The sequence below is a fragment of the Geofilum sp. OHC36d9 genome, assembly GCF_052400685.1.
Classification (GTDB): domain Bacteria; phylum Bacteroidota; class Bacteroidia; order Bacteroidales; family Marinilabiliaceae; genus CAZHHH01.
This window is the reverse complement of sequence record NZ_JBQTGJ010000002.1, coordinates 57672-115342: the sequence shown is the minus strand read 5'-3', so window position 1 is coordinate 115342 and position 57671 is coordinate 57672. Positions and strand designations below refer to the sequence as shown.

Below are 57671 nucleotides of genomic sequence, written 5' to 3'. Positions count from 1 at the left end.
AGTCATCACTAATTACGTATGCCATTGTTTTTTTTATTTAAAGATTTTATTCTGACAAAATTATCCTCTTTTTTTATTATAAAAAATCATTTGGGACAAAAAGAGTTAATTTGTACGGGATATAAATTATACATAGTCTTTGCAAGAAAAGGCCAAATACTGCGTTATTCTTGTTTTTGAAACAGTCATTTATAATGAGTAAACTACTTGGTTTCAAAAATTTATAAAGTCTTGTCTTTGACGATATCTTATCAAAGACTCAAAAACGAGGGGATTCTTTGCAGGCACTACATATATGGTCTGATGTTGCAGTCTGGTTTGTTTAATAGGTAGTCTGGTCTGTTTTTAAGAAATTGAGAGCCAGCCAGGCCATCAGTCCGCTTGAGGTTTCCAGCGATTGCTCATGGAGATTGAATTGTGGGGTGTGCAGTCCGCCGGTGTCGCCATCGGGTTGTTTTACCCCAAAGCGATAAAATGTACAAGGAAATTCGCGTGTGTAATAGCCGAAGTCTTCGGCTGTCATACGAAGACTCATCTCTTCAACGTTTTCGTCGCCAAGGTATTCGCGGGCCCATTTTTGTGCCTGCCCGGTAACCGCTTCGTTGTTGTAAACCATGGGATAGCCGTCTTTGATGTCGACTTCGCATTGGCAGCCAAAACTGCTGGCCGTGGTGGTGGCGATGTGTCTTATTTTATCCTTCACAACAGCGCGCCAGTTTTCGTCCATGATACGAAGGGTGCCCGACAGCTCAACTTTTTCCGGGATTACATTGGTGGCACCATTACCCACTATCCGGCCAAAGGAAAGAACGGCTGGTATGGTGGCAGGCACAATGCGGCTCACGATTTGTTGCAGAGCTACAACGACCTGACAGGCCGCTAAAACGGTGTCGTTGAGGTTGTGTGGCATGGCAGCATGTCCGCCTTTACCTTTAATGGTGAGATGAACTTCATCGCCCGAAGCCATGTACATTCCTTTTTTGAAACCGGCATGGCCGCTTTTCATTTCGGGTAACACGTGCTGTCCAAGTATGAGTTCGGGTCTTGGATGGTCCAGGGCGCCTTCTTTCAGAAGCAGGGACGCTCCGCCCGGGAATTTCTCCTCGCCGGGTTGAAAGATGAATAAAAGAGTGCCGGTCCATTGGTTTTGCAGCTCTTTGAGTATGCGGGCCGTCGCAAGTAATGAGGCCGTATGGGCATCATGACCACAGGCGTGCATCACCCCTTTATTTAGTGATTGATAGGGTAGCTGAGTGTTTTCGGAGATGGGCAATGCATCCATGTCGGCACGCAGCCCTATGACTCTGCCTTTGTCGCTTTTTCCCGTAAGGGTTGCTATAATACCCGTTCCGGCAACGCCTGATTTAAAAGGTATATCCAGCTTTGTGAGTTGCTGTTGTATAAATTGAGACGTCGTTTCTTCTTCAAATGATAATTCCGGATTTTGGTGCAGATGACGGCGTAGCTCAACAGTGTCGTTGTAGTATTGGATGGCTAACTGACGAATGGTATCTGCGAGAGAGGTGCTCATGGTTATTTGTATTGTAAAAATTGATGTAAAAGTAATGATTGCCGCTGAGTTTTGCCACTAATTAAAACAGAAGAGCGAAAAGTCACTGTTTAAGTAGTGTCTTTTCGCTCTTGAGCTGGTTTCAATATTATTTAGTGTCAGTCCATACCGTAGAAGCTGGACTTTTTAGACGAACTCTGTTTAGACTTATTTGGCGCCGAGCAGACTGTCCAGTTTTGTGGCCAGTTCTTCACCGCGAAGTTGTTTTTCAATGATCACGCCTTCTTTGTCGAGTAACCAGGTGCTGGGGATGCTTTGTACAGCATAGTTGTTGGCAATGGCACCGTCGGCGTCGTGAAGCAATGTCCATGATAATTTGTCTTCTTCAACGGCTTTTTTCCAGTCTTCCTCGGCTTTGTCGAGAGAGATACTGACAATTTCGAAATTGTCGCCGCCAAATTGTTCATAGGCTTTTACCAGATTTGGATTTTCCATGCGACAAGGGCGACACCAGCTGGCCCAGAAGTCCAGTAATACATATTTACCGCGCAGGCTTTCGAGTGTTACTTCTTTGCCGTTGATATCGGTAAGGGTAAAGCCGGGAGCAGCTTCTCCAATGGCCAGTTTAGCTTCTGCTTCCTGTTGTGCTTTCATGGGTTCCATGATTTGTTCCAGTTGCGCAACATAAGGATGATCGCCCAGATTGGTTTTTAATGACGTAAGCAATGAGTCCAACTCATCGTACGACAATGCCTGTGCCATGTTAAGTGCTAAAAATGCACCTACAGCATTGGTGCTGTTAGCTTTAACAAAGTCGCGGTAGTAGTCCTGTTGTTCCTGAATGATCGTCTGCATGTCAGCCATCAGACTCTGCATGGTAGCCTGATCGCCATTTTGCTGAGCGGTCATAAATTCATTACGCATCGACTCTACTTTGTCCTGATGAGGTACGTCGTCGTTAAATTTTGCGAAAAGATCGGCCATCTTTGAGCCTTCTATTTTAGCTTCATCCAGGCTATCTGATTTCCCGGTGATGCTAATTGTACCGTTTTCGAGGAAGAAGGCAAATGGTTTTTTCTGATCTTCGAAGAATAAAAGGTACAGTTCAGGATATTCAGCACTTCCTTCGAAAGCGAATTTTCCTTCAACAACGTCGGCCGTATCAACTTCTTCAACGCCTTGCATGGCTATTTTTTTCAGGAATACTTTGCCCGAAACACCATCTTCAAGTGTACCGTTAATTTTATAACTGTTAGTGGAACAGGAGGCCATCAGGCCAATAAAAGCCAAGCCAAGCAATAATTTTTTCATTCTGTGTTGTATTTTAATGTGTTAAAAAAAGGCGCGAGCGTTGCTGCATCTGCGTTACGTTATCATTATGATTTTGTGTAATAGCTTTCCAATAACCGACGGGCTGCTTCAAAAGAACTCATCTCATCATTGTTTACCATTGCTTCAAAGGTGGGAATTTTCTCTTTAATCAACGAATTTTGATAGAAATTATTTTTGAGACTTTCGTTGATGGTTTCGTACATCCAGTAGCGTGCTTGTTCTTTTCTGTTTTGTTCGAAGTATTTATTTTGTTTCACATGGTCAATATATTCGCGAATCATTTTCCAGATTGTTTCTACGCCGCCTGAATTTAACGATGAGCAGGTTTCAACCCGAGGTATCCAACCCGAACGGGTGGCAGGAAACAGATGCAGGGCATTGCGGTACTGGGCTTTTGCCAGTTGTGCTTTTTGCAGGTTTTGTCCGTCGGCTTTGTTAATGGCGATGCCATCGGCCATCTCCATAATGCCTCGTTTAATGCCTTGTAATTCATCGCCGGCGCCAGCAATCAGTATGAGTAAAAAGAAATCGACCATTGAGTGAACCGCTGTTTCGCTTTGTCCTACGCCAACGGTTTCAATAAAAATAGTGTCGTAGCCTGCTGCTTCGCATAAAATGATGGTCTCACGTGTTTTACGTGCAACGCCGCCCAGTGAGCCGGCCGATGGCGAAGGGCGGATGTACGCATTGGGCATCGACGAGAGTGTTTCCATGCGTGTTTTGTCGCCCAGAATGCTGCCTTTGGTTCGTTCGCTGCTTGGATCAATGGCCAGTACGGCCAGTTTGGACCCTGCTTCGATCAGATGTGTGCCCAGTGCTTCAATGAATGTGCTTTTGCCTGCGCCGGGAACGCCGGTGATGCCCAATCGGAGGGATTTACCCGCGTATGGCAGGCATTTGAGAATGATTTCCCGGGCTTTTTCCTGATGTTGCGGTAACGAACTCTCAATTAAGGTGACAGCCTGACTTAATATGGTTACATCACCCGACAGTATGCCGTCAATATACTCTTCAACCGTACGGTTTTTACGTTTGTTTTTTAAAAAACGCTGAGCAGCTGTTGGATTGACTGATGGCAGTGGTTCTACCCCTTTGTTTACTGAAAGGCCTTTGTATATGTGGTCGTTTTCGATGTGTTCCATATCGTGCGTAAACGGCATGATTAATAATGATTGTTTCTTTCAGGGGTAATAACGTTGAAAGAATAACGTGGGTTCAAAAAAAATGAGGGGATTTTTGTACGAAGAAAATAATGGGTGCTGTGCCAATTGGTTGTAGTGTTTTTTTTCTTCTTAATCCCCTCTTTTGTTTATTGGCTTACTACGGTTGACGATAGACGAAGTAACATGGTACTTTTCTTCGGGTCGTTGGAATAAACCGTGATGGATTTATTTTGGCGTCCTGAGCGTCCACGTGAATTAAAGGTGGCTTTGATGTTGGCTGTTTCGCCGGGGGCAATGACTTCCTTATCGGGTTGTGTTGCCGTGCAGCCACAGGAGGCTCTGACCTTGCGCAGAATCAGGTTGGATTTTCCTTTGTTGGTTACCACAAATGTATGAGATACCACATCGCCCGATTTGATTTCGCCGAAGTCGTAGCTGGTTTCACTAAACTGTATGTCGGCAGCATTGGCCAGTTGTGCTTCTGTCCAACTGCTAAAATCTTCTTCAATGGTGGCGCTGATGCTCAAACGGCCATCTTTTAGTTGTTTGCCGTTGATCGCCATGTAAAGCTGATCAACAACAAATCCCCAGTCGTCGATTTTTGAAGCGTCAAAAGAGGCTTTAATGGTTCCTTTTTCGCCTGGCTTTAAGGTAGCCGGTACCACTTGTACGGTGATATGTTTGGGTACCTGGTTGAAGGTGATGGTGGCCGGTTCTGAAGAGGTGTTGATGATTTCCATGCTCTCATTTTTCTTTGAGCCGGGCGTCACTCTCGTAAAGGACAGGTGAGATGATTTCAGACGAATATCGCCCATCTGACGGGGATAGATGTCTTCGATGGTTTTTTTGCGCGGCAACACATTACCTACAATACGCAACACTTCGGTCGGATTTTCGGCATTGGAGCTGATGGTAATGGATTTGTTAAAGTTACCCGGACGGTTGCGGGGATCGAAGGTGGCTTTTATGGTGCCTTTTTGGCCCGCAAGAACGGGTTGACGTGTCCACTCGGGCGTGGTGCAACCACACGATGAACGCACATTATGAATTACAAGGGGCTGTTGGCCTGTGTTGGTGAACTCGAAGGTGTAAGCCACCGGACCGGCATCCTCTTTTATGTCTCCAAAATCATGAATCTTTTCGTTGAACTTTAGGGCCGGACTGGCAGTTTGAGCTGAGGCCCAGGGCAGCATTGTAAATAATAGCAGTACGATGGTTAATTGTTTCATAATAGGTTGATATTTTATTAAATGTTGTTGTTTAAAGTCATTTTTGATGCAGTGATACAAATCTAATAAAAAGATTTCAGGTTGTGTTTTTTATGCAGAAATTATGCCATGCTACGCAGTCAGTCGTTAAAGGTTATAACGATTGTAGTTGGGCTGGTTGTGTTTTGTTAATGAGAAGTTAACCTGTTGACAGAACGATATGGCCAATTTTGCAGTGTAAGCATTTTTTGTGCTGGCAATAGGCTCTTTTGAGGTGTACCAGTGCTTGTGTTTGCGCTGCATTAATGGGGTGTATGCCCTGTTTTTGCCATTGGTTGATCAGGCTGTTTTGTTCGGGCGGCAGTAAATAAAGCCATTGCAGTGCTTTTTGACACAGCGGCTGTTGGTCGTGATACCGGCCATAGGCGAAGATGATTGGAACCAATGTGTTGATGATGATTAATTGGCGTGAACTTTTACCCAGATTTTTGATGGTATTTTTTGAGCTTACATTGGGCCGGTAATGGTTCTGCCAGTAACCCGACAGCGGCACCTCTATGATGGCCGTTAGTTCTTCAATGGTTTCGGCGGTTAATACCTTGTCGAGGGTCAGGGTTTCTTTGTGAAAGAGTGCAGCCAGCTGCATTAAGCGGATGGTCGGGAAGTTGGAGGGCCGCAATCGCATAAATTTCCAGTGGTGCGATTCAATGGCCCTTAAGTGGTATTTGGCAGCCAATACTTTATATTCGCGGGCGAGGATGGCGGTGTATTCGTCCTCTTCTACCAGATTGCTCAGGAAGCCGGCTTGTCCCAGAAAAAGCGATTCCAGTCGTATGATGTCGTCGCGGTTTTTTTGGATGATGGTCCAGGGCGTATTTCGGGCCAGCCGCTCAAAGGGATCGCCATTTATTCCAAAGCCAAAATTACGACACAGCAGGGTGAAAAATACTTCGTCCCAATTGTTTTGTGTACTATGCAGCAGGGCGTCAATCCGTTTCATTTTATGCTCCAGTTTTTCCACGAGAATGCGTTCCAGCCAGAGGCTTAGGTTGAAGGTCGAAAGATTTTTGAGATGCGGGGCACAGGCCACCCAGTCGGGGCTGAAGTATAGTTGCAGGTATTTGTTTCGCATTGTTTCTTCTACCGGCATCAGCCAGGCCGGAGGGGTCAGACCTGAGGTGGTGGTGGCTGTGTCGTCGTTTTCAAGTATCACATGCAGTATGACGTTGTTGTAGGCTTTGTCGGTTTCATGGTGGTGACGGAACCAATCGGATGCTTTTAAATGCAACTCAACATTGCCGGCCCAGAGCGTGCCATCAATTTTTATTTTCGCGTTGAAAAAATCGGGCCCTGAATCGGTGTTGGGAATTCCGGGGTGAATAATTTCAAGAGATTCACCCTGGGTGGTGGTGTATAATCCGGGTTGGTAAAGCCTGAATTGCCACAGGTAATGCATAAAATCTTCAGACATAAGGTTAAATGTTAAGTTGAGCTGTTACAGCCTGTTTTTGGCAGGTCAGTGGGCTATGTTTGCTCCTAAGTTATTGAAATATTGATTGATAACAAAATTTTTATGGGCTAAATAAAGTGGTGATTCTTTTTTGTGAATTAATTTGGAGGCTTTTTAGTGATCGGGAGGTGCTGTGGTTCGGTTGTTTTGGAACGGATTCTGATTTCCGATAAATTTTGGACTTCATTCGGTTGACTGATGGTTGCGTGGGGTGTTGATTGTCAGGCCCTAAAGGAGGGCGTTTGAGCGATGATGTTCAAATTCGGGGCTTGCCCGGTTCGGGTAATGTGCGTTTACTTTGTTGAACGATCATTTAATGAGCAGGTGCAACACCGATGTTGCTTTTTTTTGAAGATGGTTACGGGTGGTTTTTAATCTTTTTTTGTTAATCCATTTCGTTGAGAACTTGATCTCGTTTCGTCGAAGTCTTGATGTCGTCGTGTCGAAGTCTTGATGTCGTTTCGTCGAAGTCTTGATGTCGTTTCGTCGAAGTCTTGATCTCGTTTTGTCGAAGTCTTGATCTCGTCGTGTCGAGGTCTTGATCTCGTTTTGTCGAGGTCTTGATCTCGTTTCGTCGAGGTCTTGATGTCGTTTCGTCGAGGTCTTGATCTCGTTTTGTCGAGGTCTTGATGTCGTTTCGTCGAGGTCTTGATGTCGTTTCGTTGAGGTCTTGATCTCGTTTTGTCGAAGTCTTGATGTCGTTTCGTCGAAGTCTTGATGTCGTTTCGTCGAGGTCTTGATCTCGTTTCATCGAGGTCTTGATCTCATTTTGTTGAAGTCTTGATGTCGTTGCGGGGGATGGGTTGATCTTGTTTAAATCAAGTGCCCAACTCTTTATGAGGAGTTGGGCACTTTTGTTTATTTGGTTAAGCTATCCACATCTTTAAAAGAGGCTTTGGCAATGGCCTCCTTGATGGATTTTCCGGCTGAAAAGCGGAGGTTGATTTTTTTGACTTGAGAAGCTGAGACTTCATCTTCCGATTCAACCCCTTCACTGTTAAGGGTGAGATAGAACGAACCCCACGTTCCCAGTTGAACTGTTTGTCCGTTGAGTAAGGCCTGTATCAGAACTTTTTCGAGTTGTGCCAACGACATTTCGGCCTCTTTGGGGTTGAGGGTGGTTTCGTCGGCGATGCGTTTGGCCACCTCTTCTTCTTTTACCAGGCCGGTGCTTCGTAACGATAGATACCATTTTGCGGGTTCTTCCGGATTCCTGGGATTCTTGCGCTGAATTTTATTATAAAAAAGTGACATAATAAAAAATTTAGCCCATGAGGGCAGGTTAATAATTAAGTTGAAATCATCTCTGAATGATGATTTTATATCTCAATTTAATGTTTTAGAACGAAGTAGCTTTTGAAAAATTGACTGATGTCGTGTTTTTTTTGATAAAGGGCCTGATTTTGTACATTAACGTAATTAGTAGGTAGTTAGCCTCTCTTTTTAATGTTGGGCTTTGGCTGTAAATTTGAAATTAACGGCTTGTGCAGTCCGTAAAATTTGGGTTTACCATGGTGAGTGCCCATTTAAAAAGCAGGCGTAATACCGATGTCGGACTTTGAAATCAGGTTCTGATACGCTGTGGATTATACTTTTTTGCATGCCTGCCTCCCGTGGTGCAGCCAGTAGCATAATGGTTGGTTTTTTATGTAACGAATAAGATGTGGGGTTTCAAATAAAAAATTAAATTTGTGATAAGTCTTTAATTATTAAAATAAGAGAGTTCCTAAATACAATAATGAAGCTTTTGTTTTTTGCCACAAGTATTTTCGGGCAAGCACGATCTATTACATAACCTATAATCAAAAAAAATGAACTTTACTAAATTTTTAATGGTTCCACTTTTAGCTTCGGTTTTTGTGGGATGTAATGATGATGACAACAATGAGAAGTACAGTGATTTGACTCCGCAGGAGAACAAAGAAATGATGGAAGATGAGGCGCTTAAGGTGTTTGATTCACTCGAAGGGATGAAAGATCTCAAAGCAATGAATTTGGTTCAGGAGTTCGCCGACTTAATGGAAATAACCGGAACGTCTGACTCTTTTTTCAAGTCTTCGGTACAATCAATGGCTGCGCTGAAGAGTGACAATGGCGCAGTGTTGCTGCTTAAATCCGGATTTGATGACGATGCGGCTTTTTCTTTCATGGAGACTTTTAATGAGGCAGCCGGTATTTATACTTATGTGGCCGAAGAAGAGGACTGGGAACGAACCGATGCCACAGATCAGGTTACTTATAAATTTAATTCAGACGAAGGGGAAGTGACTGTTTCGCTGCATGACGTAACGTATGAAACTGTTAGTAATTCAGAGATGGAAGACGTTGTTTCTGATTTGGTAAAGTCGGCTGTCATAACATTGTCGCTTGACGATGAGATTTTAATCAGGGAGGAGTTTACAGCTCTTTACGATTCGGATAATGTTCCCACAAGCCTGTCGGAAGTGCTGACCATTGAAAATTATGAAATCACATATATGCTGTCGCGCAGTGATACTTCCGTTTCTTTGGATCAGTCGTTAAAGGTGGATGGCACCGATTTGCTTGTCATGCATTTTGACAGTGAAGGTTCTTTTGCCTATGATGATCTTCCGGCTTCAACGGGAATCGATCAGATTCCCGGTTTTGATTTTTTGGAAGCCTCGAATGTGTCACTTACTATCGGAAATTATGTGTTGACCGGCTACGCCAACTGGAAAAATTTTATTGCGGACACCAAAGAGGTTAATATAGCCATTGAAACCGAAGCAGACGCTCGCGCTATGGCCGAGGCTCTGAATTCAAATGTGAAAGTGGTGTTGAAGCTTTCTGATTCAGACGAGACTATTGCCACCAGCGATTTTTATGCTTATGAGATTGAGGGTTACGAAGATATGTGGTATTGGGATTACTCTCTGCGGATGGCGTTTAGCGACGGGTCTTATATGGATGAATCTTATTTTCAAACCGGATTTACGCAGTTGATTGAGACTGTTTCTGATTTTATGGAGTCGTTGGAGAATGAATAAGAGATTTTCATTCCGAAGAGACCTGTAAACTATGGCAAAAGGATGAATTTTGAATAGCCCCCGGTAAAACTGGTGGCGAAAATTGAAATAAAATTTGCAGCCCTGAAAGGGATGGATGTTTAGCGTATAATATTCAGACTTTTCAGGGCTTTTAGTGATCGGCCATTCATGAGTCGGTTTCAATTTACTTACTTTTTGGTTTTCACATCATAATAAGGCATTTATGAGAAGAGTGATCATAGCAGTGGTTTTGCTGTGTTTAATAGTTAAGGCTTCTGCGCAGGATGCAGGTGTAGAGAAGAGTGTCTGGGGCGTACAGTTAGGCATTTATCCAATTTCTTTATACAATGAATATCGGTTAACTAATTCTCTTGCATTAAGAAGTGAAATTGGCTTTTCGTACGGCTGGTCGGGTGGCGGCGGAATTGATGCCTCAAATTATTGGGCCATTATTCCCAATATAAATCTGGAGCCAAGATTCTACTATAATTTTAAGCGCCGAAACAGGTTGAATAAGAGAATTGATGGCAATAGTGGCAATTATCTGTCTGTTAATGTTGGATATACCGCAGGAGGTTTTGCTATTGCAAAAAATACAGAGGTTTATTCATCCTTTAATCTCATCCCAACATATGGTTTAAGGCGAAATATAGGGAAGAAGTTTAATTTTGAATTTGCATTTGGAGTTGGTCATTCATGGACTTTTAAGAAGTTTGACTATGTTAATTTCATAACGCGGGAAATAGAAACTTACGATGAAACAGTGTCGGAAGTGGCTTATGGACTCCGATTATCAATTGGTTATATTTTTTAGGATTGCGTTTGTTGACGTGCCATCATAAATTATTATGGTGGTTTTGTTTTTTTCTTGAAGCCAGGGAATTCAGTCGTGCATCATTGTATTATATTGATGTCATACCTTATTAATTTATGTTTTCTGACGGAAGGACGATGTGTTAATTCTGTTTGTTTCCTGAGCCGATTATTTATACTTTCCATTTTTCTGATGCCGGTAATTTTTTCTGGATGCAAAAGGAACGATCTATAGTTATTTTTTTAATATTATTGATGTGCTCTGCTTCGTCTGTATATGCTCAGACCCGGTGCATAACAGGAAGGGTTATTGACGACGTTTCCGGAAGGCCTGTAAGCGATGTTCACATCTATAATGAAGCCTCCTCAGCCGGTGTTTTATCGGATAGTTTAGGCCGGTTTTTGTTCTGCGGTATTGGGGCGGGCGACCTCATCGGATTTGAGCATATTGCCTATTACCTGCAGATGATAAGTGTTGATGATCGGTTGCCGGACACGATCACCATACGTCTTAATCAGCGATCCATACGCACCGGAGAGGTCGAGATTAAGGGTGTGGGGGCTGGTCGGGGCAGTCGCGTTTTACCGGGGCAGGCAACCATCAGTAAAAAGGAGATTATAGGGATGCCTGCTTTTTTGGGCGAAGCGGATGTTGTAAAGGCCATTCAGACGTTGCCGGGCGTTCAGACCGTCAGTGAAGGTGTTGGCGAAGTATTTGTAAGGGGAGGTGCGCCCGGTCAAAATATGATATTACTCGATGGCATGGAATTGATGAGCCCCATGCACCTGATGGGGCTGTATTCGGTATTTAATCCTTTGCTAACGCAAAAAGCAGAGGTTTATAAGGGCCATGCGCCGGCCGCTTTGAGCGAACGCATCTCGTCGGTTATCTCTGTTGTTTCGGTTGATCCATTGCGTTCCGATCAGCAAGTGATGGGGTCTCTTGGTATGCTAACATCAGGCCTGGCTCTGGTTCAGCATTCCAAAAATCAAAAGTGGGGTGTGTCGGTTGGGGCCCGACGGAGTTTTCTTGAGTTTTACGAGCAGCTTTCGAAGCTGGTGGTTGCCGATGATAAGAACTATTTTAATACGAGTGCTTATTCTTTTTATGATTTTAACGGACGTTTGGTTTACCAGCCGCGCAGTTCTGCGTTATTATCTTTTAACTGGTATCTGGGTGCTGATGCCTTTTATCTTAAAGATGCTTTAGCCGATTATGGCGTTGCCACCGATTTTGGGAATAAAGCTTTTACAATGGATTGGAAGCAGCAGGTTAATGCCTCGCACCGGTTTCTGGTCCGTATTGGCTATACAGAGGCGTGGTCGGCCTTTCACGGTAATGTGATGGATTATTTGGTGTCCTTTAAAAATTCACACAAGCGCTTGTTTTTGCAGGCCGAAGATTTGCACATTATCGGGAAGCACCATTTATCGTGGGGGGTAAAGATGTTTAACTATTGGTCGGTACCGCAGGATATGTTGTCGGTAATCGACAACGACAGTTCTGTTTATTACAATCGTTTCAGAAATCAACAGATTGATGTTTTTGTGGATGATGCCTACGCGTTGTCGCCTCAATTTACATTGTATGGCGGCCTGCGTCTGCACAATTACGTGAGTATTGCGCCTGATGCTTTTCCGGATTATAGCGGTTCGGAATATTCAGAAAGTGAATGGCATCAAAATAAGAAGTTTCGGGGGTTTTCATCTTCGGTGTCGGTACAATGGCAACCGCAACCACACCACCGTTTTAAGCTGGCCGGCGCCCGTCAGCTTCAAATGGTTCATCTGGCCAGTATTAGTTCGTTGCCACTGCCCAACGATATATGGATGATGTCAACGCCTTTTTTGAAGCCGCAGAAGGGTTATCAGTTTTCATTGGGCTATTATTATGAGAGACCTGCTTTTTTGTTGACGTCGGAAGTGTTTGCCAAAATGATGGATAACCAGGTGATTTTTAGTGTTAGTGAGGATGATGAGGTGCCTGTTTTTGAAGATCACTTTTTTGTTGGGAAAGGACGCGCGTATGGTCTGGAAATTAGTGGGAAGAAGAGAGAAGGACGGTTCACAGGAACGGTGAATTACACCTGGCTAAGATCTGAGCGCTCGTTTAATTCAATTGACCAGGGCCGATGGTTTCGTGATAAGTTCGACCGAACGCATGATTTGGCGCTTACAGGGACGTATAAATTGAAGGAAGGACTTGATTTTTCGGCGTTTTTTGTCCTGGCATCCGGCAATAATATCACCTTGCCTTCGGGCCGGATGTGGCTCATGGGTACCGTGATGAACGATTACGATGGCTATAACAATTTCAGGATGCCGGTGTATCATCGGCTGGATTTATCGCTGACCATGGCACTTAAAAGCCAACGATTTAAAGAGTCGACACTTGTCTTTTCGGTGATGAATGTTTACAACCGGGCAAATCCTTATTTTCTGTTTTATAAAGTATACCTGGGCGATAGTCCGTATGATATGGATGTCAGGGGATCGCAGGTTTCCTTGTTCCCGATACTTCCATCAATAGGGTGGCGTTTTAAGTTTTAAAATAACGTTGATATGAAATTTTTTTCTCTGATAGCACTTGTTCTGGCTTTTATATCCTGTACCAACGATATAGACTTAGGACAGCCTGATTACGAGTCAAAGATTGTGGTAGATGGCTATATTGAAAATGGTCAGTATGCTCACATCTATCTGACCATGAGTTCGCCATTTTTAACGCACTACGATTCTGCCTCTATTGCTGCCACATTTTTGAATTATGCAAAAATTACACTTTCCTCCTCAAAAGGCCAGGAGGAGGTTCTTACAATATTTAAGGGCGATGCTTCTTTCCCTCCGTTTGTTTACCGCAGCATCTCAATCAAAGGCGAGGTTGGCGTGCGGTATGATATTAAAGTGGAAACGGGCGGAAAAACGGCCACGGCCACAACAACCATTCCTCAGCCGCCGGTGGTTTCTGATGCGGGTTACCGGGTCATGTCCGACAGTACCGGTATTCCGGCGTATACTGTTTTGAGTTCCGACCGGCAGCCAATTTATCTTTTCCCGCGTGTCAGGAGTGCTTTGGCTAATGAGAATTATCATCCGAGTCAGTACGGTTGTGTGAAGATAGATCCCGGGGAGGGACTGGTGCTGCACAAATTATACAGGGTTCGTGAAATCAGGGTTTATTTATTTGATTCCAACAACTCGTATTACAATTCCTCATATCCGGAATATGAATATGCTTTGAATGACACCATAAGCCTGATTCCGGGTGCGGTCGATTCCATCTCGTATCGCGTAATAAAAAGTTTCTTTGAAGATGTGGAAGCTTTGGAAGATCCGTTTTCGTTTAATGGTTCTTCGATGGAGACCAATATTGAGGGAGGCATAGGCCGGTGGACCGGCATTGGCATCAGCCGGCCGATAACGATTGTTTCGCGGCCGGCTGAATTTTAAATTAAAGAATTCCTTTTTCTTTCAGTAACTCTGCCATTTCATCACGCACAGTATTGGCAGCCGCACGTGCTTTCCGGGCAAAGTCGTTGCCTTCGCCGGCATATATAATTTGTCGCGACGAGTTGACCAGCAAGCCACATTGGCTGTTTAACCCATGACGGGCCACTTCTGCCAGGCTTCCGCCCTGGGCCCCAACGCCGGGCACCAAAAGGAAGTGGTTGGGAATGATTTTACGAATGTCGGACAACATCCCGGCACGGGTGGCACCAACCACATACATCATGTTGCCTTCATTGCCCCATTTACTGGATGTTTTAATAACCCGCTCAAACAGGCGTTCATTGTTTTCGTTCATATACTGAAAATCGTCGGCGCCTTTGTTGGAGGTCAGGGCCAACAGAATAACCCATTTGTCCACATAGGTCAGAAACGGTTTTACGGAGTCTTCGCCCATGTATGGGGCTACCGTTACGGCGTCGAATTCCATGGCATCGAAAAAAGCGCGGGCATAAAGGCTGGATGTGTTGCCTATGTCACCGCGTTTGGCATCGGCTATGATGAACAGATCGGGATAGTTATAACGAATGTAGTTAACCGTTTTTTCGAGACTGTTCCAGCCGTTAACGCCCAGACTTTCGTAAAAGGCAAGGTTGGGTTTGTAAGCGACGGCCAAATCGTGTGTTGCATCAATAATTTCTTTATTGAAAGCAAACACAGGGTCGGAAGTGTCCATTAGGAAACGGGGTATCTTTTGTATATCGGTATCGAGTCCGACGCACAAAAAGCTTTTTTTGATTTTGATTTGTTCGAAAAGTTCTGCTGATGTCATGGTGTTTGTTTTTTATGCTGTTACGTCTAAATATTCGTGAGTTTATAAAGATTTAAGCGTTTTTGATACAGACCTTGTTGTGTCGAAAAATCTAATTTTACAGGTTTTTATTTTTAACAACAGCCAATTGTTGTTTTTGGTTACATTTCGCTTTCTCTCAGTCGTTCAGCGTTTTCTTCCATCTGCAGGCGATCAATTAACCCCTGAATGTCACCGTCGATTACCGCGGGTAAGTTATAAATCGTGTAATTGATGCGGTGATCGGTTACTCGACCTTGCGGATAATTGTAGGTTCGTATCTTGGCCGACCGGTCGCCGGTTGAAACCATGGTTTTCCGTTTGGAGGATATTTCATCCAGGTATTTTTGGTATTCCAGGTTGTAGATACGTGTGCGCAACTCTATCATGGCTTTATCCAGATTTTTGAGCTGTGATTTTTGATCCTGACAGGTAACCACAATACCGGTTGGTATGTGCGTCAGCCGGATGGCTGAGTAGGTGGTGTTCACCGATTGTCCGCCCGGTCCTGATGAGCAGTAGGTGTCTTTGCGAATATCTTCGGTACGAACCACCACATCAAATTCTTCGGCCTCAGGCAGAACAGCTACCGATGCAGCAGAAGTATGAACCCGACCCTGTGTCTCGGTTTGTGGTACGCGTTGAACACGGTGCACGCCCGATTCGTATTTAAGCACGCCGTAAACGCCATTCCCGGTTACGTTAAAAACAACCTCTTTATATCCGCCGGCAGTACCTTCGGATACGTGGGTTACTTCCACTTTCCAGCCTTTGCGTTCGCAGAATTTGGTGTACATACGGAATAAATCACCGGCGAAAATACTGGCTTCGTCACCGCCTGTTCCCGAACGTATTTCGACCACAGCATTTTTACCATCCTGTGGATCGGACGGCAATAGAAGAATTTTAATATCTTCTTCCATGGCCGGTAATTTTTCCTCCATTTCATCGAGCTCAGCACGCGCCATCTCACGCATTTCCTCATCGCTCTCATCTTTTAAAAGCGTTTTGGTGCTCTGGATGTTGGTTATTAGGTTTTTATATTCTTTGGAGACGTTTACCAGATCTTCCAGATCACGGTATTCCTTATTTAGTTTTATATATTTTTTGGTGTTAGCAATCACCTCCGGATCGGTAATTTGTTGACCTATTTCTTCGAAGCGCAGCCTGATGGCTTCCAGTTTCTCTAACAGTGAATTATTAATTGCCATAAACGTGGTTGTTTGTGTTATTGTAAAAGCATTTTTGGTTGGGTTTGGTTTGGTAGGGCATATGGTGAGCGTACCTAATACTCAAACTGTCCAAATTCGCTTTTAATGGTTAGATGTGCCTTGTCGGCCGCTTCGCAACGTCCAACAATCTGTCCCTCGATGTTAAACGTGGCTGCCATGTCAATAATGACCTGTGCCATTTCCGGTTTGACATAGAATTCCATGCGATGACCCATGTTAAATACTTTGTACATTTCACTCCATGGGGTTCCCGATTCTTTTTGAATGATGCGGAATAACGGGGGTACGTCAAACAGATTGTCTTTTATAATGTGAAGATTGTCAACAAAATGAAGCACTTTGGTTTGTGCGCCGCCGGAGCAATGGACCATCCCATGGATGTCGTGGCGGTGATTTTGCAGAATTTTTTTCACTACCGGCGCGTAGGTGCGGGTGGGTGAAAGAACCAGCTGGCCTGCATTTACGCCGAGGTTTTCGATGGCTTCGGTAAGTTTGTAGTGACCGGCATATACCAGGTCGGCTGGCACATGTGGATCGTAGCTCTCAGGATATTTTTCGGCCAGGTAGTTGGCAAATACGTCGTGGCGTGCCGACGTGAGGCCGTTGCTACCCATGCCTCCGTTGTACTGTTCTTCGTAGGTGGCTTGTCCGAATGATGATAAGCCTACGATGACATCGCCGGGCTGGATGTGATGATTCGAGATGACATCTTCGCGTTTCATGCGGCAGGTCACTGTTGAATCAACAATGATGGTGCGCACCAAATCTCCCACATCAGCTGTTTCGCCTCCTGTTGAGTAGATGGAGATACCGGCATCGCGCAGTTGTTGAAGCACTTCTTCTGTGCCATTGATGACGGCCGATACGACTTCTCCGGGAATCAGATGTTTGTTGCGCCCAATGGTCGACGAAAGCAGTATATTGTCGGTTGCTCCAACGCACAGCAGGTCGTCAACGTTCATAATGATGGCATCCTGGGCAATTCCTTTCCAAACCGACAGATCGCCGGTTTCCCGCCAGTAAAGGTAGGCCAGCGTTGATTTGGTGCCGGCGCCGTCGGCGTGCATGATGTTGCACCAATTATCGTCGCCGCCCAATATGTCGGGTATTATTTTGCAAAATGCTTTTGGGAATAAACCCTTGTCAATGTTTTGGATGGCCTGATGTACATCTTCTTTGGATGCCGAAACACCTCGTCTGTTGTATCTGGATTCTGAGCTCACGGTGTGCGTTTTGTTTGGTGGAAATTCGAAGTGCAAAAATAACACAATCTTTTGGTATCATCAACCTTGTTCGTTGTTTGACTCATAAAGTTTACGTTGTATGGTCTGTTATACCCCGTGTTCCCTTGTCTGTGGCCATTTTTATGCGCTATGGCTAATTCTGTTTTTTAATGCTACTTGCCCGATAATGCCTGCGGCATATCTGAAAATTTAATTTTTGAGTTTCTCTTTTGGTTTTAGTCTGGCATCATATTTCCCCTTAAATTGACCTTAAGTTTACCGGGCCGTTTCTTAAGGTACATTTTGTGTGATTGGTTTTAGATTGATTTGTATCTCAAATTTCTTGCTTTCGGTGAGTCCATTGGTATTTATTTTTTCGGTGTGGTTGTAATAACCAGGCGCTGAAATCTGTATGATGTAATCGTTATCGGGTTTTAGCAGTACATTGAAGATGCCTGAAGGCTGTATTTTGATGGTGGTATTTGTGCCTTCGGTACCTATGATGCGTGCTTTGGTATTTTCAGGTAAAGGCTGCTGATCACCGATGGATACCAATCCGCTGAAAACGGGTTGAATGACAGGTATTTCAAAGGAGAAAATATTGTCGATGCCTCTGCTGTTATTGCGTGAACTGCTGAAATAACCGGCTTCGCGGTTTTGGTGAAAGGTGATGCCAAAATCGTCGCTCATGGAGTTGATGGGTTGTCCCATATTCTGAATTTTCCACCGGTCGTCTTCGATATGTTCTGCTTCAAAAATATCAAGTCCGCCATAACCGATTTGTCCGTTTGAGCTGAAATAGAGCAGCCCGTTGTCTCTGACGTACGGGAACATTTCATCGCCGGCGGTGTTGATGTCTGGACCCAAATTAACGGGAACGCCCCAGTTATCGCCATCGCGAAAGGCCGTCCAGATGTCTTTTCCGCCTTTGCCTCCGGGCATGTCAGAGACAAAATAAAGGGTGTTTCCATCCGGCGAAACAGCGGGATGTGCATAGATCAGGCTATCGGGTCCCAAAACAACTTTCGTTGCATTACCCCAGCGGCCTCCCATTTTTTTGATGGTCCATATTTCGGCGCCTAATGGTTCGGGGCTGTCGAAACGGGTGCGGGTGAAATAGGCTTCCCGACCATCGGCAGTGATAGATAATACGCCATCTTCCCATTGGGCATTGGCCTCTTCTTCCATTAACAGTTCAGGCGTCATCCATTCGCCCCGTGAATTTTGAATGACCGTATAAATGGTCGAATAGCCCTGGCCTGTAATATGACTTTCTTGTCGGCGTTTTTTCTTTTCATTGCGCAAAGAGGTGAAATAGATCTGCGACGGGTCGTCGGGGGCTATAAATGGCGAAAAATCGCTGTTACGTGAGTTTAGTTTCCGCTGTTCTTCAATCTTATGGCGCGTTGGTGGAGGTGGATTGAGAGCCAGATTGCAGGAGGCTTTGCCATTATAGGCCAGCTGATCGCCAAATACTTCGGCCATATATTGGTCATAAAGTATTATTGCATCTTCAAATTTTCCTGTTTTTTGCAGTTCCTGTGCCTGATACAGTAATGTCTTTATTTCGGGATACTCATAGCGTATGGCTCTGCTAAAAGCCGAAGCAGCCCGTCGCGGTTGGTTGGTGCGTCTGTAACTGTGACCTAAATAATATGAAATTTCACCTTTATAATATTTGTTTTTTTCACGTCGGTACACGCGGTTAAGTGAGCCGGCGGCCCGGTAGTACTCGCCTATGTCGTACGTCTTTTTAGCCTTTCCCATGTGTCCGGTGCCCGAACAACCGCCCAATGGCAAAGTGATAATGACGATCAGAACTATTATTAGAATGTGATAAAACTGCTTCATGGTGTAAAGATAGTGAGTCGGTTTTAATAACAAACGCTCCCTATGAAACGGTTTTTATGGAAGTTTATTTTGTTGTTTGTTTTGGTTTTGTCTTTTGCCGGATTATTTTGGCTATGGGATGGTTTTTAAATATAACGCCATGTCGATTAGAACATGGCGTTACAGATACAAAAATGTTATAAAACGGAGTCCACTCCAAAAAGTTTATTTTATTGAATTTGTACTTTTTAACGTGTTGATATTTAATTAATAATACGCTTAAACAGGTTGTCGGAGTGAATCCTAAACTCAAGTGCTTGATAAGAAATGTTCAAATTCAAGGCTTGCGAAGTCCGAAAAATGTGAGTTTACTTCCGTAAATGATCATTTTGAGGACAAGCATAACGCAGAAGTTGGCTTTTTCTTGCAAGCATTATATATGTATTACTTCACCATAGGCTGCCGCAGCTGCTTCCATAATAGCTTCAGACATTGTAGGGTGAGGATGCACTGATTTGATGATTTCGTGACCTGTGGTTTCAAGCTTACGGGCCGTCACTAATTCAGCAATCATTTCGGTAACGTTGGCACCAATCAGATGAGCGCCCAGCAGTTCGCCGTATTTGGCATCGAAAATAAGTTTCACAAAGCCATCTTTGTGGCCGGCAGCGCTGGCTTTACCCGATGCTGAGAAAGGAAATTTCCCTACTTTTAGTTCAAATCCGGCTTCTTTGGCTGCTTTTTCGGTCATTCCCAACGATGCCACTTCGGGCGAGGTATAGGTACAACCCGGGATATTACCGTAGTTAAGCGGTTCGGGCGTTTGCCCGGCAATTTTTTCTACGCAGATGATGCCTTCGGCAGAAGCTACATGAGCCAATGCCTGACCCGGTACAATGTCGCCAATGGCATAGATGCCTTTGACGGATGTCTCGTAGAATTTATCCACTTTCACTCTTCCCTTTTCAACGGCTACACCGGCCTCTTCCAATCCTATATTTTCAATATTGGGCGTGATGCCTACAGCCGAAAGCACAATGTCGGTTTCAATGGTTGTCTCTTTACCCTTTTTATTTTTGATGGTAACTTTCACTTTTTTCCCGGAGGTGTTAACTGATGTTACTTCTGAGCTGGTCTGCACATCAATTCCGTTTTTCTTAAACGAACGAGCCAGTTGTTTTGAGACCTCTTCGTCTTCAACGGGAACAATGTTATCGAGATACTCTACCAGGGTTACTTTGGTTCCAATGGTGCTGTAGAAGTGGGCAAATTCACTTCCTATGGCTCCTGAGCCCACCACAACCATCGACTCTGGTTGTTTATCAAGTGTGAGCGCCTGTCGGTAGCCGATCACTTTTTTACCGTCCTGTGGCAGGTTGGGCAACTCACGACTACGAGCACCGGTGGCCAGCAGAATGTGTGGTGATTCCATGATTTCTGATGAGCCGTCGGCTTTGGTGACCTGCACCTTCTTATCAGACGTGAGTTTGGCAGTCCCTTCTATGACATCAATTTTATTCTTTTTGAACAAAAACTGAATGCCTTTGCTCATGCCGTTGGCGACGTTTCGGCTGCGTTTTACCATGGAGCTAAAGTCTGCTTTGGCAGTCCCGTCAATTGTCACACCATAATCGGAGGCGTGGTTGAGATATTCAAAGACCTGCGCGCTTTTTAATAATGATTTGGTTGGGATACAGCCCCAGTTTAAGCATATTCCACCCAGTTCGGAGCGTTCAATTACCGCTGTCTTTAAACCTAACTGTGATGCCCTGATGGCTGCTACATAACCACCGGGGCCACTTCCAATGACTAATAAATCGTATTTCATCCGTGTATAATTTGTTTGTATAGACCGGAGGGAACGTCACGTTTGCTATTTATCAGTGTTGCTGTTTTTTCGCAAACATGATTGTTTCATCCGCGTGTCATTTAATTTTTAATGATCGAATGAACTTTCATTAATTTGCAATGAGTTTGGTACTGTCTGCAAATTGTTCCTTGTTCATTATATTCGTAATGCTTTTGTTGCTGTAATACATTGAATGTTATTGTTTTTTCATTGTATTGCAGCGGTTGTAATTGTGTTGTTATGGTTTGAAATACCGGACTGACTATGCACTTAGACAAATTATTGTTCTGGCCCATTGTCTTCGGGTTTCAAATTCTAAACAAAAATTCGATAATAAGGTTCACGGATTCTACAATTCTCAGTTCGTACTTGTCATGAAATTTTAGTGACCGATAATAAAGCTTCATTTTTAAGGCTTGCGCAGCCCGGAAATTGTGAGTCTATTGTGGTAAATGGTTATTTCTAGGACAGGTATAGCGCCGACGTTATACTTTCACGCACTGGCTTGTAAATGTCTGACAAAAGCACGTGGACGGATACCAGCCATTGTGGGGTGTTGATCAATTATTTTTGAATCAGGTGTTTGACCGTTTCCCAAATTACAATTCCGGCCGAAACGGAGACGTTTAGCGAATGCTTGGTGCCAAATTGTGGTATCTCCAGCGACATATCGCACAGGTCGATGACCGATTGTTGCACCCCTTTAACTTCGTTTCCCAGAATGAGGGCGTATTTTTTATGGCTGTCGGGGACAAAATCAGTTAGCGGGACGCTGGTATCAACCTGTTCCACAGCAATTGTAATGTACCCGTTTGCTTTTAATAGTTTTACCGCTTCTTCGGTCTTTTCAAAGTACTGCCAGGTTACGGCATCTTCGGCACCCAAAGCTGTTTTGTGTATATCGTTGTGAGGTGGAGTGGCTGTGATGCCACATAAAAACAGAGATTCGAGTTTAAAGGCATCCGACGTCCTGAAAATGCTGCCTACGTTGTTCAAGCTTCTTATATTGTCAAGGACTGCCACGACCGGATGTTTTTGTGTGTTCTTAAATTCTTGTGTCGTAAGACGGTTTAATTCTGTTATTTTTAGTTTGCGCATGGTCTGATTGTTAGTCTGCAAAAATAATAAGAATAATGAGTTTATCAGGTGACTGTTTTTTCTTAACTTGATTTGTGTTAGTCCGACAACTTTTGCGGCAGATACGAAAGCTTCATTTTTGAGGCTTTCGCAATTCAGTAAATGTGATTTTTTTATTGTAAATGACCCGTTTGGAGGTGAGCGTAATGATAAAAATGGTGTTTTCTTGCTGATACTAATTAAGTAATCTGGAGAAACTGTTGAACCTGTTTGCGTTCTGTTGGTTTAATGTTAATTAGTGTTTGTTTATAAATTCAGACGCTTGAGCAAGAAAGGTCAAATTTGTGGCTTCCGTCGTTTGAGAAATGTGACTTTGCATTTGTGTAAATGCTTGTTTTGAAAGTGAGTATAACAAAAGGAAGATGGTTTCTTGCTGACACTGATCGTTGTTGGGTTTATAATCGTTGTTATATATTAAGATGAGTCGTTTAATAGTAATAAAATAGGTGTTTTATGAATATTCATGAGTTTCAGGCAAAAGGTATTTTGAAAAAGTATGGTGTCACCATTCAGGAAGGGATGGTCGCCTCATCGGCTGCCGAGGCTGTAGAAGCTGCAGCCGCACTAAAGTCACAAACGGGTACACAGTGGTGGGTTATAAAAGCCCAGATTCATGCTGGTGGCCGCGGGAAGGGTGGCGGCGTTAAGTTGGCTAAGAGTATGGATGAGGTTCGCAAAATAGCGGGTGACATGATCGGAATGACATTGGTGACGCCACAAACAGGTTCTCAGGGCAAGGTGGTTCATAAGGTGTTGGTTGCTCAGGATGTTTACTATCCTGGTCCTTCGGAGCGTGCAGAGTATTATCTGAGCATTCTGCTCGATCGTAAAACCGGCCGTAATGTGATTGTCTATTCGCCCGAAGGTGGCGTGGAAATCGAAGTGGTTGCCGCTGAACGTCCTGAAAAGATTTTTCGGGAGACGATAGAGCCAGGGATGGGGATTTTGCCTTTTCAGGGAAAACGTATTGCCTATAATTTGGGCTTGACGGGAGTTGTTGCCAAGCGAATGGTCGCTTTCGTTGAGAAATTATACAACGCCTATATTGCTATTGATGCGTCTTTGTTTGAAATAAATCCAGTACTTAAAACGACCGATGATTTAATTTTAGCGGTGGATGCCAAGGTTAATCTTGATGACAGTGCTTTGTTCCGACATCCTGAGATTGAGGCCATGCGCGATTTGGCTGAAGAAGACCCGGCAGAAGTCGAGGCCGCTGCAAATAATCTTAATTTTGTGAAATTAGATGGTAATGTAGGGTGTATGGTAAACGGGGCCGGTCTTGCAATGGCCACCATGGATGTTATTAAATTGTCGGGTGGGCATCCTGCTAATTTTTTGGATGTAGGCGGAGGCGCCAATGCTGAGACAGTGGAGGCAGGTCTTAAAATTATTTTAGCGGACCCGAATGTGAAAGCGGTATTGATTAATATTTTCGGGGGTATTGTTCGTTGCGACCGGGTGGCTAATGGTGTTGTGGAAGCCTATAAAAAGTTGGGTGACATAACGGTGCCGGTTATTGTTCGATTGCAGGGAACCAATGCACAGGAAGGTAAGGATGTGATTGATGGCTCAGGGCTCAAGGTTTACTCGGCGGTAACACTAAAAGAAGCGGCTGATTTGGTGAAGGAATTGGTGTAATCAATTGATTGTGTCGGATCTGATTTCTATCTTTGATCATCAATATCCTGTTAGAATGGTGAAAAATAGATTTATAGGTGCACATGTAAGTGCTGCCGGAGGTGTGGAAAATGCGCCCGTCAATGCGGCACAAATTGGTGCCAACGCATTTGCTTTGTTTACAAAGAACCAACGTCAATGGGTGGCTAAACCCTTGACAGAGGAAAGTATTAGTGCTTTTAAATACCAGGTTAAAAAGCTAGGGTTTAGTTTCGATCATATTTTACCGCACGATAGTTATCTGATTAATTTGGGGCATCCTGATACCGCCGGGATAGAGAAATCGCGGGCGGCATTTTTGGACGAAATGCAGCGGTGTGAGTTGCTGGGATTGAGGTTGTTGAATTTTCATCCTGGCAGTCATTTGAATCAAATTAGTGAGTCGGTATGTTTACGCCGTATTGCCGATTCTATTAATATGGTGTTGGATAAAACAGAGGGGGTTACGGCTGTGATTGAGAATACCGCGGGACAAGGATCAAATGTCGGATATAAATTCGAGCATCTGGCCGAAATAATACATGGGGTTGAAGACAAAAGTAGGGTTGGCGTTTGCATTGATACCTGCCATGCATATACAGCAGGTTATGATATTGCAACGGCTGAAGGATATGATTTAACGTGGCGGCAATTTGATGAAATTATAGGGGCTGATTATCTGAAAGGTGTGCATCTTAACGATAGTAAAAAGCCATTGGCCTCGCACGTCGATCGTCATGATAGTCTTGGAAAGGGGCTGATGGGTTCTGCCGTTTTTAGCCGTTTGATTGGTGATGATCGTTTTGAAAATATTCCGGTTATACTGGAAACCCCGAATCCCGGTTTATGGGCGGAGGAGATCGTTTGGCTCCGAAAGCAGGTTGAGAATTGAAACTATTTTGGTCTGAAATTTGATTTGTTGGAATAACAGATTAATATATTGTGGTATGCGTTGGTCTCATTTCCTCATCCTAATGTCGTTCATCTTGCTGTCTTGTGCTGCGGTCGGTCAAAACCCGTTGGCTGATGCGCATTATCACTACCTGAAAGGACGCGTGATTGATGGAGATACTCTGGCCAATATTTTATTGAATGAAGTGGTTGTTGTACCACCGTGGAAGTTTAAGAGTGAGAGAGAATACAAACGTTATAGTCGTTTGGTGCGGAATATAAAAAAGACATTGCCATATGCCCGCATTGCGGCCTCTAAACTTCAGATGATAAATGATAGTCTGCATCAATTAAAGACGGATAAAGAACGCCGACGGTATGTGAAGGAAGCCGAGAAACAGTTATTTGCTGAATTTGAGGCGCCACTTCGTAAATTGACGTTTTCTCAGGGGCGTATGTTGATCCGGCTGATTGACCGTGAAACAGGTAATACCAGCTACGATTTAATTAAAGATTACAAAGGGGGTGTTTCTGCTTTTTTTTGGCAAGGCGTCGCCCGTTTGTTTGGTGCCAATTTAAAAGATGAATATTGTCCGGACACAGATGATAAGATGGTGGAACATATTATTGCGTTAATCGATATGGGGCTTCTGTAGCGCTTTATGAAATTATTTAACGGTTAATCGGTGACGGTTAACCGTTAAATTTGTTAACTGGTTTATCAGGCTACCGGCTGCTCTTCGCCTCCGCTTTCGCGAATTAGTTTTACTATTGCATTTACAATGTTGGTGGCGCCCTGTGCCACTTCCAGAATGTTGGCATCAAGCATATAGCATGGCGTGGATGCTATTTTATGGCGGTGGTCAACAATAACTTGCCCATGTGTACTTCTTATGTGTTTGCTGCCCATTCCTTCAATAGCTTCTATGGTGTTGGGATCATTACCAATTGTTAATTTAAGATTGTTTAAAACCTTTGCAATGAGCACTGGTGAGATGCATAAAGCACCAATGGGTTTTTCTTTAGCGTGAAAAGTATGTATTATTTTTTCAATATCAGGGTTCACTTTACATTCAATGCCATCGAGGGCGAATGAGCAAAGGTTTTTGGCGACCCCAAAACCACCAGGAAATATAACGGCTTCAAAATTGGATGATTTGAGAGCTGTTGCCGGTTTTATTTTTCCACGCGCTATACGGGCCGCTTCGCACAATACGTTGCGGGTTTCGGTGGTTTCTTTACCGGTTAGGTGATTTATAACATGATATTGATTGATGTCAGGGGCGAAAATTTCATAATCAAAGCCTGCGTTGGCTATGGCCCAAAGGGTGAAAACCGATTCGTGAATTTCGGCTCCGTCGTACACCCCACATCCCGACAGGACAACAGCTATTTTCTTTTTCCCGGTCATAGTTTTGTTTTTTAGTAGGTTTCCGGGGCTAATTTAAGGTTAATTGTCAAATCGCACAATAGAGCAGATCCTGCTATAACAAAAAAAGACGCTTCATTGAAGCGTCTTTTTTTATATGTAAATCAGTTATTGATTATTGAATGGTTGATTTGAAAGTTGCATCTTCAAAATATTTTGCAAATTCCATATCAGTAGCAGCAGTTGCTTTGTAAGCAGCGTCTAATTCAACAGCTTTACGCAGGTTGCTGAATACTTGGTTGGCTTCGTTGGTGCGGGCACCAACAATTGCTTTCAAATAGTATTTTTGAGCAACTTCCATGGTGTTGGCATTCAACGTTGCAGTGGCACCTGCATAATCTTTATTCAGGATACGAGCTAAAGCAGCGTTGCAGCTAGTACTGTTACCGAAGTAACGAATAGCTTGTTCGTACTGGCCTTTTTTCAATGCAACAACACCCAGGTTATTGTCGAGTTCTTTGCCAGCACCAGCAGCAGAACCGAAGTATTCTTCAGCTTTGGCAATGTCACCTTCTTGCAAGGCCACAGCACCCAAATTGTTCATCACTTCAGGTTGATTTGCTTTTACTGAGTTTGCTTTTTCGAATGCAACTTTAGCACCGCTGAAGTTACCTTGCAGATAAAGAGCATAACCTACATTGTTGTGGGTTCTCCAGTCGTTGGGGTATTGAGCAGCAGCTTTTTTGTAGATTGCTTCTTTTTCGGTTGCATCTTTGGTCAATGTACCAGCATAAAGAATTTCTTCGATGGTAAGGTCAGCAGGATTGCTGCCAGCCAATTGAGAAATTTCTTCGTCTGATTTACCAATTTCTTCTACGTTAACGCTCATTTTTGAACGACGCAATTGAGGAAGAATCTCTTTTGCAATCACTTCAAATGTTTGAGACATGTTTTTGATTTCACGTTCACGTACTTCAGGATCGGTATACATAGAAAGAACACGTAGAATCAGGTCTTTGTCCTGAATTTCGCTTTTTTCCATTAAAGCTTTGAAACCTTCCCAGTCTTCAGGCGTGCTTTTCAAATCGAAGAAGTTATCTTCTTTAGCTTCGTCAACTTTTGCTTTTTTCAGTTGTCCGGCTAATACTTTTTGGGCTGAAGTTTCACGTCGGGAAGCCAAACGGGTATTTAAATCCACAGCACCGTCGGGTGATGCATAAGCTGAGATAGAAGCCCCTTTGAATTCTTTGTTTTCAGCGGCTTTAACTTCCTTGATGAATTCATTCAGTTTCTTAACTTCATCTTTGGTCAGTTCTGTTCTTCTGATGTTAGCTTGTTGAATCAGGTAAAGAATTTCAGCAGTTTTGGAGATAGGAACAATTCTTTTGAATTGGTCAGCTCCAATAGAACCCAAAATGCCTTGTGCGGTAACCATTTCGGCTGTTGAAATAACACCTTCAGCAATTTTAACCGGTTCAAAATCTGCAGTAGCAGTACCACGGGTTGCTTTAATACGAACTACCAGGTCTGACACTCTCATGTCTTTGTTGTAATCAACAGAATTGGTGTAGTTAACCTGTCCGCCATTTAATTTGGAAATGACTTGATTGTTTCCAGTGGCTTTTTCACCTTGAACAGTGTAGCTGGGAAACGGTGTTTCGCCACCTTCATAAACTAAAACCGGGGTTGCGGTTAAAGTTGCTTTGGGGTCGAAGTAACCACCTGGAATTTGTACTCTGATATTGGCCTCTACCTTACCACCTTGAGCTTCAAGCACCTCGGGGGTTACGGTGTATTCAATATCTGGAGAATTGGTTCTCATCTTATCAAGACTTGAACAACTAGCAACAACCGTAGCCAGTGCCAGATAACCAAAAAATTTCATACTTGTTCTTTTCATAATGTTAGCTTAATTATTTGTTCTTGAACTTATTCTAAACTCTCTCACAAATATAATAATGTTTTCAAAAATCTAAAGAAACTCGCGGGTTTTATCCGTTTTAAATAGTTTCAATTTGTAAATATCTTAAAATTTCTTTGTTTATGCAAAGAAACTTTTGCGCGGTCAATTATCATGGTTTTTATTACAGTGCCGAATTTTTTTATTTTTTTATCTTCCCGACAATTTTATTGATTCGTATAATTGAGACCCATATTATAAAGGGTGAAGGCCCATTTGTCGGCTACTTCATCAATTTGCATGGCGACAGGTTTGCCGGCGCCGTGTCCGGCTTTGGTTTCTATTCGTATAAGGACCGGATTGGGACCCGAATAATTTTCCTGCAGGGTTGCTGTATATTTGAACGAATGAGCCGGTACGACGCGGTCGTCATGGTCGGCTGTTGTTACGAGTGTTGCGGGGAACAGGTCGCCTTTGGGTATGTTATGAAGCGGCGAATAGGCGTATAGGTATTTAAACATTTCTTCGCTGTCATCGCTGCGGCCGTAATCGCCAGCCCAGGCCCATCCAATGGTGAAGTATTGGTAGCGTAACATGTCCATGACGCCAACTGCCGGCAGTGCAACTTTAAACAGGTCCGGGCGTTGGTTGGCAACAGCACCTATCAGTAATCCGCCATTGCTACCGCCCATCATGGCCAGTTTGTCGGGATTTGTGTAGCCTGTCTCAATCAGATATTCAGCTGCCAGGATGAAATCATCGAAGACATTTTGTTTGTTCATCTTTGTGCCACTATTGTGCCAGTCGTCGCCATATTCACCCCCTCCGCGAATGTGCGCATTTACATATACTCCGCCGTTTTCGAGCCAGGGGATCAGACGAACGTCAAAGCCCGGTTGATACACAATATTAAAACCGCCATATCCATATAATAAGGTTGGTTGTTGGCCATCCATCGTGCATCCTTTTTTATGAACGATGTGTAGCGGTACCTGTGCGCCGTCGTGAGCCTGTACAAATACCAGTTTTGTTTCGTATTCATCAGGGTTGAAATCGACTTTAGGTTTAAAATAGAGGGTTGCATCTTGCGTGCTCAAATCAAATTCGAGAACCTGATGAGGTGTTGTATAGGAGGTGAATGTGTAGTAGATGCGGTTTTCGTCTTTAACAGGTTCGACAGACGTAACGGCGCCATTGTCAGTAGGTAGATTTATGTTGTACAGAAAATTGCCGGTGATACTAAAAACTTTGAGCTGACTTTGTGTGTCGACCATATAGTGTGCAATAATAAAGTTGTTGGTCAGCGTTACGTTTTTAAGAACATGACTGCTTTCGGGTAACACTTCGTTCCAGTTGTGTTGTCCGGGGTTGTTGGGGTCGATGGCAACCAGACGGTAGCGTGGGGCATCCTGATTGGTCAGAAACAGAAGTTTTTTGTTTACCGTAGCAATGTAGCTTGTTTCAGAAGTCATCGAAGTGTCCGCTATTATCCACTCGCCATCATTAGTCAGATTTTTAAGTGCAACGGTATTTCCTTGCGTGGACTCGCCGGTATAAAGGAGTAGATACTGATTTTCATCGGTTACTTTGGCTGTGTATGTTTGAAGAGGCTTTTGCAGATTTTGATAAATTAATACATCTTTATCCTGAGCGGTTCCCAGTTTGTGATAATATATTTTTTGGAAGGTGTTACTTCCCGAAAGCTCTTTGCCTATGCCGGGTTGGTCGTATCTACTGTAGAAAAAACCGTTGTTGTCCCACGACAGGTCTGAGAATTTTATCCATTGCAAATGATCATTCAGGTCTTTGCCTGTTTCAACATCGCGAACAAAAACTTCACGCCAGTCGGAGCCACCTTTACTAATGGCGTAGGCAATGTATTTGCCATTTTCAGAGAGCGAAGCGCCCCCAAGCGACGTGGTACCGTCATCCGAAAAATGATTGGGGTCAATCAGAATTTTTTCTTCGTCTGTGCGAATGTTTTTTGCATATAGAATGGCGTGGTTTTTAATACCGTCATGTTTGTAGTAGAAAAGGTAATTGCCTTTTTTTTCAGGTGCGGAGATACGGTCGTAGGCCCATGTCTCTGCCAGACGGGTTTTTATTTTGTCGCGAAAGGGTATGTCGTTGAGATATCGTTCGGTAATTTGGTTTTGGGCTTCCACCCAGTCTTCTGTTTCTGCGGAATTGTCATCTTCGAGCCAACGATAGGGGTCGGCTACCTGATGACCAAAATAGACATCTACTGTGTCAACTTTAGCTGTTTTGGGATAATTGAGTTGTTGTTGTTTATTGGTACAGGCGTTTGTCATAATTAGTGTTGAGATGACGACGGTTGAAAGTAATAGTGCTTTATTCATTGCTGTAGAAGTTAGATAAAGGTGTCTAAAAAATTTTATTTTGTTTTTTCAGCCGGTTTTCAAATAGTTTGCCGATTATCCATCCGGCCATGCTTCCGACTGTTGCGCCTGATATTAAAAGGCCTTTAAGTTCTGTTTGTGTAAAAATCATATTTGAGAGCCATGCCAGAAGGATGCCGGCTACCAGGCCTAAAACAGTGATTCTTGAGAGCCAGAGTCCTTTCGCAACGATTTGATGCGATGAATGAAGATGACGAAGTATCTGTTGACGTGATGACTGGAAGTTTTTTAGTTCCGGGCTTTCTTCTTTTAACCATTTTGTCAATTGTTGTGTCATGGTATCCATGGTGTTAAACAAATGCGCACATTCGTTACACTCTTCTTTATGTTGTGAGAGTACATGCATCATGCGTGGCATGATTTCAAGGTTATAGAATCGGGCTGCTTCCCGGGGCGTCCCTTCCAAACGATTGCTTAATGTTTCATGCCAGTCAGAAATGGTTGTTTGTTGTTTCACTTATGTGCTCTGATTATGGTTAGTAAGTATTCGCAATAAAATGTTAGTATTTACAGAAAGTGTTCAAATTTAAGGTTTTCGCAGTCCTGAAATTGTGCGTTAAAATGATAAATGACCATTTTAAGGACAAGCGTATGGTCGGATTTGAACTTTTGTTTTAATCACCGGTTAAACAAAGGTCGTTTAAAAAATGATTTTTTCCAATGCTTAATATTATTTGAGCATAAATTAGACAATAAAAAACGCTTCCGAGGTTTTCGAAAGCGTTTTTTTGTTTAGATGCCTAATCTTTATTCTTTGGGGAGTAAAACTTTTCTTGAAAGTTTTAGTTTCCCTGATCGTGCATCAATATCGATAAGCTTAACTTCAATCATTTCACCTTCTTTGAGGACATCTTCGGTTTTTTCAACACGTTTCCAATCAATTTCGGAAATGTGAAGCAGACCGTCTTTGCCTGGCAGAATTTCAACAAATGCGCCGAAAGGAACGATTGATTTCACTTTGCCTTTGTATATTTTACCGACTTCAGGAATAGCAACAATCGCATTAACGCGAGCCAATGCATTGTCAATTGCTTCTTTGTTATCGGCAGAAATGTCGACATTTCCGAATTGGCCTTCTTCGGTAATGGTAACAACGGTTCCTGTTGTGGCTTGTATTTCCTGGATGATTTTTCCACCAGGACCAATCACGGCGCCAATCATTTCTTTAGGAATCCGAATGGTTACAATACGAGGTGCGTGAGGTTTGTAATCTTCGCGCGGTTCGCTGATGGTCTCTTTGATTTTACCGAGAATGTGCATCCGGCCTTCTTTGGCCTGATTTAATGCTTTTTCAAGTATCTCGTAAGATAAACCATTCACTTTGATGTCCATTTGTGTGGCGGTAATTCCTTTTTCCGTACCGGTCACTTTAAAGTCCATGTCACCAAGGTGATCTTCATCACCCAATATGTCAGAAAGAACAACGTATTTGTCACTTTTGGTATCGGTAATCAATCCCATGGCAATACCTGAAACGGGACGTTTGATTTTAATACCGGCATCCATTAGTGCCAGAGTCCCGGCGCAAACGGTTGCCATTGATGACGATCCGTTGGATTCCAGAATATCCGAAACCACGCGGATAACATAGGGTGAATTTTCGGGTAGCATGCCTTTTAATGCACGCATAGCCAGGTTTCCGTGACCAATTTCACGACGGCCGGTACCTCGGTATGGTTTGGCATCGCCTGTTGAGAACGGTGGAAAGTTATAGTGCAATAAGAAGCGATCGGTGGAGTGGTTCAGGACATCATCAATGATTTTTTCGTCCATTTTGGTCCCCAGGGTAACAGTGGTTAACGATTGGGTTTCACCGCGGGTAAATATGGCAGATCCATGAGGTCCTGGCAGGCAGTCTACTTCGCTCCAGATAGGACGTATTTCAGTCATCTTACGGCCATCGAGACGGATACTTTCGTCAAGCATTAAACGACGTACGGCTTCTTTCTCAACGTCGTGATAATAACGTTTGATGAGTTCCATCGGGATCTCTGATTCGTCCGTATCAGGGTAATTGGCAGCGATGAATTCGTCGACAACGGCTTTAAAGTCGCTGGAACGTTCGTGTTTATTTGGGTTTGCTTTTTTGGCTACAGCATAAGCTTTGTCATAAGTTCCTTTCCAAACTTTATCACGCAGTTCTTCGTCGTTTTCTTCGTGGCAGTATTCTCTTTTTTCAGTTTTGCCCACTAATTCGGTTAGTTCCATCTGAACTTTACAGTGAACTTTAATTGCTTCGTGAGCTACTTTCATAGCTTCAAGCAGTTCGGCTTCGGATACTTCCGACATTTCACCTTCAACCATCAGGATGTTGTCGAAAGATGCACCAACCATAATGTCGAGGTCTGCTTTGGCTAACTGGGAAGCCGGGGGGTTAACAACGTATTGACCATCAACACGGGCAACGCGAACTTCAGATATGGGACCATTGAATGGGATATCGGACACAGCCATTGCTGCAGAGGCAGCCAGACCTGCCAGCGCATCCGGGGTGCTCTCTTTGTCTGCCGAAATAAGGTTTACAGTAACAAAGGTGTCAGCATGATAATTGTCGGGGAAAAGTGGACGCATGGCTCGGTCGATTAGTCTTGAAACCAAGATCTCATAATCGGATGGCCGGGCTTCCCTTTTTTGAAATCCGCCGGGAAAACGTCCGGCAGCAGCATATTTTTCTTTGTATTCAACCGTTAGAGGCATGAAATCAGTGCCCGGTTTTGCTTCCTGTGCCGATACTACAGTGGCCAGGAGGTAGGTGTTACCCATGCGTACAATGACTGAACCGTCGGCCTGTTTGGCCAGCTTGCCGGTTTCAATCACGATTGACCTTCCATCGCCAAGGTCAATCACTTTTTCAATTGGCTTAATCATATTTTATTCTTATTTATTCTGTCCAAAGATAAAGATAATCTGTGGACCAAAAGCTTTAATAAATCAATAATCATGTGTGTGATTGAATTTTCTGTTGTTTTTTTTGGAAAAATGGCGTTATAGCCTGTTGTGTCAAAAGTGATTCATTTAAACAAAAAAAGGCAACTTCTTTAACGAAGCTGCCTTTTTTGTAAGCCATTTGGTTATTATTTACGGATTCCTAAATCCTTGATAATAGCCCTGTAGCGTTCAATGTCTTTGGCTTTAAGATAATCGAGCAAATGCCGACGTTTTCCTACTAATCGTACCAAAGAGTGTTCTGTGCTATAATCCTTCTTATTTAACTTGAGATGCTCAGTTAAATGCGAAATACGGTGTGAAAATAATGCAATCTGGCTCTCTGGAGAACCAGTATCAGTATTAGACTTTCCGTACTTTGCGAAGATTTCTTTTTTTACTTCTTGATTCAAATACATAACAGTTTGTCTATAATTATTTTGAGCAGCAAAGATAGCTTTTTATATTGGTAAAAAGCAATAGTTCAGATTTGTTTTTTGTGAAAACTACAAACTATTTTTTTTTGCATAATCTTCCATCTCCTGATTGTACGTCTCTTCAAATTTAGAGCGGTCGAAGTCAAGTTGTAATTTACTGTTGTTTGAAATTTGGCGTGAAAGGCCATTTAAAATGTCGTCTTTAGCCACTTCTATGGCTACGAAAGCCCTGTAGCGTTTATTGTCAAGGACACTGGCTTTTTCGCAGGTTACAACAATGTTGTTGAGTGTTTCTTCGGCTACCTCGCGCGTCATATTTTCGAAGGATTGTTCGAACTCGCCGGCGTCGCCTATTTCTCTTTCGTTGGCGTAACGTTCGGTGACGGTTTTAGTGGTCGAGTTAATAAGTGTCGTTAATCGTTGTTTGGCCAAAATAAGTGCTTTTTCTTTGGCCAGTTGAAGGTCTGAGCTAGTCGCCATAGAGGTTGCCCGGAAGAAGTTTTTGTCTGAACGACCGGCATTTTCACATGGCATTTCTTCCAGAATAGTGCCAATTTCATTGTTGCTGGCTGCCTTGGTAACGGCTTTTTTTGATTTGCAACTGCTGAATCCTAAGGATAAAATAAAGACTAATGATAGTCCGATTAAATAATTTGTTTTCATAGTTTTCGGGATTTATTCGTAAAAATTTTAAAATTCAAGTGTGATAATATCAAAAAGTAAGCCAATTTACGAAAATATGTTTTGATGGGTTTTAATTTACTCTGAAAAATAATAGTAATGACGAATAACGTTTTTTAAGATTAACTGTATTTGTGTGCATTTATGATTAACTTGGTCAGTCTTATGTCTGATCCCGGAAACTAAAAATGTTGTTGTATGAAATCTTTTTGTCTTTTATTTATATCGTTTGGGCTTTCTATTACATTTTCGTTAGAGGCTCAAAATAGGGTTGTAAATGGCCGGGTTTTTACATTGGATTCGCTGCCGGTAGCCAATTTCACTGTTGTGGCTCAAAAGAGTGGTGCTACTATAACAACTGATTCGTTGGGCTATTTTAATATCGTAACATTGAACAAAGATGTGCTTGTTTTTGAGGGGAAGGTATTTAGAAATAAAAAAGTAAGAGTTACACCAAAGCTTGACGATACTTTAGTGGTGAAGGTTGATTTTAAGATGACTGAAGAAAATGAGAAGTTAGCTATTGGATATGGTTATGTGAGTAAAGATAATCTGACTAATGCCATCAATCGTCTGGATCGTCGACAACAGGATTTCTGTAGTTATAATAATGTGTTTGATTTAATAAAAGGTCGTTTCCCGGGTGTTCAGGTTAATGCTGGCGGAGCGGAGCCTATGGTTATTATTAGAGGCGTTAGCTCGTTGACGTTATCAAGTTGTGCGTTGTATGTTGTTGATGGCATGGTGGTTAGTTCTATCGGTTCTATCAGCCCGTGCCAGATTAAAGATATCTATGTAATTAAGGATTCAGCAGCTGCTATTTATGGAAGCCGTGGCGCAAACGGAGTGATAATGATTACGACTAAAAATGGTGAAGATTAAAAAAAAGTAAGCCGCCGCTCGAAAACAAACGGCGGCTTGAAAGCACCATTGAAGGAATGGTTACTTATTGCGAACCAAAATCTTGAATTCCCAGGAATCAAGATCGATGTGTTTGATTGGATATTTGTTTGGTGTCTTCATAAAATAGTCGGTGTAACCTGCTTCAATGGAATCGGGGAGACTAATGGAGATGGGAGTTGGTGATAGGTTAAAAATTGCAGTGACGCTGTTTTTTTCTTTTTCTCTCTTAAATGCCACAACCTTATTGGAGTCTGATGTTTGAATTAGTGTGGCATGGCCACCGGCAGTTCCGTTCCATAAGGCTTTATTTCCTTTTTTTAGAGCGATGAGGTTTTTATAAAGATCGGAAGCCGACAGATCGGACCAATTGATGGTGTCTTTATCGAAAAACGACAGTCGTTTATTGAGCCCGGCTTCCTGTCCGTTGTATATAAGCGGACAGCCTTCAACAACAAATGAAAGGGCAGCAAAGGCTTCTGTTGCGTCACCCATTCTTTCTATGGCGCTCCCGTTCCAACTGTTTTCGTCGTGGTTTGAAGTAAATTGTAATGGAAAAGCGCCCAATGGGTAGTTTGCATTCAATGTTTTGAGATAGTTAGCCGCCTCGGCCGCCGTTTTTTTACCCTGTGCAATGTCATTCATGATGTGATGAAAAGCCCAGCCATAGTTGGCATTGAACGCATTGTTCAGGAGGGCTGTTTCGGCTTCGTCTTCGGCAAGCATAAATATGGGTTTAATGCTATCAAGAGAAGCCCTGGCATCTTCCCAGAAATCAACCGGGACCATGCCGGCGACATCGCAACGGAAGCCATCGATATTTGTTTCTTTGACCCAAAAGCACATGGCCTCTTTCATGGCGTTTCGCAGACCGGTCTGTGAATAGTCCAGCTGGGCGACGTCGGTCCAGTCAAAAGGCGCGATTATATTCCCCAGTGAGTCTTTGCGATACCACTGAGGATTGGAAGAGAGCCATTGGTGATCCCATGAAGTATGATTGGCTACCCAGTCGATAATGACTTTCATGCCCATTTGGTGAGCTTTATTAACCAGCGATTTGAAATCGTCCAGCGTTCCGAATTCGGGGTTGACCGCTTTATAGTCGCGTATGGAATAGTAACTGCCCAGCGTGCCTTTGCGGTTTTTTACACCGATGGGATATATGGGCATAAACCAAAGGATGTCAACACCCAATTCTTTTAAGCGGGGCAGGTGTGTTTCAAAGGCTTTAAAGGTGCCGGCATCGGTATACTGCCGGGTGTTTACTTCATAAATAGTTGCTTGCTGAGCCCAGACTGGCATCGGGGTTTTACTTACTTTCGGTTGGTTAGGTCGCTGCTGTGTCGCATTATGGCACGAAAACATTATTATGGCCATTAAAGCGACTGTGATGTTTTTTCTTATCATGGTGTTGATTTTATTTTAGTGTTTGTCTATAAAGTCAACTTCTGCGTTACGCTTGTCATAAAAACAGTCATTTACGAAAAGTAAACTCTTTGATTTTTATGACTTCGCAAGCCTTGAATTTGAACTTTATAGCCAGACTTGCGAGTTTATGGACAGGTACATTATTTTAGTTCGATAATTCGTCCCGATTTGGCGGGGATTGATAGTTGTCCTTTAATGGGGAGCGTCTCTCCCGACAGTACATCCTTGCCGATCTGATATTGGTCCAGTATTTCTGAAAACCGGTTTAATTGCAGGTCGTTGATTGTTTCGTTGTTATTATTGAGTACCACCATAACGGCCTTTTTATCCAGATATCTGAAATAGACATAAATATCATTTTCGGGAATGAAATGCATGGTTTTGCCTTTTTGCAGAACGGGGCTGTTTTTTCGGTAATTCAATATTTTCGTCAGGTAGTTAAATATTTCGTTTTGACGAGTTGTTCGACCTTCGGGTTTAAATGCATCGATGCTGTCGCCTGCCCAACCGCCGGGGTAATCTTGGCGAATATTGGCGTGTCCATCGGCCCCATTTCCGGTCATGAGTATTTCGCTGCCATAATACCATTGAGGAATGCCCCTAACGGTCGCTAAAAAGGTAATGGCCATTTTCATTTTGTTGACATCGTCGCCAAGAAAATGAGCCAGTCGGCCCATGTCGTGGTTTTCGCCGAAAACCACCATGTTGTTTGGATAGGGGTACAGATGGTCGTCAGCCAGAACGTTGTAAAGTCGCATTAAACCGGAACTCCATCCTTCGGATTCGTTAAACGCTTTTCCTATGGCTTCGGCAACGGGGAAGTCCATAAGGCTTTTAAGATGTGAGTTGTACCCGTCTTTGTTTGGGAAGTCCTGTTGCCAGTAGGCCAGTTTGGATGGTTCTCCAATCCATGTTTCTCCCACCACCGTGAAGTTTGGGTATTCTTCATTGAGACGTTTCATCCACTTAGCCATGCCATTTTTGTCGGGATACGGATAAGTATCCATTCGAATACCTTGCAAACCGGAATATTCGATCCACCAAATACTGTTTTGAATAAAATAGTTGAGGACTAACTCATTTTTCAGATTCATATCGGGCATGGTGGTGTCAAACCACCCTTTGGTTGTGAGGTCGAGGTCGGCTTGCGAGGCATAGGGATCTGAAACTGTGCTTAACCGATAGTTTGAACGTGTGAATTCAGGATGTTGATTGATCCAGTCTTTTGCCGGGAGGTCGGCCATCCACCAATGCTCACTGCCACAGTGATTAAACACCATGTCCATGATCATTTTAATACCTTTGCTTTTTGCCATATCCACCAGTTTTCTAAAATCTTCGTTGGATCCCAGACGACGGTCGATATTGTAATAATCGGTGATGGCATAGCCGTGATAAGAGGATTGCGGCTGGTCGTTTTCCAGTACCGGGTTAAGCCATAAGGCTGTAAAACCCATGCCGGCGATGAAGTCCAGATGATCTTCAATGCCTTTGAGGTCACCTCCATGCCGGCCATAAGGCGCATTGCGGCTGGCCGTTTCTTTCATGCCAATAATGTCGTCGTTATCGGGATTGCCATTGGCGAAGCGATCGGGCATGATAAGGTAGATGGCATCGCTCTGATCAAAACCCTGGCGAAGGGCTGAGTTTTTTTGTCGCTCATTTAGTTGCCATATAAAGGAAGCAGTGACCGCTTTTCCATCTTTGAGTTTAATTTGGACGCTTCCGGCTTTCGCCATAGGGTCGATTATTAAATCCAAAAACAGATAATTTGGATTGCCGGTTGAAATGATTTGTTGGATAGAAACGCCGGGATAGTTGATTTCAGGTCGTAGACTGCTGATGTTATCGCCATGAATCATGACCTGTACTTTGGGGTTTTTAAAACCAATCCACCAGGACGCCGGTTCAACATGATAAATTTTTTCCGCAGACAGTCTGCCCGGTGCTATGGTTAGTATGCCGGTCAGAACTATAATGAGAAGTGTTTTTAGTTTGTTATTCATAATAGCCTGGATTTAATGGAACAGAGATTTGAGAAGCCGCTTTTATCGATACTTTTTTGCCATAAAGATAAAGTTCTACTGTTTTATTGGCGTGAGAAATTATTTGCACTTCTTTCTGGTCGATATTTATTTCCAAATGGTTGTTGCGAAAGGTTATTTTGAAGCTGTAGGCCTCCCATTGGGCAGGAATAATTGGATTGAAATGAAGTTGTCCGTCCTGGATTCGTTTACCGCCAAATCCTTCCACAATCGACATCCATGTGCCGGCCATGCTTGTGATGTGAAGGCCTTCGTGCACCTCGTTGTTGTAGTCGTCGAGGTCTAAACGGCTGGTTCGCAGGTACATTTCGTAGGCCTTGGCCGGCTTGCCAATGCGGGCAGCGAGAATGGCATGCACACAGGGCGATAGCGATGATTCGTGAACGGTGCGTGGTTCGTAGAATTCGAAATGGCGGCGAATGGTATTGGTGTCATATTCATCTTCGAAGAGGAAAATGCCTTGCAGGGTGTCGGCCTGCTTGATAAAGCAGGAACGCAATATGCGATCCCACGACCAGTGCTGGTTGATGGGACGTATTTCTTTTGGCAGATCGGCTGCCAGAATTTGTTCCTTATCCATGTAACCGTCCTGTTGCATAACGATGTTTAGCTCAGTATTAAATGCGAAGTACATCTTGTCAGCCACCTCTTTCCATTTAGAGGTTTCGACCGTCACGTCGAGATTGGTTTTCTCAAGAATTACTTTTAGACGGTTGGGATTCAGGTTTTTAACGGTTTTTAATGCTTTGATGGCGTAGTTAAGACACCACACCGCTAATTTGTTGGTGTACCAGTTGTTGTTGATGTTGTTCTCGTATTCGTTGGGGCCGGTTACGCCAAGAATGACATACTTCTTTTTTTCTTCCGACCATGTGGCGCGTTGTGCCCAAAAGCGGGCTATGCCAATCAGTACTTCAAGTCCGTATTCTTCCAGGTATTGCTCGTCGCCGGTATGACGAATATAATTGTAGATAGCAAAAGCGATGGCACCGTTGCGATGTATCTCTTCAAAGGTTATTTCCCATTCGTTGTGGCATTCTTCGCCATTAATGGTGACCATGGGATATAGCGCTGCACCGCCTGAGAATCCTAGTTTTTCGGCATTCTCGATGGCTTTTTGAAGATGCTTGTAGCGGTATATCAGCAGGTTGCGGGTGACGTGTTGTGGCGCGGTCGACAGGAAAAAGGGGATGCAGTATGCTTCGGTGTCCCAATAGGTTGTGCCGCCGTATTTTTCGCCGGTGAACCCTTTGGGACCGACATTCAGCCGCTCGTCATCGCCGGTATAGGTTTGGTTGAGCTGAAAAATATTGAAACGGATTCCCTGTTGCGCTTCGGTGTCGCCTTTGATTTTTATGTCGCTGTATTCCCAGATCGCTCCCCATTTATCGATGTGTGCCTGTAACATTTTATCGAAACCGGCGGTGCGGGCTATCAACGCTTTTTCAGCTGCTTTTTTTACCAATACATCAGGTTGATGATTGAGCGAGCTGGTGATGCCTACATATTTTTCGAACTGGACGGTTTCTCCCTGCACGGCATTTACCTCAATTCTGTTGTTTACCAGAATATTATTTTTTGATGAGGTAACATTGATGTTTTTTGTGTTAATGTTCCATTGCATCGCAAATGCGACTCTGAAATCGAGCTTTTTGGTTTGTGACAACAGGGTTGCCTCACCATTGGCGCTATGCGTTTCAAGGATGTTCCAGAATGTTTCGTCGTAGTTTGAATCTTCATTTTCAACATCCCCATCGATGTATGGCTCGAAAGTAATGTTTCCGCTAAAATTAAGCGGAGTAATTGAATATCTGATGCAGGCACATTCGGTCTGGGCCATACTCAGAAATCGTTGGGTTTCAACTTTTATCTGGTTGCCATTGTTTAGGGTCGCTATAAAGGTACGCGACAACACCCCTTTGTGCATGTCGAGTATTCGCACAAATTGGTCGGTCTTACATTTGAATAAGTCCAGCGGTTCGTTTTCTATCTCTATGTCAATACCAACCCAGTTGGGTGCATTTAAAACTTTGGCAAAATATTCCGGATAGCCATTTTTCCACCATCCAACACGTGTTTTGTCGGGATAATATACGCCGGCAATATAATTGCCCTGTAATGAGTGTCCTGAATATCGTTCTTCAAAGTTAGCCCTTTGACCCATGTGGCCATTTCCCAGGCTGAAGATACTCTCTGACGCTTTGTGGAAAGCGGGGTCAAAGCCATCTTCGATAATTTTCCACGCGTCGGGTTTTATATATTTTCTCATATAAATGTCAATTATTATAGGTTGTAAAGATGTTGGATGTTCATCTGATGCAAGCCGTCAATTACAAAATTGGCTTTATTGAGTGTTTTGGGGTTGCCAATGCCCACGCATTTCATTCCGGCAGCCAGAGCGGCTTCAATACCTGCTTCAGCATCTTCAAATACAACACAATTTGTTGGTGAAATGCCCAGGGCTTCAGCGCCTTTTAAGAATACTTCGGGGTCGGGTTTGGCTTTTGACGTTTTGGTGCCATCAATTATAACATCGAACAGCTGGGTGAGCTGTAGCCTCGATAAAATTGTCATGGCATTTTTGCTGGCAGAGCCCAGAGCTGTGGCAATTTTATTGTCGCGGCATTCTTTAAGAAATGCCGCTGCGCCGGGAAGAATTTCATCCGGTGTCATTTTAAGGATGTAAGAGCGGTAATTCTCATTTTTTTTCGCTGCCAGGCGTTCTTTTTCCTGCGGTGTCTTATTGATGTGCCCGATCTCCAGAAGAATGTCAAGCGAGGCCATCCGGCTGACGCCTTTTAAGCGCTCATTATCTTTTTCAGTAAAATCGAAGTTCATCTCGTGGGCCAAATCTTTCCAGGCTATGTAGTGGTATTTGGCTGTATCAACAATTACCCCGTCGAGGTCGAATATACATGCTTTAATCATAAGGATTTTTGTATTTAGTAGTTAGAACGCTCGGTTTTATCCTGAACAAACACAACTGAGATGGCTGCTATAAGAAGACTTACAGCGGCAATGATGAGGGCGTAGATGGCCTGGGAGTCGAAGACTCTTTTCACTATTGGACCACCAAAAATACCGTTTACAATCTGCGGCGCTGTGATGAAGAAATTAAACAAACCCATGTAAATACCCATTTTGGCTGCGGGCAATGAACCAGCCAGCATGGCATAAGGCATCGACAAAATGCTGGCCCATGCAATACCTATGGCAATCATTGGCAGTATGAGCATTGTGGGGTTGCTGATGAAATAGATGGAAAACAGCCCGATGGCACCGATGGCCAATGACAAGGCATGTGTTCCCTTGCGACTGATGCGTTTGGATAAAGCCGGAAGTGCAAAGGCGAAAATAGCAGCTACCCCATTGTATATGCCAAAGAGGATGCCTACCCAGTTGGCGGCATCATTGTATATTTCAGAAGAGGTATCATTGGCCGGTAAATGATAGACGTGCTGTGCTATGGCCGGCGTCGTGAAGACCCACATACCGAATAGAGCCAACCACGAAAAAAACTGAACCAGTCCCAGTTGTTTCATTGTTTTGGGCATGGCTTTAAAATCCTGAGCTATCTGAATCAGGCCCGATGTTTTCTTTGTGGTTTTCTTTTCCTGTGGTGAGAGACCAAATTCCTTTAGTTGAGCCGGGGAGTATTCTTTGGTTGAGACGACGGTCCAGATGATGGCTGCCAATAAAACGAATGCGCCAATGTAAAATGAAATGATGACATTGGGGGGAACTTCGCCGGGTGCTGCTGTTTTAGAGACGCCCATCCATTCAGCCAATACGTATGTTAACCATGAGCCGGCTACCGCGCCAATGCCTATGAGTGTGGTTTGAATTGAGAAGCCCCGGGTACGCTGTTCGTCGGGTAGCTTATCGGCAACCAGAGCTCTGAATGGTTCCATGGATATGTTGATGGACGCATCCATAATCATTAACATGCCGGCCCCCACAAACATTGGAGGTATGAATGCTGCAAGGGCGCCTGAGTTAGGCATGAAAATAAGTGCCAGAGCCGTGAAGATCGCCCCAAATAAAAAGTAGGGACGTCGACGTCCAAAACGGTTCCATGTCCGGTCGCTGTAATGACCCACAATGGGTTGAATAATCATACCTGTGATGGGAGCGGCCAGCCAGAACCAGGATAGGTGCTCAACATCGGCGCCGAAAGTTTGTAGTATCCTGCTGGCATTGGCATTTTGTAGCGCAAACCCAAACTGAATGCCTAAAAACCCAATGCTCATATTCCAGATCTGTCCTGTTGATAATCGCGGTAACTTCTTCATTTTCCTTGTTATTTATTCGCGCTGGCGATCAACCATTCCTTCAATATTAATCGCAGTGACGAGCGTAAAAGTGAGAGGTGTTTTAAAATTTAATTTCGTGTTATATAGTTTGTTACAAATAAACAAAAAACAGTTGCTTAAAGCTTAATGACTTGTGTTAATAATTAACTTAGTGTCAGCAAGAAAACGTCACATTCTCTGTTACTCTCGCTTTCAAAATGACCATTTACATCAGTGAACTCACATTTTTCAAGCTTCGAAAGCCTCAAAAATGAAGCGTTCATATTTGTGACTGGAGTTTTCGGGCAACCACTAATTTGTGAATGAAGTTATTACAGAATACCCGATAGCGGTTCCTAAAACCTGGGTAATATAAAAGCAGGAAGCTTAATAAAGTATGTTTTGATTGTAGTTACGGTTACAAATATAAAACAAAAGCGATGTCGTGTGAAAGGTTTGTTCGCATAACTTTCACGCGTAAGTTCTCTCTTTTTTGTGATTGCCTTATTGCAAACGTTTGCGGTTGGTTGTGTTAAATAATCATTTAGATTTATTTAATTCCGGTGTTTATTCTGCAATCGTTTGCATTGCCCTGTTTATTTTGTGGAGTTGCGTTTTTGCAGTGTGGGGGTAATAATTTTTGTTTGGTAGTTTATAAGTGCGTTGGGATTTTCGAGCCGTTGAATGAGAAGCCGAACGGCCTCGCGGCCCATTTCATATCCTTTTTGTTCAACGGTGGTTAATGTCGGCGTCGTGATGGTGGCGTTAGGTCCGTCGCCAAAGCCAACGACACTTATTTGTTCCGGTACTTTAAAGCCGTTCTCCTGTAAAATTTGCATGGCCGCGATGGCCGTACTGTCGTTTACGGCGAAGAGACCGTCGATATGAGGGGCCAGCGCAAGAATGTGTTGACGCATACTGTAGACCTCTTCACGGGTATCGCATTTCAAAACAAGGTCTTCGTTTACCTCTATATTGTTATTGCGTAATGCCTGACAGTAGCCTAAGTAACGGTTTTTCCCGATTAGCAGGTGACGCGATGCCGAAAGGTGAAGGATGTTTTTAGCGCCGGTGTCTATTAAATGAGTGGTTGCTATGCGGGCACCTTCAAAGTCATCAAATATGACTCTGTCACTTTCAATTTGGTCGCATATCCTGTCGAAGAAAACAATGGGCGTTCCATCGTCAATGACATTCCTGAAATGCGTAAAGTCTTTTGTGGTTTTACTCATTGAAACCAAAAGACCGTCCACTCTTAAATCCATCAGCGCCTGTATGTTCGTTACTTCTCGCAGGTAGTTTTCGTTGGATTGGCAAATCATGACATGGTAACCTTCGCCATAGGCGACATCTTCCATGCCGCTGATAACAGATGAGAAGAAATGGTGTACAATTTCCGGAATGATTAATCCCAAAGTGTTTGTTTTTTGTTTGCGCAGGCTTAAGGCAAGTGCGTTGGGGCGATAATTAACTTTTTCGGCAAATACTTTTACCAGATTACGGGTCTCTTCGCTGATGTCAGGATGATCTTTTAGGGCTCTCGATACGGTTGAGGCTGAGATGCCTAATATTTTGGCTATGTCCTTGATCGTTATATGCGATGATTTCATCCGTAAATAATTTATTTGTATTGACGTCTATATCGTGTTTGTCTATAAAGTCAACTTCTGCGTTATGCCTGTCATAAAAACAGTCATTTACGAAAAGTAAACTGACTTCGTCTTCTTCCTCCTTGTAAAGCATAGTCAAAGCAATCTTGCCATAAATTCGCAATAACAGCTTTGCTTCTGCCTTTACTTCGTTCGTCAGTCCCTTGATTTTTATGACTTCGCAAGCCTTGAATTTGAACTTTATATTTCAAACACTTAGTTTATGGACAGACTCTATATATTCACTTTGGTCTCTGACTCAAATATATTTTTTGTGTTGCGATGCTTCATGATTTTAACGAAATGCTAAAAATAGTGAAAATAGTGTCTTTATCTATCTGTTCGGGTTTTCATTTTTGCCCTTTTATATAATTCTCTGATAGAATGATTGCGGTATGTGAAACTTGTGCTTTGATTATTAGGTTTGTAGTTGTGTTGGTGTTAATCAATTGACTTTTGTTAATAAAATGTCAAAATATGTTTTACAACATACGTAAATTGATGCAAACGTTCTCGCAATCGAAACCGCAAACGTTTGCGGAAATGTATTTGTAAAAATCTGGTTATCAGAGTTAAATAATGTTTATAAGATGTTTTTTTTGATGTATTTTTGTACGGTGAAGTTAGGAATGACAGATTGAAAGCAGGTGGCTTAAATGTTTTGTTTTTGATTGAAGTTACACTAAGATTTAAAGACCTGTTTCCAACGGGGAATGAGCTTTATCGATTTTAATTTCATTAACTAAATCAATTTTTATGAAAAAGATGTTTCATGGACAGCGAGTCCTGTTGCTTTTTTTGAGTTTACTTCTCCCGTTAGGGGTGTTTGCTCAGGAAGTAACTGTATCTGGAAAAGTAACCGATGCCACCGATGGCATAGGCTTGCCCGGTGTAACCGTGTTGATTGAGGGGACGCAAAACGGAACTATTACGACTCCGACAGGCGACTACACTCTTCGCGCACGGAAAGGTGATGTTCTTGTTTTTTCATTTATAGGTTATTTAAATACGAAGGTTATAATAGGTGACGATGCAACCATTGATGTTGCCATGAGTGCTAATTTGGTCGATTTGGACGAGGTGGTTGTCATTGGATATGGAACCGTTAAAAAAACAGATTTAACAGGTTCTGTAACCGCGATTGATGCTACTAAACTAAACAAGGGGCTGGCAACATCACCATCCGACCTTATTGCAGGTAAAATTGCAGGGGTTAGCGTAGTCAGTGACGGGGGAGCACCGGGTTCTGCCTCGACGATACGAATTCGTGGTGGTTCTTCTATGTCAGCCAGTAACGATCCGTTAATTGTGATTGATGGTGTGCCTGTTGACAATGCTTCAGGAATAAATGGATTGTCAAATCCTTTGAGTACTATTCACTCCAATGATATTGAGACATTTACTGTTTTGAAAGATGCATCTGCTACGGCAATTTATGGTTCCAGAGCTTCCAATGGTGTGATTATCATTACAACCAAAAAGGGCGCAGAAGGGGATTTGAAATTTTCTTACGACGGAAGTTTTTCGGTTAGTACAACAACTGGAAATGTGGATGTAATGAGTGCGGATACTTTCAGAGATTATGTTACCGGTATTTATGGGACCGGAAGTGATCAGTTTAATGCACTTGGAACTTCAAAAACCGATTGGCAGGACGAAATATTTCAGACGGCTTTGAGTACCGACCATAACTTTAGTATGTCCGGGGCAATGAATAAAATGCCTTTTCGCGTTTCAATAGGTTACACTAAAGAAGAAGGGGTTTTGAAAACTTCAGAGTTGGAACGAACCACGGCATCCATCAACGTGAATCCTACTTTTTTTGACGACCGTCTTAGCGTTCAACTGAATGCCAAGGGAAGTTATAATACCAATCGCTTTGCCGATCAGGGCGCCATTGGCTCTGCTACACAGTTTGATCCTACGCAGCCTGTTTATGCCGAATCACTCTACGGTAATGGCTATTATATGTCATTAAAACCCAGTGACGGAACGCCTATTGATATCGGCCTGGCCAATCCCGTTGCTATTTTGGATCAAAAACACGACGAGTCAACGGTTTATAGAAGCATTGGTAATGCCCAGATTGACTATAAATTCAGAACTCTTCCAGGATTACGTGCCAATTTAAACCTCGGTTATGATGTGTCTAAAAGCGATGGAGACGTAATGATTGAAGATAATTCTCCAATGAGTTGGGTTTGGGGTAACTACAAGTCCGGCTGGGGTGATAATCGCAGTTATTCGCAAACCAAGCGTAATACTCTTTTGGATTTTTATTTGAATTATACAAAGGATTTGAATCAACATCATTTTGATGCGATGGCCGGTTACTCCTGGCAAAAGTTTTATAATGAATCTGAGAATGTATACCCTTATTCATCAGAGATGGCTGAATCGACAGGTGATGAATTTTATAAGGATAGTGACGACTACTCTTCTGAAGCTTATATTGTTTCTCTCTTTGGACGATTGAATTATAGTTTTAAAAATAAGTATCTGTTAACTTTTACTTTGCGTAACGACGGTTCTTCCAGATTTAGCCCCGATAACCAGTGGGGATTATTTCCCTCGGTGGCTTTGGCATGGAAAGTTAGTAACGAGTCTTTTATGCAAAATTCGTCGGTACTTACTGATTTGAAGTTTAGGCTGGGATATGGTGTTACCGGACAACAAAGTCTGGGACAGGGAGATTACCCCTGGATGGCGAGATATAGTTACAGTTCTGCCGGAGCCAATTACTATTTTGGCGATACCAAAGTTGCGCTGATTCGTCCGGTGGCTTACGATGAAAATCTTAAATGGGAAGAAACCACAACCTATAATGCCGGGATTGATTACGGTTTCCTGGGAAATCGGATTAATGGTGCACTGGATTTTTATTACAGGCAAACAAACGATTTGTTAAATACTGTAGCAATTGCCGCAGGAACCAATTTTAGCAATGAATTGCTAACCAATATTGGAGAACTGACCAATAAAGGGGTCGAATTTACTGTTACTGGTAAACCGTTGGTAAGACATGATCTTAAGTGGAATTTAAGCTACAATATTTCTTACAATAAAAATGAAATTACAAAATTGACCATTAATGATGACCCGAGTTATGTAGGTGTTATTCATGGTGGAATTGATGGCGGTACAGGGACTAATATTTTGATTCATAGTGTTAATCATCCTGCCGGGTCGTTTTATGTTTTCGAGCAGGTTTACGACACTTCAGGTAAGCCTGTGGAAGGTGTTTATGTGGACCAAAATGAGGATGGTTCAATCACCGAAAGTGATTTAATTCAGTATAAAAAAGCATCACCGGATGTGTTTATGGGGCTGTCTTCCCAGCTTTTATATAAAAATTGGGATTTTAATTTCTCGTTACGCGCCAGTCTTGGAAATTATGCTTACAATAATGTTCAATCTAACCGGGAAGCACAATCCGGGATTTATGATCCGTCGGGTTACCTGAAAAATAAGCTAAACAGCGCTATTTCAACGAACTTTCAGGAGGTGCGTTTCCGTTCAAGCTACTATGTACAGGATGCTTCTTTCCTGAAGATGGATAATATTTCTTTGGGATATACTTTTAATCATCTGGGTCTTTCGGATAATCAGCGGGCAAGGGTTTACTGCACCGTTCAGAACCCGTTTGTAATAACTGATTATGATGGGCTTGATCCTGAATTTAGTAACGATGGTATTGATAACAATATTTATCCTCACCCTCGTATTTATATTATTGGTTTAAGTCTTAATTTTTAATTTGAAATAAATATGAAAGCACTTAAATATAAATTTTCAATTCTTCTATTGTCAATGGGGTTAATGATGGGGTCAGAGGCCTGTATGGACGATTTGGATACCATTCCTATCGATGATGAAGAGCTCGTGTCGGATGTAGTTTTTGGCAGCGATTTGGGCGCCTACACGTCAAGTCTCGCTAAAATTTATGCGGGTTTGGCCATTAGTGGTAACAGTGGTGGTGATGGCGATGCTGATGTTGCAGGGGTTGATGGCGGAAGTCAGGCTTCCTTTCTTAGAGGTCTCTGGAATCTGCAACAATTGCCTACCGATGAGACGCATTGCTGCTGGGGCGATGCCGGTATTCCCGATCTTAATTACATCACATGGGGCTCCGGTAATGTATTTATTAAAGGTTTTTACTATCGGTTGTATTATCAGATTAATTTGGCAAATGCCTTTTTGAGAGAGACGACAGATGGAAAGCTTTCTTCCCGCGGTGTGGATGAAGCGACAAAAGCAGAGATTGTTACTTATCGTGCAGAAGCGCGTTTTCATAGGGCTCTGGCATACTTCTATTTGTTAGACATGTTTAGAAATGTTCCATTTGTTACGGAAGAAAGCCCCGTTGGCAGTACGCCTCCCGATCAAAAATCGGCTGAGTACATTTTTGATTATATTGAAAGTGAACTGATTGATTGTGAATCTGATCTTTTGGATCCATTTGTGGGGTACGACAGCGAGAAGTATGGTCATGCTAACAAAGCTGCTGCATGGGCCCTGTTGTCTCGTTTGTATCTGAATGCTGAGATTTATACCGGGGTAGACAGATATACCGATTGTATCACTTATAGTAACAAGGTGCTGGACGAGGGTTATATTCTGGATCCGGTGTATGCAAATGTGTTTAAAGCAGATAACTACACTTCAACGGAAATGATATTTCCCATCCGATATGAAGGTGAAGAAACTCAAACCTGGGGCGGGATGACTTTTTTACTTAGCGCTGGTGAGCCTTCTGATATGCAGGCCGAAGTGAACGCTGTGGGTGCATGGCAGGGTGTTAGAGCACGTTCGGCTTTGTTGACGACATTCGAAGCAGAAGACAACCATACGCTGGATGCTCGTTTTTCAATGGTACGTGTGGATAAAACCGCAAATTATGAGATTGAGACGCCTTCGCTTTATACCGATAATGGTATTCCGGTTGTAAAATATTATAATGTTAATAGCGATGGATCTCTTCCGGCCAGTAACATTGCCTATAATGACTTTCCTTTATTCCGTTTGGGCGAGATTTATTTGAATTATGCTGAGGCTGTTTTGCGCGGTGGAACAGGAGGTAGCACAGCTACTGCTCTGCAATTGATTAACGAGTTGCGCGAAAGGGCATATAGCGATGCCGGTTTGTCTAAAATTTCGCAAAGCGACTTGACTTTGGATTTCATTTTTGATGAACGGGGGCGTGAATTCTTTTATGAGGCTCAGCGCCGTACCGACATGATTCGGTTCGAAAAATTTACGGGTTCATCTTATGTCTGGGTTTGGAAAGGAGGCACTGCGAACGGCCGGTCTGTCAGTAGTCATTTCTCCGTGTATCCGATTCCGGCTGATGATATTGGAGCCAATTTGAATTTGACTCAAAATGATGGTTATTAATATCTTTTGTTAAGAAATAGTTTAAAATGCAAGCTCTTGATACGACCCCGGTAAAAGTTTGATTTCTCTTTTTGTCGGAACGTTTTTCATAGAGTATTTAAACATCAGATACAGGTATGTGAAACGACCATGATCAAAGATTTAGCTTCGGAGCTCTTTAATTCTCTCATACGGATATTTTTATTCATGGGAGTTTCACTCGGCCTTAACAAACAAATTTTAAACACATGAAACGAGCATGAGAGTACTCTCTCACACAGGTGAATGATTATTCCGGCGAGTTCCATGTGACCTTAATAAACAAAATATAATCACATGAAAAATTCGAAAATATTATTGCCACTTCTTTGCATTCCTCTATTTTGGGGATGCGAAGATGAAAGCAAGGTGACAATGAACGATGAGGTGATAGCCCCTGTGTTAGCTTCATTAGATGGTCAGGATTACGTGATTTCTGAAACGACCGATTTGACTGATACGGTCGCAATGTGGTCATGGGAGTTAGCCGATTATGGCTTCAATGCGGCGGTTAATTATTCAGTAGAGGTGGATACGGATCCTCTTTTTAGTTCACCGGTTGAGCTGACTTCATCCACTGATAGTTTTGCCGTGATAACTGCGGCGGCATTGAATAGCGCCGCCTTAAATTATATTACAAGTTCAGAAGAACTGACATTTGTCGTTAGGCTGAAGACTACTATCAATTTTATTGATTTTGAAAGTGTTGTAGAGCCTGTTTATTCCAATGTGATGAGTTATACCTTTACAGGTTTCTATGCCCAACCGGAATATCCTTCTGCTATGTATATGATTGGAACAGATTTCGGTAACTGGGATTGGGGTTCCGATGGAATTGCCGATATGATACCAGTAAACGGCGTGGATGGTGCGTTTTGGTGTATTCGGTATTTCAATGCTGCCAATGGGTTTAAATGGAGTCCGGTGAAAGGATGGGGCGAAGATTTCTTTGAGCTGGACGATTCTGAGGGTTACACCGTCGCTGATGGTAACGCTTTTGTGCCGGCTGATGGGTTATATGTCGTTTATATGGACATGCAGCTTGGTAAGATCACCATTGAGCAGGCTTCTGTTTATGGCATGGGCGATTGCTTTGGCGGTTGGGGAGCAGGTGATTATCCCTTTACTATTGCGGGTGATAAGATGACCATTACAACCACCGGAAGTGGTGAATTGAGAATGTATGCCGGAGCATCAGTTGCAACGAGTGATTGGTGGACAAGAGAATTTATTATTCTTGATGGAAAGTTGGAATATCGCGGCACTGGCGATGATCAGGAACGTGTTAATGTGAATGCCGGTAGCGTTATTACGCTCGATTTTAATGCCGGAACAGGCACAATAGAATAATTATCCGGTTGTATTTTTAAGGGCGTCCTGCTATTTTGCGGATGCCCTTATTTTATAATATCCCAATAAGTAAGTGCATGGCCATAAAGCCTGGCGTTTGAGCCATAAAGCTTAAAATAAAGATTTCCGCAGTTAGAAGAATGTGTGTTTACTTTGGTTTATGATCATTTTGAGCGCAAGTATAAGGCAGAAGTTGTTTTTTTAAGCACGAATCACGACCTGTCCATACAGTCAGGAGTTTTGAATTGACAGGAAGAACTCTAAACAGATGAAGATAGTTCTATTTTTTATTACGGTGTTCAATATCTTTTGCATGCCATTACATGCTCAAAATGATGTAATGATGCAGGCTTTTTATTGGGATATTCCTGTCGATAGTCAAAATAGAAATGGTGTTTGGTGGAGCAATTTGGCATCCAAGGCCGATGAGTGGAAATTATTGGGAATTACTGGGTTATGGGTGCCTCCGCCATCCAAAGGTAATTGGGGCATTATTGATAATGGATACGGGGTTTACGATCATTATGATTTGGGTAATTATTTTCAGAAAGGATGTGTTGAGACTCGATTTGGTAGCAAAAGTGAACTATTGAACATGTTGTCGTCTATGCAACCACAAATAGAGGTATATGTTGATGTGGTGTTGAATCATATTTATGCCGATCGGGAAAGTCAGGAAGCGAATCCTGCTGTTAGAGACTACGTGTATCGTGCGGCACTTCACGATGAATTGATCCCTTTTGAAACGAATGCCGTTGACTGGGTTATTCCCAATGCTATACCCGGGACATATAAAATCAGGATTAAAGGTTATGGGGTTAATCATTCAGAGGCGCGTTCTGAGCTGGGGTATCGTATGTATATCAACCATGCCGAGGCAGGTAATAATAAAGCTTATTGGGAAGTGGAGCCCAATGATGACCTTTATACGCCCAATGAAATTCCGTTTTCTGTTAATACTATAAATGGTTTTATTGATACAAAGAATGATGAGGATGTTTATTTGTTATGTGTTGAGCAGACAGCTGATTTGAAAATTCATTTGGAGGCCCGTAAAATGGTAGCCGATTCATGGCAAATTGCCGATCAGAAAAATGGCTATTACCCTTCGGCGGTTTTTTATGGCGATAAGGACATCACCAATCAAATAGTGGCGATGACAAATACCGGTATCAGTTACGTAAAGAAACCGGAGACAGAACCAAATTTTTCGTGGAACTATACACATTTTCATCCTTCCACAGGAGATGATAGTTTGGGTTATTACGTTACTGATGGCGTAATGAGTAATACCATTTTGTTTGGAAATGATTTTGATACCTATAATGCCGAGGTTCAGGACAGACTAAAGAATTGGGGGCGGTGGCTGATTGATTCAATTGGGTTTGATGGTGTTAGGCTGGATTTTGTACGTGGCTATCAACCCGCATTTGCTATTGATTGGATAAAGAATCTACCGCGTAAGAATAATACACCCCGATTTGTTGTTGCCGAATATTGGGGTAACGAAAAGGCAATTAAAAATTGGGCTGACACGGTAAACAATGCAGGCGCTTCAGTTGCGGTATTTGATTTTCCGCTAAAAGAAATTTTAACATCGATGTGCAATAATGCCGAATTTGACATGCGACAGCTTAACCACGCGGGTTTGATTAGAAATGATGCAGGCAGTGGTTTGTCGCCTGAGCAAGTCGTTACGTTTGTTGAAAATCATGATACCGGAAAGGAACATGATAAATGGATTACTCAAAATCACCAATTGGCTTACGCTTATATTTTGACGCATGAAGGTCGCCCTTGTCTGTTTTATCCTCATTTATATTCTGTTAATCAGTTGGATTATCAAAATGAGGCCTATCAGACCAAAGCCGATTCGTCGCTTTATGAAACGATTAAATTTTTGATTTACGCACGAAGAATTTTTTTGGGTGGAAAGCTGGAAGTTCTCACTGAGATTGGAGATCCTCAACCTTTGGTTAATACGAAACACATGTATATTGTTCGCCGTTCGGGGAATAAATATACCAGTGGTGCCATCATTGTTTTAAATAATCATCCAACGGATGAGAAAATGATCAGCATTGACGTTTCTCCTCAAGGTTTTGACGATTGGAGCGGTAAGAAGCTTACCAATCTTAAAACTGGTGAAATTTTGAATGTTGGAACCGATGGAAGAGCTTTATTTTCTCAGCCGCCACTCAGTTTCTCAATTTGGGTTTTATCCCTTGAATTGAAAGATAATATGGCCCGATCTCTTTTTAGTGGAATTAAAACTGATTAAGTCGTAGCTATATGAAACGAGCCATGAGTAAGATTTAGCTTCGCTGATCTTTGATTCTCACAACGGAAAATAATTCTGTTGGACAGTTCTATATGATCATAAAAGACAAAATTACAAACACATGAAATATTTTTATCTGATTATTTGTTTTCTGTTTTTGACGATGAACGTACGGAGTCAGGTCGTCACCACAGATCCATCCATGGTGGTGGAGGGGGTACCTGTCACCATCACTTTTAATGCCGATGAAGGGACAGGTGGATTGGAGGGATATTCAGGCGATGTATATGCACATACAGGGGTAATAACAGACGCCAGTACCAGTGATTCCGACTGGAAGTATGTGGTGGCCGATTGGGGTGTCAATATACCCCGGGCCAAACTGACCAGAATCAGTACCGATCAGTATCAACTCTCTTTTCCCGACGGCATTCGCAGTTATTATGGTGTGCCCGATGGTGAGAAAATTTTGAAGATAGCCTTGGTTTTTCGCAGTGGAACAACCGTTGGAGGCGTTTATCTGGAAGGCAAAGAGACCGGCGGAAAGGATATTTTTGTGTCGGTGTACGATTTGTCGCTTTCAGTTGGATTTCAACAACCCACCGACGGTGGTTTATTTCAGCCGGGGGAGTCGGTCGTAGTATCAGGATCTGCTATCGACGCTGATGGTCTGCGTTTATATCTCGATGACGCGATACTGAGTCAGGTCACCGGAACTGAATTATCACATACATTTACAGCGCCGGCTTCGGGTTCGCATCTGCTCAAACTGGAGGCATACAATAGTAATGGCTCTGTATATGATGAGGTTCGTTTTTTTATTCGCCAGCCAACGGTTGAGCAGACAATGTTGGAACCGTGGCGTAACGGCGTCAATTATTTGTCGGAGACACAGGTCGCCGTGGTTCTTCAGGCTCCCGACAAAGAGTATGTCTATTTGTTGGGCGATTTTAACAACTGGGAGCCGCTACCGGAGTATCAGATGTTGAAGGATGGCGAGTTTTTTTGGCTTACGTTGGATGGCTTGACTCCCGGACAACAGTACGCCTATCAGTTTTTTATTGATGGCGAATTACGGCTGGCAGACCCCTACGCAAATTTGATTCTCGATCCCTGGAACGACCAGTATATTTCAGAAGATGTATTCCCCGACTTAATAGATTATCCAACCGGTCTGACTGAAGGGATTGTGTCGGTTTTCGAACCCGACAGCCCGTCGTATCAATGGCAGGTGACTGACTTTACGGCACCGCCGACTCACAATATGACTGTTTATGAGTTGTTAATAAGAGATTTTACCGATGAGGGGACGATAGCCGCCGTGACTGAGAAGTTGGATTACATCCAAAGCCTTGGTGTTGATGCCGTGGAATTAATGCCATTTAATGAATTTGAAGGTAACGACAGCTGGGGCTATAACCCATCGTTCTATTTTGCCACCGATAAAGCTTATGGTACGCCCGATGATTATAAGGCTTTTATTGATGCCTGTCATCAACGCGGAATAGCGGTTATTATGGATGTGGTATTAAATCATTCCTATGGACAATCGCCACTGGTTCAGATGTATTGGGATGGCGATAAACCTGCAGCAAACAACCCCTGGTATAATGTTAATCACAACATGCAAAACCCCGACGCTCAATGGGGGTACGATTTTAATCACGAAAGTGAATACACACAGGCGTTGGTCGATAGCATATTGTCTTTTTGGATGTCGGAATATAAAGTTGATGGTTTCCGTTTTGATTTTACGAAAGGCTTCACCAATACCATTTATGGCACAACATCGTGGGCCAGCGAATACGATGCTTCCCGTATCGCCATTTTAAAGAGGATGGTGGATGAGGTTCGTAAGCGCGATAGCGATGCGATTGTTGTGTTTGAACATCTGGCCGACAACACCGAAGAAAAAGAACTGGCCAATTATGGTATTTTGTTGTGGGGTAATCATAATTATAATTTTAGCGAAGGCATCATGGGGTATAATTCAAACTCCGATTTCTCATGGGCTTCATATCTCAACAGAGGCTGGTCAGAACCCTCGTTGGTTGGTTATATGGAGAGTCACGACGAAGAAAGGGTGACCTACAAAGCCCTTAGCTATGGCGATTCGTACGGCGACTATGATGTCACTGATTTGTCAACGGCTTTGCAGCGCGACGAGGCAGCTGCCGTTTTGTTATTGTCGGTGCCTGGTCCTAAAATGATTTGGCAATTTGGGGAACTGGGATACGACGTTAGCATTGATGAAGGGGGGCGCCTGGCACGGAAACCCACCAGATGGACCTATTTGCAGGATCCCGACCGGGTGCATTTGTTGGATGTGTACCAACGCATGAACCGGTTGCGAAACGAAGAAGCGGCCTTCTCTACTTCCGGTTTTGTGCTCGATGTAACCGGTTCTGTCAAATCTATCCGGTTAAACAGTCCGGATAACGACATTCGGGTAGTGGCCAATCTTGACCTTATACCCAAAACCGTGACGCCATCGTTTTCGCAGTCGGGCTGGTGGTATGAGTATTTTTCAGGCGATAGCATCAATGTTTCAGGTGCTGCAACAACAGTGACTGTTGAACCTGGTGGCTACCGGCTTTATTCTACCAGTAAGATGGTCGGATTCGGTACCCTACCCACGCTTATTGATGCGCCTCAAAGCGAACAGGTTAATTTGGAGCTATTCCCCAATCCGGTGTCGCAAATATTGACGGTTAACTCATCTGTGCCAGTTAAAAATTGCACTATTTATACCATCAATGGAGTGGCCGTATTTTCTCAGGACATTTGGGAGCCGCAATTGAATGTGGCAGGCCTTGCCGACGGGCTGTATCTCATAAAACTGAAGCTGGAAAATGGAGAGGACAGGTACGGCCGTTTTGTAAAAATTCAGTAGTTTTTGGGCTTCCCGTGGCGAGCGTTTTCCCGGAAACGGTACCTGCCGGCATTATCGGCACAAAGAGTAACGATGTTTTTAGTGTCTGACAGGTTATCATGTCGGTCTGAAAATATCCGGATATTGCTGTTACAGATGTAATAACGCCAAAGGCGGCAAAGATTTCGCGGAATTTGTGGTTGCTGACATTTGCGCGGTTCAGGAAATGAGCCAATCTTGTATTTGAACTTTATAGCTCAAACACTTAATTTATGGACAGACTCTGAATAGAGTCTGTCTTTAAAGTCAACTTCTGCGTTACGCTTGCCATAAAAACAGTCATTTACGAAAAGTAAACTGACTTCGTCTTCTCCCTCCTTGTAAGGCATCATCATATCAAGGCTGAAAGTCTTGTAGCATAAGCACAGGGCATCGCCCTGTGTTATGATCACCCGTTGTTTTTTTCGTCCTGTAAGGGCCTCAGCCCAAAAACAGGATTAGCGATGTTTTACCCCGCAATGGACAGAATACGTCCTAAGGCATTTTTTATTCTTCTGGTTGGCGGCGATTTGTAATCTGTGCCACCTCCAAAACTAAGTCTGTATTCCGTACCAGCGCAGATGGTTTGAGCCAAAAAGCCTCAGATTCAAAACTTACGCCATCCGCAAAATATGAGCTGTCACTCGTAATTATCCATTTTAAAAGCCCACACACCGCAAAATTCGGTTTTTTCGTGCACGCACATATCAAGGCTGAAAGTCTTGTAGCATAAGCACAGGGCATCGCCCTGTGTTATGATCGCCCGTTGTTTTTTCGCCCTGTAAGGGCCTCAGCCAAAAAACAGGATTAGCGATGTTTTACCCCACAATGGACAGAGTACGTCCTCAGGCATTTTTTATTCTTCTGGTTGGCGCCGATTTTTTAATCTGTGCCACCTCCAAAACTAATTCTGTATTCCATGCCAGCGCAGATGGTTTGAGCCAAAAAGCCTCAGATTCAAAACTTACGCCATCCGCAAAATATGAGCAGACTCCCGTAAATATTCTTT

40 protein-coding genes (2 of these 40 cut by a window edge) are annotated in these 57671 nt (G+C 43.1%); 14 read left to right on the top strand and 26 right to left on the bottom strand.

Annotated features, from left to right (window positions below):
* The 7 genes from ACT3CD_RS03340 to ACT3CD_RS03310 all read right to left on the bottom strand — a co-directional run.
* On the bottom strand, nt 1-25 hold the start of the coding sequence (locus tag ACT3CD_RS03340) for a DUF362 domain-containing protein (RefSeq protein ID WP_444642931.1). 143 nt of this gene lie to the left of the window's left edge; the window shows 25 of its 168 coding nt (coding positions 1-25); its start codon is at nt 23-25; its stop codon lies off the left edge, out of view.
* A 297-nt stretch (nt 26-322) separates the two neighbouring features.
* Nucleotides 323-1531 (bottom strand): M20 metallopeptidase family protein, encoded by a 1209-nt coding sequence (locus ACT3CD_RS03335; protein WP_444642929.1) that lies wholly within the window; start codon nt 1529-1531, stop codon nt 323-325.
* 186 nt (nt 1532-1717) lie between these two features.
* A complete protein-coding gene (locus ACT3CD_RS03330) occupies nt 1718-2821 on the bottom strand; it encodes a redoxin domain-containing protein (RefSeq protein ID WP_444642927.1) in 1104 nt (367 codons plus the stop codon).
* A 65-nt stretch (nt 2822-2886) separates the two neighbouring features.
* Entirely contained in the window at nt 2887-4002 is a 1116-nt protein-coding gene (gene meaB / locus ACT3CD_RS03325; protein WP_444642925.1) for a methylmalonyl Co-A mutase-associated GTPase MeaB, read from the bottom strand.
* Between the two features lie 149 nt (nt 4003-4151).
* Entirely contained in the window at nt 4152-5234 is a 1083-nt protein-coding gene (locus tag ACT3CD_RS03320; RefSeq protein ID WP_444642923.1) for a DUF1573 domain-containing protein, read from the bottom strand.
* 178 nt (nt 5235-5412) lie between these two features.
* Nucleotides 5413-6684 (bottom strand): DUF2851 family protein, encoded by a 1272-nt coding sequence (locus tag ACT3CD_RS03315; protein WP_444642922.1) that lies wholly within the window; start codon nt 6682-6684, stop codon nt 5413-5415.
* An 897-nt stretch (nt 6685-7581) separates the two neighbouring features.
* Nucleotides 7582-7977 (bottom strand): HU family DNA-binding protein, encoded by a 396-nt coding sequence (locus ACT3CD_RS03310; protein WP_444642920.1) that lies wholly within the window; start codon nt 7975-7977, stop codon nt 7582-7584.
* 557 nt (nt 7978-8534) lie between these two features.
* Between ACT3CD_RS03310 and ACT3CD_RS03305 the strand changes: the two genes are divergently transcribed.
* The 4 genes from ACT3CD_RS03305 (at nt 8535) to ACT3CD_RS03290 (ending at nt 13994) form a co-directional block, all read left to right on the top strand.
* A complete protein-coding gene (locus ACT3CD_RS03305; RefSeq protein WP_444642918.1) occupies nt 8535-9731 on the top strand; it encodes a hypothetical protein in 1197 nt (398 codons plus the stop codon).
* A 223-nt stretch (nt 9732-9954) separates the two neighbouring features.
* Complete coding sequence (locus tag ACT3CD_RS03300) at nt 9955-10545, top strand: hypothetical protein (RefSeq protein WP_444642916.1); 591 nt, start codon at nt 9955-9957, stop codon at nt 10543-10545.
* 212 nt (nt 10546-10757) lie between these two features.
* Entirely contained in the window at nt 10758-13094 is a 2337-nt protein-coding gene (locus ACT3CD_RS03295; RefSeq protein WP_444642914.1) for a TonB-dependent receptor, read from the top strand.
* A 12-nt stretch (nt 13095-13106) separates the two neighbouring features.
* Nucleotides 13107-13994, top strand: coding sequence for a DUF4249 family protein (locus ACT3CD_RS03290; protein WP_444642912.1), 888 nt, complete (start codon nt 13107-13109; stop codon nt 13992-13994).
* Nucleotide 13995: 1 nt separating this feature from the next.
* Here ACT3CD_RS03290 and pyrF read toward each other — a convergent pair whose 3' ends face one another.
* The 6 genes from pyrF to ACT3CD_RS03260 all read right to left on the bottom strand — a co-directional run bounded on the left by pyrF (nt 13996) and on the right by ACT3CD_RS03260 (nt 22073).
* Nucleotides 13996-14823, bottom strand: coding sequence for an orotidine-5'-phosphate decarboxylase (gene pyrF / locus ACT3CD_RS03285; protein ID WP_444642910.1), 828 nt, complete (start codon nt 14821-14823; stop codon nt 13996-13998).
* Nucleotides 14824-14963: 140 nt separating this feature from the next.
* A complete protein-coding gene (prfA, locus tag ACT3CD_RS03280) occupies nt 14964-16052 on the bottom strand; it encodes a peptide chain release factor 1 (protein WP_444642908.1) in 1089 nt (362 codons plus the stop codon).
* 74 nt (nt 16053-16126) lie between these two features.
* The gene (locus tag ACT3CD_RS03275) at nt 16127-17296 is read right to left on the bottom strand and encodes an AIR synthase related protein (protein WP_444642906.1); all 1170 of its coding nucleotides are present in this window, start codon (nt 17294-17296) and stop codon (nt 16127-16129) included.
* A gap of 291 nt (nt 17297-17587) precedes the next feature.
* A complete protein-coding gene (locus ACT3CD_RS03270; protein ID WP_444642904.1) occupies nt 17588-19147 on the bottom strand; it encodes a hypothetical protein in 1560 nt (519 codons plus the stop codon).
* 412 nt (nt 19148-19559) lie between these two features.
* The gene (gene lpdA / locus ACT3CD_RS03265; RefSeq protein WP_444642902.1) at nt 19560-20954 is read right to left on the bottom strand and encodes a dihydrolipoyl dehydrogenase; all 1395 of its coding nucleotides are present in this window, start codon (nt 20952-20954) and stop codon (nt 19560-19562) included.
* Nucleotides 20955-21539: 585 nt separating this feature from the next.
* The gene (locus ACT3CD_RS03260) at nt 21540-22073 is read right to left on the bottom strand and encodes an RNA methyltransferase (protein ID WP_444642901.1); all 534 of its coding nucleotides are present in this window, start codon (nt 22071-22073) and stop codon (nt 21540-21542) included.
* Between the two features lie 492 nt (nt 22074-22565).
* Between ACT3CD_RS03260 and sucC the strand changes: the two genes are divergently transcribed.
* Genes sucC through ACT3CD_RS03245 form a run of 3 tightly spaced genes read left to right on the top strand, consistent with a single transcriptional unit; the run spans nt 22566 to nt 25318 of the window.
* Nucleotides 22566-23753, top strand: a complete 1188-nt coding sequence (gene sucC / locus ACT3CD_RS03255; protein ID WP_444642899.1) for an ADP-forming succinate--CoA ligase subunit beta — start codon at nt 22566-22568, stop codon at nt 23751-23753.
* Nucleotides 23754-23808: 55 nt separating this feature from the next.
* The gene (gene nfo / locus ACT3CD_RS03250; RefSeq protein ID WP_444642897.1) at nt 23809-24663 is read left to right on the top strand and encodes a deoxyribonuclease IV; all 855 of its coding nucleotides are present in this window, start codon (nt 23809-23811) and stop codon (nt 24661-24663) included.
* Between the two features lie 55 nt (nt 24664-24718).
* Nucleotides 24719-25318, top strand: a complete 600-nt coding sequence (locus ACT3CD_RS03245; RefSeq protein ID WP_444642895.1) for a DUF4294 domain-containing protein — start codon at nt 24719-24721, stop codon at nt 25316-25318.
* A gap of 65 nt (nt 25319-25383) precedes the next feature.
* Here ACT3CD_RS03245 and elbB read toward each other — a convergent pair whose 3' ends face one another.
* From elbB to ACT3CD_RS03210, 7 genes are all read right to left on the bottom strand, one after another.
* On the bottom strand, nt 25384-26073 hold the full coding sequence (gene elbB / locus ACT3CD_RS03240; protein ID WP_444642893.1) for an isoprenoid biosynthesis glyoxalase ElbB: 690 nt from the start codon (nt 26071-26073) through the stop codon (nt 25384-25386).
* A gap of 133 nt (nt 26074-26206) precedes the next feature.
* Entirely contained in the window at nt 26207-27931 is a 1725-nt protein-coding gene (locus ACT3CD_RS03235) for a tetratricopeptide repeat protein (protein ID WP_444642891.1), read from the bottom strand.
* Nucleotides 27932-28158: 227 nt separating this feature from the next.
* Entirely contained in the window at nt 28159-30291 is a 2133-nt protein-coding gene (locus tag ACT3CD_RS03230; protein ID WP_444642889.1) for a prolyl oligopeptidase family serine peptidase, read from the bottom strand.
* A gap of 25 nt (nt 30292-30316) precedes the next feature.
* Nucleotides 30317-30808 (bottom strand): hypothetical protein, encoded by a 492-nt coding sequence (locus ACT3CD_RS03225; RefSeq protein ID WP_444642887.1) that lies wholly within the window; start codon nt 30806-30808, stop codon nt 30317-30319.
* 290 nt (nt 30809-31098) lie between these two features.
* Complete coding sequence (gene pnp / locus ACT3CD_RS03220) at nt 31099-33219, bottom strand: polyribonucleotide nucleotidyltransferase (protein ID WP_444642885.1); 2121 nt, start codon at nt 33217-33219, stop codon at nt 31099-31101.
* Between the two features lie 206 nt (nt 33220-33425).
* Nucleotides 33426-33695: a 30S ribosomal protein S15 gene (gene rpsO, locus ACT3CD_RS03215; RefSeq protein ID WP_444642883.1), complete on the bottom strand. Its 270-nt coding sequence runs from the start codon at nt 33693-33695 to the stop codon at nt 33426-33428.
* Between the two features lie 87 nt (nt 33696-33782).
* Nucleotides 33783-34376: a hypothetical protein gene (locus tag ACT3CD_RS03210; RefSeq protein WP_444642882.1), complete on the bottom strand. Its 594-nt coding sequence runs from the start codon at nt 34374-34376 to the stop codon at nt 33783-33785.
* 216 nt (nt 34377-34592) lie between these two features.
* Between ACT3CD_RS03210 and ACT3CD_RS03205 the strand changes: the two genes are divergently transcribed.
* Nucleotides 34593-35276 (top strand): TonB-dependent receptor plug domain-containing protein, encoded by a 684-nt coding sequence (locus ACT3CD_RS03205; RefSeq protein WP_444642880.1) that lies wholly within the window; start codon nt 34593-34595, stop codon nt 35274-35276.
* A gap of 60 nt (nt 35277-35336) precedes the next feature.
* Here the strand turns inward: ACT3CD_RS03205 and ACT3CD_RS03200 are convergent, their stop codons facing one another.
* The 6 genes from ACT3CD_RS03200 to ACT3CD_RS03175 all read right to left on the bottom strand — a co-directional run bounded on the left by ACT3CD_RS03200 (nt 35337) and on the right by ACT3CD_RS03175 (nt 44669).
* Nucleotides 35337-36701 carry an alpha-amylase family glycosyl hydrolase gene (locus ACT3CD_RS03200; protein ID WP_444642878.1) on the bottom strand — a complete coding sequence of 455 codons (1365 nt, stop codon included), beginning with the start codon at nt 36699-36701 and terminating at the stop codon, nt 35337-35339.
* A 161-nt stretch (nt 36702-36862) separates the two neighbouring features.
* Entirely contained in the window at nt 36863-38728 is a 1866-nt protein-coding gene (locus ACT3CD_RS03195; protein ID WP_444642876.1) for a glycoside hydrolase family 13 protein, read from the bottom strand.
* Nucleotides 38721-41036 (bottom strand): family 65 glycosyl hydrolase domain-containing protein, encoded by a 2316-nt coding sequence (locus ACT3CD_RS03190; protein WP_444642874.1) that lies wholly within the window; start codon nt 41034-41036, stop codon nt 38721-38723. The genes ACT3CD_RS03195 and ACT3CD_RS03190 overlap by 8 nt, the downstream gene beginning before the upstream one ends.
* A gap of 14 nt (nt 41037-41050) precedes the next feature.
* Nucleotides 41051-41695 carry a beta-phosphoglucomutase gene (gene pgmB, locus ACT3CD_RS03185; RefSeq protein WP_444642872.1) on the bottom strand — a complete coding sequence of 215 codons (645 nt, stop codon included), beginning with the start codon at nt 41693-41695 and terminating at the stop codon, nt 41051-41053.
* A gap of 14 nt (nt 41696-41709) precedes the next feature.
* Nucleotides 41710-43059: an MFS transporter gene (locus ACT3CD_RS03180; RefSeq protein WP_444642870.1), complete on the bottom strand. Its 1350-nt coding sequence runs from the start codon at nt 43057-43059 to the stop codon at nt 41710-41712.
* 596 nt (nt 43060-43655) lie between these two features.
* A complete protein-coding gene (locus ACT3CD_RS03175) occupies nt 43656-44669 on the bottom strand; it encodes a LacI family DNA-binding transcriptional regulator (RefSeq protein ID WP_444642868.1) in 1014 nt (337 codons plus the stop codon).
* A gap of 795 nt (nt 44670-45464) precedes the next feature.
* Between ACT3CD_RS03175 and ACT3CD_RS03170 the strand changes: the two genes are divergently transcribed.
* The 6 genes from ACT3CD_RS03170 to ACT3CD_RS03145 all read left to right on the top strand — a co-directional run.
* Nucleotides 45465-48464, top strand: coding sequence for a SusC/RagA family TonB-linked outer membrane protein (locus ACT3CD_RS03170; RefSeq protein WP_444642866.1), 3000 nt, complete (start codon nt 45465-45467; stop codon nt 48462-48464).
* 12 nt (nt 48465-48476) lie between these two features.
* Nucleotides 48477-50102 (top strand): RagB/SusD family nutrient uptake outer membrane protein, encoded by a 1626-nt coding sequence (locus tag ACT3CD_RS03165; protein WP_444642864.1) that lies wholly within the window; start codon nt 48477-48479, stop codon nt 50100-50102.
* Nucleotides 50103-50417: 315 nt separating this feature from the next.
* Nucleotides 50418-51470, top strand: a complete 1053-nt coding sequence (locus tag ACT3CD_RS03160; protein WP_444642862.1) for a SusF/SusE family outer membrane protein — start codon at nt 50418-50420, stop codon at nt 51468-51470.
* Between the two features lie 268 nt (nt 51471-51738).
* Nucleotides 51739-53751 (top strand): alpha-amylase, encoded by a 2013-nt coding sequence (locus tag ACT3CD_RS03155; protein ID WP_444642860.1) that lies wholly within the window; start codon nt 51739-51741, stop codon nt 53749-53751.
* 121 nt (nt 53752-53872) lie between these two features.
* On the top strand, nt 53873-56644 hold the full coding sequence (locus ACT3CD_RS03150) for an alpha-amylase family glycosyl hydrolase (protein ID WP_444642858.1): 2772 nt from the start codon (nt 53873-53875) through the stop codon (nt 56642-56644).
* Between the two features lie 831 nt (nt 56645-57475).
* Nucleotides 57476-57671: the 5' portion of a hypothetical protein gene (locus ACT3CD_RS03145; RefSeq protein ID WP_444642856.1), read on the top strand. Its footprint extends 35 nt past the window's final position; only the first 196 of its 231 coding nucleotides appear in the window; it begins with the start codon at nt 57476-57478; its stop codon lies beyond the right edge, outside the window.

Excerpts from the sequence above, each read along its gene's own strand:
- ACT3CD_RS03300 (WP_444642916.1), top strand. The coding sequence starts at position 9,955 with ATGAGAAGAGTGATCATAGCAGTGGTTTTGCTGTGTTTAATAGTTAAG.
- ACT3CD_RS03320 (WP_444642923.1), bottom strand. The coding sequence starts at position 5,234 with ATGAAACAATTAACCATCGTACTGCTATTATTTACAATGCTGCCCTGG.
- ACT3CD_RS03270 (WP_444642904.1), bottom strand. The coding sequence starts at position 19,147 with ATGAAGCAGTTTTATCACATTCTAATAATAGTTCTGATCGTCATTATC.
- ACT3CD_RS03195 (WP_444642876.1), bottom strand. The coding sequence starts at position 38,728 with ATGAATAACAAACTAAAAACACTTCTCATTATAGTTCTGACCGGCATA.
- rpsO (WP_444642883.1), bottom strand. The coding sequence starts at position 33,695 with ATGTATTTGAATCAAGAAGTAAAAAAAGAAATCTTCGCAAAGTACGGA.
- ACT3CD_RS03205 (WP_444642880.1), top strand. The coding sequence starts at position 34,593 with ATGAAATCTTTTTGTCTTTTATTTATATCGTTTGGGCTTTCTATTACA.
- ACT3CD_RS03245 (WP_444642895.1), top strand. The coding sequence starts at position 24,719 with ATGCGTTGGTCTCATTTCCTCATCCTAATGTCGTTCATCTTGCTGTCT.
- ACT3CD_RS03165 (WP_444642864.1), top strand. The coding sequence starts at position 48,477 with ATGAAAGCACTTAAATATAAATTTTCAATTCTTCTATTGTCAATGGGG.
- ACT3CD_RS03260 (WP_444642901.1), bottom strand. The coding sequence starts at position 22,073 with ATGCGCAAACTAAAAATAACAGAATTAAACCGTCTTACGACACAAGAA.
- ACT3CD_RS03315 (WP_444642922.1), bottom strand. The coding sequence starts at position 6,684 with ATGTCTGAAGATTTTATGCATTACCTGTGGCAATTCAGGCTTTACCAA.
- ACT3CD_RS03150 (WP_444642858.1), top strand. The coding sequence starts at position 53,873 with ATGAAATATTTTTATCTGATTATTTGTTTTCTGTTTTTGACGATGAAC.
- pyrF (WP_444642910.1), bottom strand. The coding sequence starts at position 14,823 with ATGACATCAGCAGAACTTTTCGAACAAATCAAAATCAAAAAAAGCTTT.
- ACT3CD_RS03170 (WP_444642866.1), top strand. The coding sequence starts at position 45,465 with ATGAAAAAGATGTTTCATGGACAGCGAGTCCTGTTGCTTTTTTTGAGT.
- ACT3CD_RS03230 (WP_444642889.1), bottom strand. The coding sequence starts at position 30,291 with ATGAATAAAGCACTATTACTTTCAACCGTCGTCATCTCAACACTAATT.
- ACT3CD_RS03210 (WP_444642882.1), bottom strand. The coding sequence starts at position 34,376 with ATGAAAACAAATTATTTAATCGGACTATCATTAGTCTTTATTTTATCC.
- ACT3CD_RS03330 (WP_444642927.1), bottom strand. The coding sequence starts at position 2,821 with ATGAAAAAATTATTGCTTGGCTTGGCTTTTATTGGCCTGATGGCCTCC.
- ACT3CD_RS03305 (WP_444642918.1), top strand. The coding sequence starts at position 8,535 with ATGAACTTTACTAAATTTTTAATGGTTCCACTTTTAGCTTCGGTTTTT.
- ACT3CD_RS03310 (WP_444642920.1), bottom strand. The coding sequence starts at position 7,977 with ATGTCACTTTTTTATAATAAAATTCAGCGCAAGAATCCCAGGAATCCG.
- sucC (WP_444642899.1), top strand. The coding sequence starts at position 22,566 with ATGAATATTCATGAGTTTCAGGCAAAAGGTATTTTGAAAAAGTATGGT.
- ACT3CD_RS03155 (WP_444642860.1), top strand. The coding sequence starts at position 51,739 with ATGAAGATAGTTCTATTTTTTATTACGGTGTTCAATATCTTTTGCATG.
- pnp (WP_444642885.1), bottom strand. The coding sequence starts at position 33,219 with ATGATTAAGCCAATTGAAAAAGTGATTGACCTTGGCGATGGAAGGTCA.
- ACT3CD_RS03200 (WP_444642878.1), bottom strand. The coding sequence starts at position 36,701 with ATGATAAGAAAAAACATCACAGTCGCTTTAATGGCCATAATAATGTTT.
- lpdA (WP_444642902.1), bottom strand. The coding sequence starts at position 20,954 with ATGAAATACGATTTATTAGTCATTGGAAGTGGCCCCGGTGGTTATGTA.
- ACT3CD_RS03160 (WP_444642862.1), top strand. The coding sequence starts at position 50,418 with ATGAAAAATTCGAAAATATTATTGCCACTTCTTTGCATTCCTCTATTT.
- prfA (WP_444642908.1), bottom strand. The coding sequence starts at position 16,052 with ATGGCAATTAATAATTCACTGTTAGAGAAACTGGAAGCCATCAGGCTG.
- pgmB (WP_444642872.1), bottom strand. The coding sequence starts at position 41,695 with ATGATTAAAGCATGTATATTCGACCTCGACGGGGTAATTGTTGATACA.
- ACT3CD_RS03290 (WP_444642912.1), top strand. The coding sequence starts at position 13,107 with ATGAAATTTTTTTCTCTGATAGCACTTGTTCTGGCTTTTATATCCTGT.
- elbB (WP_444642893.1), bottom strand. The coding sequence starts at position 26,073 with ATGACCGGGAAAAAGAAAATAGCTGTTGTCCTGTCGGGATGTGGGGTG.
- ACT3CD_RS03180 (WP_444642870.1), bottom strand. The coding sequence starts at position 43,059 with ATGAAGAAGTTACCGCGATTATCAACAGGACAGATCTGGAATATGAGC.
- ACT3CD_RS03235 (WP_444642891.1), bottom strand. The coding sequence starts at position 27,931 with ATGAAAAGAACAAGTATGAAATTTTTTGGTTATCTGGCACTGGCTACG.
- ACT3CD_RS03175 (WP_444642868.1), bottom strand. The coding sequence starts at position 44,669 with ATGAAATCATCGCATATAACGATCAAGGACATAGCCAAAATATTAGGC.
- ACT3CD_RS03190 (WP_444642874.1), bottom strand. The coding sequence starts at position 41,036 with ATGAGAAAATATATAAAACCCGACGCGTGGAAAATTATCGAAGATGGC.
- ACT3CD_RS03295 (WP_444642914.1), top strand. The coding sequence starts at position 10,758 with ATGCAAAAGGAACGATCTATAGTTATTTTTTTAATATTATTGATGTGC.
- ACT3CD_RS03335 (WP_444642929.1), bottom strand. The coding sequence starts at position 1,531 with ATGAGCACCTCTCTCGCAGATACCATTCGTCAGTTAGCCATCCAATAC.
- nfo (WP_444642897.1), top strand. The coding sequence starts at position 23,809 with ATGGTGAAAAATAGATTTATAGGTGCACATGTAAGTGCTGCCGGAGGT.
- meaB (WP_444642925.1), bottom strand. The coding sequence starts at position 4,002 with ATGCCGTTTACGCACGATATGGAACACATCGAAAACGACCACATATAC.